This is a genomic window from Vibrio sp. SG41-7 (assembly GCF_014164465.1).
GTDB lineage: Bacteria > Pseudomonadota > Gammaproteobacteria > Enterobacterales > Vibrionaceae > Vibrio > Vibrio splendidus.
Window position 1 is genome coordinate 1 of sequence record NZ_JACJFF010000025.1, and the last position, 54,527, is coordinate 54,527.

The following is a 54,527-nucleotide window of genomic DNA, read 5'->3' on the forward strand; positions in this document are numbered from 1 at the left end:
CCACTGGGTTGCCATCTTTATCGAAATACAGACCTTCACCTTCAGGAACGGTCGTGAAGATAATCGCTTGTGCCACGTCGGCTGCCGAAGCGATAAGTTGTACGTTTTGCTCTTTCAGTTTTTCACCAGCAGCAATGTATGAATCCCAATCTTTGATTGCTTCTTCTACATCAATGCCCGCTTTTTCGAATACGTCGGTACGGTAGTACATAACACCTGGACCTAGGTCGACAGGGATACCATACATGTCGCCGTCAGCGCCTTTACCTTGTGCCCATGCGTAAGGTGCGAATCGCTCTTCGTATTTATCTGCACCGTAGTTTTCAGACAGGTTAACTAGGCCGCCAGAACCCACGAATGGACCAATTTTCTCAACGTCGACAACAATCACATCACCGGCACCAGAGCCCGTTGCAAGGTTCGTTGTGAGTTTCGTGTGGTGGTCACCGTGGTTGTTCATAAGGTAATCAACTTTGATACCCGTTTCCTTTTCGAAATCAGGCAGTAATACCTTCAGGCTGCTATCGAAATCAGGGAAACCGTCGAAACGAATTTCTTTGTCTGCTGCATTTGCAGCTGTTGTACCTAATCCTAAAGCAACCGCGCATGAAAGCGCTAAGGTCTTAAATTTCATGTTCTATCCTTAATATTTTTATAGGGTAACTGGTAAATCCGATACCGAGTTTCTAGTGACCAACGTCGGCAGCAATTTAAAGTTCACGTCATGTTTTATTTTTTTTAGCTTCTGTAGAGTGAGCTGTACTGCTTCAACGCTCATCTCTTCAATAGGGAAATTAATGGTGGTCAAACTAGGGGTCAGATAGCGCGCGAAGATGGTGTTATCGAAGCCCACCAGTGATACATCTTTAGGAACAGACAGTCCCTCTTGATGCAACACCTCGAAGGCGCCAAATGCCATGTGGTCATTCGAAGCAAATACTGCTGTGAAATGACACTTACGATTAATCAGCTTCTTCATAGCACTGATGCCCGTCTCTTCAGTAAAGCCCGCTTCCGAGACTAATGCTTCATCGTATGGCACACCCGCTTCTTCCAAGGCCTTTCGATACCCCTGCAAACGCCCCCTAGCATCTGCTTTATCTAAAGGCCCGGTAATACACGCGATATCTGTATGTCCCTTTTGCAAAAGATATTGAGTAGCGAGTAGCCCCCCGACTTCGTTATCAATATCAATGCAACTCATCGCCATTTCTGGGATGAAGCGGTTAATTAAAACCACAGGGGTCCCCAGTTCTTCCAATTCAATTAAATAATCATCACTGAGCAGTTGAGTATGAAGAATCAAAGCATCAACACGACGCCCCAACAGAAACTCCACAGACTCACGTTGCCCTTGCTCAGTATTCGAACCCGCTGTTACCACAGCGTGGTAACCAAAGCGGCGTAGGTTCTCTTCTATGCAATGCAAAATGCCTGAATAGAAAGAACCGCCAAGTTCTGGAACAACAACACCCACACTACCAGTACGACTTGAAGCCAAGGCTTGAGCGATAGAGTTCGGGCGATAACCCAATTCTTTGATCGCTTTTTCAACCTTTAACTTCTTGTCATGACTGACTCTGCTAGTGCCATTAATAACCCTAGACACTGTCGCCTGAGACACACCTGCATGTTCTGATACGTGTTTAATTGTTGCCACTCGAACCTCGATACTTCATTAGCTTGTAACCGCTTACAAAACGATTATTAAAGAAAGGCGTCTTGGTTGAAGTGAGTGTCATAACACTAAAGTTGGAGGTAAAAAGGCCAGTTGTGGAAATCATGAAAGCGCTTACAGATTAACTTCACACCATGAAACTGTTTCATGAGATTATTGTTCATATTATCAAGATGGTGTTCGGTTACTTGTTCGTCAGGTCAAACAAGTCCGCCTAAATCCATTTTTTTAAAACGTCATTTGATGATGAATCCGCAGCTGACGGCAATATACACGGGGAAAGTGACCTTGTTATTTCAATGGCCTTTCGAAATTGTATGAGAACATTTCACGGTAATTTTTAGCTCAAAGCCTTTTCATCAGAAAAACCAGATACGAAAACGCCCAGCGGAAGGCTGGGCGTGAAATCATAGAAGAAATTAACTGGCTCTAATCTTTGTGATTAGATGATTCCGCTAACTTAAACTCTTGAGTTAATGAGAATTGCTGTTGCGACATGGTTTCAAGCTGTTGACCGTGGGAAAAAAGCACTTGGGAACGTTGCGAGTTATCTTCAGCCAAAGTGTGTATCTGACTGATATTTTGAGTGACTTGAGAGGCAACGACTTGATGCTCTGTCGTCGCGGTCGCGATTTGATGACTCCTTTGCTCAACCTCATTAAGCAGATCAGACACCGTCGATATCGAGTGATTCACTTCGCCGGTTTGTTCTACGCATTGAACCATACCCACCACGCACTGATTGATCTGTTCAACCGCCAGTTTAGAGCTAGTTTGCAACTGCTCGATCTTGTTGTGTATCTCTTGCGTAGAAGCATTGGTTTTGGCTGCTAGCACGCGAACTTCATCCGCAACCACAGAGAAACCACGCCCTTGTTCTCCAGCTCGCGCGGCTTCTATGGCGGCATTCAACGCCAGTAGATTGGTTTGCTCAGAGATCCCAGATATCACATCCAGAATGGACCCAATACTGGCGCTTTCGCTTTCAAGCTGACCAATGGTCGCCGTTGATTCCGCCAGCTTATTTTCTAGGCTGCCCATCAATTCGACGCTTTTATCCATGGTCTTCTGGCCATCACTGGAACTGGATACCGCGTCGGTCACTAGCGTTAGAGTTTGGTTGGCCGCCTGAGTGATTTCCGTCACTGAGCACTCAATTTGTTCCATCGCTGTCGCTACCATCACCGTTTGATTGGTTTGTTCTTGCATCGCTTCACTCAAAGAACGACTGGTGCTTTGGTTCTCAAGGGAAGCTTCCTTTAAACGTGTTGAGGAGTGGCGCATGTTGTCAATCATTTGGGTCAGGTGACTGATCACCAAATTGACTTTATCGCTCACCAAACCAAATTCATTATTGGCTTGATACTGAACCATCACGCTCAAGTCTTTTTTGGCGACTTGGTCTAGTGCACTTTGCAGTAATTTACTTGGCTTGCGAATCCCTTTAGCAATGTTCAGCCCGATTAGCAGCGCAATAAAAACCGACCCAATAGCAATGATGGCCTGCATCAAGAGTGCTTGATGAGAGAAGTCCATCGACTCGTTATATAAACGTTTAGCCGTGTCTTCCGCGTACATAGAAAGCTCATCAAAATGGCTTAACTGCACATCAATGAGCTGTTCGATCTCCACTCTTTGCTGAGCAATGCTCTCATGTAGCTTCACGGTTTCCATATGCGTTGACACAGATCCTTGCGCTGAAAATACATGTGAAGCGAGCAGTGATAAAGACTGTTTACTGCGGCGTAGCAAAGATGAGTCCAGATTATCCAAGTCTGATACAGCTTGTTCGAATCGCTCTTTACGGCTTTGTAGGCGACGCTCAACACCACGAACCTCCGATGACGTTTGCAGAGAAAAAGCTTCATTCGCTTCTGCTGCAATCAAACTCAACTGAACCAACAAGGCTTCTACCGCTTTTTGCGTGTTGCCCGAACTCGTACTCGCCAATTGATTAACCAAGGTGTTATTGAGTTGTCCTACCACAGATTGAAATTGTTCCTGACCCATCGAACCGAGATCTTTACTATCCAAATAAGAGACGTATAAGTTTAAGGACTGTTCTATCTTATTGATGGTGGCAACGCCCGCTTCTTCAATATTTTGGAGCATGGGTTCAAGTGGTGAGCCCGATTCAGCCTTGCCATCAAACCAATTTAACTGCTGCTGATATCGCTCGATATTACTCAAAACGGTTTGTTTCAGCGGTTCGAGCTCATCAATGTAGTTGGCGGATAAATAGGGAGTAGTGCTGCGATTAATATCCAAAAAACGGATGGTGAGCGTGGAGGATTGGAGCATTAAAGGAGTGGCTTGTTGAGTGATGGTTTCGATGTGTGAGGTTATGTTCTTGTTGCTGCTAATACTCAACCATGCGCTACCAAGCATGATCACGATCAGCGTGAAGAAACCTAAATAAACTCGAGACACGATGGAAGAAAGTCTCATCGTTATTCCTTGATCTAGTGGCGAAAAAAAGGGCACAAAAATGTGCCCAAGAATGGAGTTAATTGAAACGTGCCCTAATCAATCTGCCTTTAGGGCTAAAATGGACAGTATTACGTGCTCTTAACAAGCATAGATATTTGAAAGCATGGCTCTTTGAAAATATGCCGAATTCAAAGAACAGCGCTTTCTATACCTGTGATTACCACCAAGCTTCAAACATTGCGCCGAACGACAATGTATCAACATTGGTTGTCTTCACTGTGTTGCCTTTCGTTTCTACATCACCCACGGTTGTGTAGAAGCGAAGCATTGGACGGCTCCAAGGTAAGCCACCTAGAGAAACGTTTTGAGACAGCGTTACCTTCCACGCATTCTCTTCACCGTCGTCATCGTAATCAACCATGCCGTAGCCAGCTTCTAACCATGTAGAGTGAACATCATCCCATTGGTACTGTGGACGAACGATACCCGCGTATTCAGTATTCTCACGATCTAAGTCTGAGCCAGAATTGTCTTTGTAAGACACTAAGTAATCAATGATGAACTGTTCAGATGCAGCGTAGCTACCCTCAACACTTGCATACAAAGTCTGGTAATCACCTTTAAGGTCATATACCGATGAATCGGCACCGTCACCGTACTTAACAACCAACTTGTTAGACTCACCCAAGCCTAATGTTGCACCTACTAGGTAGGCCGTTTCATCACTGACTTTTTGTCCTTGAGTCACGACAGGCTGCATTGAATCTGTCACTGGATCGTATACGTACTCAGTCGTCGTAGACGTATCCGCTTCGCTCGATGCAAAACCGTAGTTCGCGTAAAAATCCAGATTACCAATACCTGCGTCAATACTGTGTAGCTTCGCTGTCACGGCGTATCGGCCATTGTCATTTACGAGGCCGCCTTTCACTTGGCCAACAAAGCCCATATCTAGCTTAGCGCCGCCGAAATCTAGGTTGTTAAAGCCAGCGCCTTGACCATCGTGTGTCATCCAGAAGTAATCGTTCAAACCTTGTTGCGGACGTTGATGGAAGTCGCGACCAGCCCACATATAAAGTTCTGGTTGGCTTTCAAATACGTTAGTTACACCTGCGTACATTTTTTTCATACTCAGGCCGCCGTCGTCAGCCCAAGCGTCTGCTTCCCAGTGGTCAGCCATGAATACGATGTCCCAAATCGCACCATTGTCAGCTTGGAAAAGCTTAGCTAGCTGAACCTCACCACCATTAGCTTCGTTACCCAAACGACCGACAGAACGACCTGTTGTACCGATGTCTACGTACCGCTCATCACCGCTCTTGTAGTGAGCGCCGTAACGAGCATAACCAGAGAAGACGATGCCATCTGGCACCTTAGTTTCTGCTGTTAAAACTGCGGGTTGTTGATCATTAACATAATCAATATCAACAACCTTAGATTCTAACTCTTGGATTCGTTTTTCTAATGCTTCGATATTAGTATCAGCAGCAAAAGAAGAGAGTGAAGCAAGCGATGCCGCCACTGCGACCGTTATTGGCAAAAGCTTAAATTTTTGCATTGTATTTCCCTATTATTTTTTTGAGTTTTCATCGAACAGGGAAATATTAAGCAATGAAAGAGTTGAAAAGTTGGTCGCTGTTCACACTGATAAATCAGCTTAAATGCCATGAAACTTTTAGAAAATCCATGACGAAAACTACTGATTTTAGATCAACAGGTTATAGTGAAAAATGCGTAAAATATCAGCTTGAAATCGCTTTCATTTCATCAGTAATGGTGGCGGCTATCACGGAAAAGAGTGTCGAAAAGCAAAGAGAACGAGGTGTGAATTTGATTGGTTTTCATATATATGAAAAACCTCAAAATCTAAGGCAGATTTTGAGGCTTTTTGGTCTGAGTTAAATACCCAGTTATCTAAAATCAAGAATTCGCTACAATGAATCTAGAGACTCAATTCCCATATTGAACAGAGTAAATGCGTAGATATCAGCAGTGAGGTCGATAGCTTTACTCAGCGGCATACCTGCCCCATGCCCTGCATTAACATCAATACGAATCATCACAGGCGCGCCACCTTCATGCTTGTCTTGCAGCTCTGCAATGAACTTATAAGAGTGCGCTGGCACCACACGGTCGTCGTGATCAGCGGTCGTAACCAGTGTTGCTGGGTAATCGACACCTCGTACAACGTTATGAACCGGGGAGTAACCCAGCAGGTATTCGAACATCTCTTTATTTTGCGCTGACGTGCCGTAATCGTACGCCCAGCCTTCGCCAGACGTGAATGTGTGGTAACGCAACATGTCCAACACCCCAACCGCAGGTAAAGCCACTTGGAACAGCTCAGGCCTTTGTGTCATGCAAGCGCCTACCAACAAACCGCCGTTAGAACCGCCGCGAATCGCTAACTTATCGCTGCACGTGTAGTTTTCTTCGATTAAGAACTCCGCAGCAGCAATGAAGTCGTCAAAGACATTCTGCTTTTTCTGCTGAGTTCCGGCTTTGTGCCACGCCTTACCATACTCACCACCGCCACGCAGATTTGGCACCGCATATACGCCACCCAGTTCTAGCCAACTGCCAACCGTGCCAGAGAAAGAAGGCGTTAGGCTAACGTTAAAGCCACCATAGGCGTACAACATAGTTGGATTATTGCCGTCTAACACTAATCCCTTCTTGTAAGAGATAAGCATCGGAACCTGAGTGCCATCCTTCGAGGTATAGAAGACTTGTTTAGACTCAAATTGATCCGACTCAAACGGAGACTCAGAGCGTTGGTAGATTTCAGAGCTTCCAGATTCAACATCAAAAGAGAAAATCGTTGGCGACGTTACATAGTTGGTAAAGGTGTAATGAAGCTGGGTTTGCTCTTTTTTACCACCCAAACCACTAGCCGTTCCTAGCCCAGGTAAATGAATTTCACGAACCAGATTGCCTTGGTAATCCAGCTGCTCAATCTTAGACACCACATCGACCATGTAATGAGCAAACAAGTAACCACCGCCCGTGCTGATATCTAACGGCTGTGGCTTTTCAGGAATGATATCGAGCCATTTCCTATCGCGAGTATCAAAGCTCACCACCTTGCCATTAGGCGCATCGAGATTGGTGTATAAAATGAAGACTTCATCTTGGTTATCGATGAGGTACGTATCGCTATCCACATGGTCAATCAGCGTGTTCAGCTGTTGTTCTGGTGAGTTTAAATCGATATAGAACAGCCTGTTACCCGATGTCGACTCTCGCCCAAGAATGATCAAGTAACGGTCGTCTTCGGTGGTATAGCCTGATACATAGCGGTGCTGCTCAGCGTTGTTCTCGCCAAAAACCACTTTGTCGCTAGCTTGCTCTGTACCCAACTCATGGAAGTAAAGTTTGTGCTGTTCGGTACGTGCAGAAAGCTGGCTGCCGTCTGGCTTGTCGTAACTAGAGTAATAAAAGCCACGATTACCCAACCAAGAAATGCCGGTGAACTTCGCATCGGTGATTTCGACTTCAAGCTGCTGTTTAGTCTCGGTATCGATAACAAAAATCTTGCGCCAGTCGCTACCACCCTCTGAAATACTGTACGCCACTAGGCTGTAATCTTTAGAAAACGACACCGAACCCAGTGATGTGGTGCCATCTTCCGAGAAAGTGTTCGGATCTAGGAAAATTTCTTCTTGTTGCCCTTCTTTGTGACGATAGAGAATGCTGTGATTCTGCAGGCCATCGTTCTTATAGAAATAGGTGTACTCACCTCGAGCAAACGGCTGCGAGCTCTTTTTGTAGTCTTGCGCTTTCGCTAATCGCTCTCGCAGTTCAGCGCGATACGGAATTTGAGCAAGGTAATCGAACGTGACCTCATTTTGGCTCGCCACCCACTGCGCGGTTTCGTCGCTTCTGTCGTCTTCTAACCAGCGATAAGGGTCTTCAACTATCTGATCAAAATAGTCATCGCTGACGATCTGTTTGTTGGTGACTGGATATTGATACTCTTTTAAATAGCTCATCGTGATCCTTATTAAAAATAATGTGAAATCGTCAGGTAACGCGTTCTGATGTGTTCAATCAATAACTTAATCTTGTTCGGTGGCTGGCGCGTAAAGGGGTACACCGCATAAATACCGAGCTTCTTGCCCACTAAATCAGGGAAGATATCCACCAACTGGCCGTTACGAATGTCGTGATAAACCAAACAGCGCGGTACATACGCGACCCCATGACCGCCCAACGCCGCCTTTCTTAATGCCGTCGCATTATCGGTAGAAAAAGAGCCCGAGACGCGCACTATGTATTTATCGTTATCGGTAAAGCCATCTTTGCTATGCAGAAATTGCCACTCACTGGCACCCGTTGTTTGATAAGCGTATTGCAGACAATTGTGCTCAACCAAATCCTTGGGCTGCATCGGCTTACCATTCTTAGCGATATAAGACGGAGAAGCACATACCACCCATTGAGAGTCCAAGATATGACGGGCAATTAAGCTGGAGTCTTCCAAGTAGCCGGTTCGAATAACCAAGTCGAGACCATCATCGACCAGATCAACAAAGCGATTGTTAAGAGACATATCGACCGTTAAACCTGGGTGCATATTACAAAACTCGGCAACAGCGTCTGCGAGAATCAAATCTCCGGAGATAGTAGGCACTGACATTTTGATATGACCACTAACATTTTCACCAAAGCCTGAAACTGCATCCATAGCCTCTTGAGCCGCCTGCTTCACATTTTTGGCTCCGTGTAACATTGCCTTACCCGCCTCAGTCAGCGTCAATTTACGCGTGGTTCGATATAATAGCTGCACGCCAATCTCTTCCTCCAAACGCGCAATTCTCTTACTAACTACCGAATTTGTAAGGTTATTTTGTTCTGCCACCTTACTAAAACTGCCCAGCTCTACTACCTGTGAAAACAGGATCAAATCGTCTGCTCGCATTTGATTATGCCAATTTTGGAATTAATTATTTTCATTATTTCCCTATATCAATAAAAAATAAAGGGGTAAATTCACGCCAAATTAACAAAACAATTACAAAAACAGCTTTTGCAATCACATCGGTTATAAATAAAGCGACTCTAATTACAACAATTGAATCCTCGAGATTCAGATTACACCTACAAAACTAATGACGTGTTATTCACTTCAAACATGAACGTTTGAAAACAAGTACGAGGAAGTACCCATGAGTGAAACTCTACTAGCATTATTGGCCTTTTCGCCAATAGTTGTTGCAGCGATTCTGCTGGTTGGCCTTAACTGGCCTGCAAAAAAAGCGATGCCAGTGGCATTTGCATTAACCGTTGCTATCGCCCTATTCGCATGGGATATGTCTAGCACTCGCGTGCTGGCTTCAGTATTCCAAGGCTTCGGCATTACCGTGTCGGTTCTCTGGATTGTGTTTGGCGCCATCTTCTTATTAAACACTTTGAAACACACCGGAGCTATCACCACCATCCGCAACGGATTTACTGACATATCAGCAGACCGTCGTGTACAAGCGATCATCATCGCTTGGTGTTTTGGTTCATTCATTGAGGGCGCATCTGGCTTCGGCACACCGGCTGCAATCGCCGCTCCATTGTTGGTTGCCATCGGCTTCCCAGCATTAGCCGCTGTACTGATGGGCATGATGATTCAATCTACGCCAGTATCATTCGGCGCGGTTGGTACACCTATCATTGTTGGCGTAAACAAAGGTTTGGATACGCACAACATTGGTGAAAGCCTGATTGCCAATGGTTCAACATGGGATGCTTACCTACAACAGATCACATCAAGTGTTGCAATCATCCACGCCTGCGTTGGTGTGATGATTCCTGTCTTGATGGCGATGATGCTGACTCGCTTCTTCGGTAAGAACAAAAGCTGGACTGAAGGTCTTGATATCCTGCCGTTCGCACTGTTCGCCGGTGCTGCTTTCACTATTCCCTACGCACTAACGGGTGTTTTCCTAGGTGCTGAGTTCCCATCACTGATTGGTGGTTTGGTTGGCCTTGCGATTGTTGTAACAGCAGCAAAACGCGGCTTCCTAGTCCCTAAATCAAAATGGGATTTTGAAAGCGAAGATAAATGGCCAGCAGAATGGCTAGGTTCTTTGAAGATCGATTTAGACGACAACAAAGATCATAAAAAGATGAGCATGGCGATGGCATGGGCACCTTACGTTCTGCTCGCTGTCACTCTAGTTGCTAGCCGTGTGAGCCCTGAGTTCAAAGGCCTACTTAAGAGCGTTAGCCTTTCTTTCAGCAACATCCTTGGCGAGACCGGTGTAAGCACAGCGATTCAACCTCTGTATCTACCAGGCGGCATCTTAGTCTTCGTCGCGTTGGTTGCGGTTCTAATGCAATCTCGCAGTGCAGCTCCACTGGCTAAAGCCTTTGGTGAGTCGAGCAAAACTCTGATAGGCGCTGGCTTTGTGTTGGTGTTCACTATCCCAATGGTTCGTATCTTCATTAATTCTGGCGTGAACGGTGCCGATTTAGCAAGTATGCCAGTAACCACTGCAAACTTTGCAGCTGACCTAGTCGGCGGCGCATTCCCAGCGTTAAGTGCCACGGTGGGTGCGTTAGGTGCCTTCATTGCAGGTTCGAACACCGTTTCAAACATGATGTTCAGCCAGTTCCAATTCGAAGTAGCACAAACACTGTCTATCTCTAGTGCAGTGGTTGTTGCTCTGCAAGCCGTTGGTGCAGCAGCAGGTAACATGATTGCGATTCACAACGTGGTAGCCGCATCGGCGACCGTAGGCTTGTTAGGACGCGAAGGCGCAACACTACGTAAGACTATCATCCCAACGTTCTACTACTTGGTGATGACCGGAATCATCGGCCTAGTGGTTATCTACGGCTTCAAAATGACAGACGCACTTATGTAAACCATAAGTCGTTACAAAAGCACTTGGCGTTAGTACTCAATTCCCCGACTGTAACACCGTCTAATAAGACAGTTGATGAGTTTCGGAATGGATACTAAAACACATCAACACCCCGGGTATTAACGCCATTTTATTGCTTAACTGTTTCACTGTTTCACTGTTTATTTGCTTCACAGGTTAATTGCTTCATAGATTAATTGCTTCACTGGTTATTTTATTTATCGATGAGTTGCTTCACCGATTAAGAAACAACAAACGCTTACTTTTCAAGAATTAAAGCAGCCCAAGCCAAGCTCTCAGAGAAGGGCAACATCCCAAGAATTTAGGACTGAAATTATGATCATATCCGCATCGACTGATTACCGCGCCGCAGCAAAAGTGAAATTACCACCGTTTCTTTTCCACTACATTGACGGCGGTTCTTACGGAGAACATACCCTACGCCGCAACACCGCCGATCTTGCAGAGATCGCGCTCAAGCAACGTGTCCTCAATGACATGTCAGACCTAAATTTAGAAACCGAGTTGTTTGGCGAAAAGCTGGCCATGCCGATTGCATTAGCTCCAGTTGGCCTAACAGGCATGTACGCACGACGTGGCGAAGTCCAGGCGGCTAAAGCGGCTGACAACAAAGGCATCCCTTTTACGATGTCGACAGTATCGGTATGTCCGATTGAAGAAGTCGCACCTAAGATTGAACGCCCAATGTGGTTCCAACTTTACGTACTAAAAGATCGTGGATTCATGAAGAACGTATTGGAACGTGCCAAAGCGGCTGGCGTAACAACGCTTGTATTTACTGTAGACATGCCGGTACCCGGCGCTCGCTACCGTGACATGCACTCAGGAATGAGTGGTCCAAATGCAGCAATACGTCGTGTATTCCAATCTATGCGTCATCCTAGCTGGGCAGTTGATGTTGGCCTACTTGGTAAACCGCACGACCTTGGCAACATTTCGACTTATCGCGGTTCTCCAACCAAACTGGAAGACTACATCGGTTGGTTAGGTGATAACTTCGACCCATCAATTTCATGGAAAGACCTAGAGTGGATCCGTGATTTCTGGGATGGCCCAATGGTTATCAAAGGCATTCTTGATGAAGAAGATGCAAAAGACGCCGTGAGATTTGGCGCAGACGGTATCGTAGTTTCAAACCACGGCGGTCGTCAGCTTGATGGTGTTCTATCAAGTGCTAAAGCACTGCCTGCGATTGCAGATGCGGTAAAAGGCGACACCAAGATTCTGGTCGACTCTGGCATTCGTACTGGCTTAGATGTAGTTCGCATGATGGCGATGGGCGCAGACTGCACCTTGCTTGGTCGCTCTTTCGTCTACGCGTTAGCAGCGCAAGGACAAGCAGGTGTTGAGAACCTACTCGACCTATATGACAAAGAGATGCGCGTTGCGATGACTCTAACTGGCGCCAAGACAATCAAAGACTTAACTCGTGATTCTTTGGTAGGGCTAGATTAAGCGGCCACGATTCTGATTTAGGTTCAGATTCAGGTTCAGAGTAATGCTTTGGTCTACTTAGACTGAAGTTCAATCGGTGTCACAGCAATTCCACTGCCGTTGTGACACCGTTTAAGCACTGGAAAACAAAATAAAAAACTAGGGCGTGTTGATCTTTCGAGCTGACTTTTGCAGCGAGTTGCTGGGTATTTATACAAGGCAGAGGCGTCGATGTGTAGCTAGCCTACATGAGAAGCCGATAACGTAGTAGAAATGGCCAGCAAACGCTGCCCGAAGGGTTCGGCTAAAAGCGTTTTACTCTTTGTTGAGGGGAATTTGCTTAGAGTGACTAGGCTACTTCCCCCTCGCCGCGATTAAAACGCTTTTATCTCGAACAAAATTTAACCACGAAAGGTCAACACGCCCTCACCAGTGCCCAATAAGAAGCACAAGGAAGCAAAGATGGAGACAACCACATCCCATGAGCGAGTAATAGACGCACAAGCTTATCAGCAGCTTGAAGCGATACTGGCTCAAAAAATAGAAACAGAACGCATTGTCACTCAAGAGGCAAAGCGATTGGCCTACGGCACCGATGCGAGTTTTTATCGCTTGGTGCCGAAAATGGTTCTAAGGCTTAAAAACTTAGACGAAGTCATATTCACCATTCAAAGCTGTCGCGAACTGGGCATTCATTTTACCTTTCGCGCCGCGGGCACTAGCCTTTCAGGACAAGCCGTTTCAGACTCGGTACTCATCACACTGACCGACGACTGGCGTGGCCATGAAATCGTCGACAACGGCAATCAGATCATCCTTCAACCGGGTGTGATTGGCGCTGATGCCAACAAATACCTTGCCCCTTTCCAACGTAAAATCGGCCCAGATCCAGCCTCTATCAATACCTGTAAAATCGGTGGTATTGCCGCGAACAACGCCAGTGGCATGTGTTGTGGTACTGCGCAAAACTCGTATCGCACCGTTGAGAGCATGAAAATCGTATTGAGTGATGGCTCCCTGCTTGATACGGCAGATAACGCAAGTGTTGAAGCATTCAAGCTATCACATAAAGAGCTGTTTGAAGGCGTTGTCGAATTACATCAACAGACAGCTTCAAACCAAGAACTCGCCGACAGAATTCGCCACAAGTACCGCCTCAAAAACACCACTGGCTACGCTCTGAATGCCTTGGTCGATTACCACGATCCAATTGAGATCATCAAACACTTGATGATTGGCTCAGAAGGCACACTAGGTTTCATTGCTGAGATTACCTACAACACGGTAATCGAACACCCGAACAAAGCTTCGGCGCTGTTGGTGTTTGCCGACATCGAGCAAGCCAGTAAAGCCGTTACTACGCTATCAAAAACACCCGTTGCTGCCGTTGAATTGATGGACGGCAGAGCGCTGCGTTCAGTTGCTGACAAACCGGGTATGCCTGCATTCATGCCGAACTTGGATTTAGAAGCCGCAGCGATTTTGGTTGAATCACACGCCAGCTCCCAGCCGGACTTAGATTTACAATGTAAATCAATTTTGGACGCATTAGCTGAATACACGATTGTTGAATCGGTGCCTTTCACTTCCGATCCAAAGACAGTCGCAACTCTGTGGGGCATTCGAAAAGGCATGTTCCCTGCGGTTGGCGCGGTTCGTGAAGTCGGTACAACCGTTATCATCGAAGACGTGGCTTTCCCTGTCGAAAACCTCGCTAACGGCATTCGAGAGCTGCAAGAGCTGTTCGATAAATACGACTACAGCGAAGCGATTATTTTCGGCCATGCCCTCGAAGGCAATCTGCATTTTGTATTTACTCAAGGCTTTGATAGCCAAACAGAAATCGATCGCTACGGCGGTTTCATGGATGACGTTGCCGAACTGGTCGCGGTGAAATACCAAGGTTCACTGAAAGCAGAACATGGCACTGGCCGTAACATGGCACCTTATGTCGAATTGGAATGGGGTAAAGACGGCTACGCCTTGATGCAACAAATCAAAGCCTTGTTCGATCCAGAAAGACTGCTCAACCCCGGCGTTATTATTAACGACAATCCGAATTCACACATCACAAATTTGAAGCCAATGCCTGCTGCTGACGAGCTTGTCGACCGCTGCATTGAATGTGGCTTCTGTGAGCCTGTTTGTCCGTCTCGTACCTTAACTCTATCGCCACGCCAACGTATCGTGCTGTACCGCGAGTTACAACGCCGCCGAGCTGCGGGTGAAGAGATAGAAGCAAGCGAACTAGAGAAAACCTTTGAATACCAAGGCATTGATACCTGCGCCGCAACCGGCCTGTGTGCCGAACGTTGTCCAGTGGGAATCAACACCGGTGATTTGATTAAAAAGCTTCGTATTGCCAAGTACGAGAAATTTACGCCAATCGCTAAGTGGACAGCGGATCATTTCTCGACCACTACAAAACTCACCAAGGCTGGCCTCAAAACCAACCAAGTAGCGAGCAAAGTATTAGGCGCAAATACTGTCGGCAAGCTAACTAACGGCTTGCGCTCTATCACCAAAGGCGCGACGCCGGTTTGGATGCCTGAGATGCCGCAATCCAATAGTCACTCGCTAGTCCCATCACCAGTGACGGCAGAATCCTCAAGCAATCATAAGAAGGTGGTTTACCTCCCTTCCTGTGCAAGTCGAACCATGGGACAACAAAGCGATGCGGGCGACCAGCGTCCTCTAACTGAAGTGACCATGTCTTTGCTTAACAAAGCAGGATTTGAGGTAATTCTTCCGAAGAAGCTAGACGACCAATGTTGTGGCATGCCTTACGACAGCAAAGGGATGACCGATTTAGCCCAATCTAAAGCGCAACAGCTCGAAGAAGTGTTGTGGCAGGCCAGTCGTCAGGGTGAATACCCAGTCTTAATGGATACCAGCCCATGTGCTAAACGCAGTATTGAACAGTTCACCAAACCGTTAGAGGTATTAGAGCCGACAGGGTTTGTGAATCAATACCTGCTTGAGCACCTGACACTTGAGCCGCTGCAAGAAACCGTGATGTTGCATGTGACTTGTAGCTCTCGTCGAATGGGCTTGGAAGGCGCGATGTTGAGCCTTGCTAAAGCGTGTACCGAAGAGGTCATCGTTCCTGAGCATATTCAATGCTGTGGTTGGGCGGGTGATAAAGGTTTTACCACTCCAGAGCTGAATGAAGCGGCGGTACACCCACTCAAAGAGCAAGTGCCGAGCAACTGTACTCGTGGCTTCAGCAACAGCCGAACCTGTGAGATCGGTTTGTCACATCACAGTGGTATTCCGTATCAGTCAATCTTGTACTTGGTGGACGAAGTCGCGCAATAGCATCGTTCATAGCGCAAAGGTATTAACTTAAACCTAAAACGAAAAATGGCAGCCCAATCAGGCTGCCATTTCTTTATTCGATTTAAACGTTATTTAGCTAGTTGTTACGAGTTGACAGTTAGAGAGATAAGCGCACCAACTCTTCTGGTGAGTAGTGTTCTGCTTCTGCACCTTTGGCGATTAAGTCGATCACTTGAAATTCGCTCATGTCACCAAACTCTTTGATTAAGTAATCACGAAACGCTTTCTCGTTCGGCCACTTACCTCGCACGATATAGCCCTCTTCTTTATCGAAATCTTCCGTTTCAAAGAAGGAAAAGTCGGTCATACCAATATTGTGGCAATACAAAACGAGATACATGTTGAATCCTTAACGCTGAACATTTAACTAAGCTAAAAACCGATCGACAACCGATCCGAAAGCCAATTCAAAAAAACAGGCTCAAGGTTACAACATAAATGCCAAATCGAACACTCAATCGAATAGCACGTCGAAAACTTAAGCAGCCTGTTCTTTTTCGCTAATCATCAAACATCATGTTAATGGCCGCGCCTAACAGAATCAGTCCAATGATTGGCCCCATGACTGCCAATGGCGCGCGCTCGATGTAAGGTAGGTTCTCTGCAATCATCAAACCCCACTCAGGTTCAGGTGGCTTGGCACCTAAACCGATGAAGCTCAGTGAGGTCAGGCTCAGCGTAATCACCGGCAGCCTCAACATCGCGTGTCTTAACAACGGTGGCAACACGTAAGGCAGCAGATAGAAACGGAAAATTCTAAGCTTGCTGGTGCCCCACAATGGCGCGAGATGCGTATAAGGTTGAGCCTTTGCTTCCACGATCAAGCTTGAACAATGTGCCGCCAATGGTGCCCAAGATACCAATACAATCGCGATTAATGCGCTGTTCGGATTCATGCCCGTTAAGCCAGCAACCAACAGGCCAGCAATGATGTAAGGAATACCTTTAGTGATCTCGATAAGACCTTGGCTAAAGCGAGTATTGAAGCCCATTATGATGCCCGTCACCAAGCTCAAGAACGTTGCTAAGATGCCCGCTTGGAAGGTCGAGACCATGCCCGAGCCGATTCTCGCTAACAGATCTCGGCCAATGCCATCCGCACCCAATGGTGCTTGCCAACTAGGGTCCGCTAGGCGAGCAAACTGACTGGTGTATGGGTCACGAAATGCAGCCCAAATTACAATTGCAATCAGGAACGAAAATATTGAAAAAGCAACAGCACGCTTGGTACGGCTCTGCGTAAAACGAAACGAAGAGTGGCTACTAATGAGCTTACCGCTTTTCAGACTGTGACCCAGAATCAGCTGTTGAACAAACAAGCTCATGCTGCTCACAGCAATTGAAAACAGTAGCAGCACCAGCAGGCCGCCTTGCAGCATCGGCAAGTCTTGCGCCTTAGCTGCGCCTAGAATCATGCGCCCGATACCCGGAATCGAGAAGATAAGCTCAACCGCGACCGCGCCACCAGTCAAACCAATCACGATCATCGCGATTTGTGGGATCAGGCTGCTCAGCGCTCTTTTCAGCGCAAAGCGAATAATTTGGTTAGAGTGAACGTTGGCACTGAGCCAAGTGATCACCCAAGGTTCATTTAAAACGCGTTGTAAACTGTCTCTGAGTAGGCGGCTAAATAGGCCACTAGCAGGCAGTGCGAGCGCTAAACTCGGTAACCATATGTCTTGCCAACTTTGCCAACCATACGGCGGCAGCCAACCTAACCAGATAGAGAACACCAGTATTAATACCGAGGCCACCACGTACTCTGGCAAGGATATTAATACGGTGCTTAAACTGCTGTAACTCTGCCCTAGTTTGCCCTTCTTCCAACAGCGCAAAGTAGAAAGCAAACCTGCACCGCACAGCACGAAAGTCATCACAAGTGCGCTCGACATCAGAAACAGAGACGTCGACGCTGTTTTCTGAATGCCTAGTGCAACCGAAGAACCATCAATCCATGATTTCCCTAGATCACCCGAAAAAGCACTTCCTACCCAGTCAATCAGGCGCTCGCTTGCCGAACGGTCAAGCTGAAGATCAGCGCGTACCGCTGCTAAAGCTTCAGGCGTAAGCAGGTGTTGTTGCCCCGCCCTCGCACGCAGAATGGATTGGCTTGGGTCGATGCCTGCAATGTCAGGCATCAAGCCAACAAGAATCACCACCACAATCAGTGAGGCGATTCTTGATAACCAAGGCGTCAAGAGAAATAAGGTTCGACGCAGAGTCTCAGCAGATAGCATCTATTTAGTTAGCCTGTTTCGCTTGTTTGATCTGTGTAGTTTGGTCAACTAAACGGCGCTCACTTGGGTCACGAACCACATTGCTCACGCGCTCGCTTTCACCTTGAATCACACGTTCGTGAAGCAGTGGAATAGCCGCGAAGTCGTTCAAGATTTTTTGCTCAGCTTCGATGATCGCTTGCTGACGCAGTGCACCTAATGGTTGCAGATCAGCGTGAGTCAGAGCTTGGTCTACTTCTTGAGAACAGAATTGACCAAGATTGAATGAACCCTTACAACCAAAGTCACTCATCATGTAAGCCACTGGGTCACCAGAATCTAAAACCGTTGCACGAGAAAGGATGAACGCATCGAACTTGCCTGATAACGCATCGTTTTCAATCTGAGCGTACTCACGGATATCCAGCTCAACGTTAAAGCCAGCCGCTTCAAGTTGCTGTTTAAGTAGTGCAGCCACTTCTGGAAGCTCAGCACGGTCGGTAAAGGTACCGATAACAATGCTTTCACCGTTTGCTTTTAGAGTCTTGTCGATTGCCTGACCTTCAGGTCGAATTGGTTCAGCCCAAGCAAGAGCAGGACCTAATAGACCTTGTGCAATATCCGCGTGTTTTTCATAAACGGTATTCACGATTTGCTCACGGTCTACCGCAGCAGCCGCTACCTTACGCAAGTTAATATCGCTGAATACGCCTGACTTGTTGTTTAGGTAAAGCGTATTGGTACGAGGCATTGCCACTTCATAAAGTAGGTTCGGATCAATGGTCGCGATTTGTGAAACGGGCACTGCTTCAACGATGTCTGCCGTGCCTGTTCTTAGAGCCGCAGCGCGCGCAAAACCGTTCGGAACGTATTCTGCAATCACAGATTCAACCTGTGCTTTTTGACCCCAGTAGCCATCAAAACGTTTCAGTTTCGCACTGGTTGTACCGTTAATTTCAGTCAACTCAAACGGGCCCGTACCAGCACCCATTGGGCTAACACGGCCATCTTCTTGGTAAGCACTTGCTGCAAGAATCGCTAATTGAGGGCTTGATAAACGGCTTGGTAAAAGAGGGTCATCAAAGCTGGTCTTGATCTCTACGCGGTAGTTGTCCATCGCTTTCACTTCGAGATCGACACCATCTAGAATGCGTGGTTTAGGTGCAGCCTCAAGCGCTTTCTGCAAAGAGTTCACTACGGATTCTGCGGTTAATGTAGAGCCATCGTGGAATTTAACGCCTTGGCGAATCGTGAACTGCCAAGTCAGAGGATCAAGATGTTTCCAATCAGTCGCTAGCATTGGTTCTGCTTCTGAGGTTGGGCTCAGGTTAACCAGAGTTTCAGCTGTGCTCCAACGAGATAACTTAAAAGCATCATCAGAAAGTGGTGACAAACCCGTTCTTGGTGGCTGCATCATCGCAACACGAATTTCAGATTTGACTGCGGCATCGCTAGACTCTGGTTGAGAGTCAAAACAGCCCGTCAAAGGCAGAGCCAACGCAAGCGCGCAAGCCAGTTTGATTGAATTAAAACGCATAGTTATTTTTCTCTGTAAGCTGTATTTCGTTAATAAGCTGTATTTCGTAATAAATAAGGTTGTGTTTAACAAGTAGATTTCGAAAGTGGCTGAGATTCGATCAGCAACTGAGTCGCAGGATGAGCAGGTGTGCTCATCACTTGAGGTGTCGGTCCATGCTCCACCATCTCTCCATGGTCAAGAACCAGAATTTCTTCACAAAGCGCCTTTGCCGCACCGAGATCATGCGTCACCAAAACGATTCGCATGTCGCGCTTATTTTTCAGTGAGTTAAGTAAATCCAGCAACCTTTGACGGTTCACAGGATCAAGGCTGGCAGTCGGCTCATCGGCCACCAACACTGCGGGTCTAACGACAAGAGCCCGAGCGATAGCCACACGTTGAGCTTGGCCAGTAGAAAGCTGACTAGGTTTCAATGAGAGCAAACTGGCAGGCAAGCCCACGTCCAATAGCGTCTCTTCAATAATGCTTTCATTATTACCAGAAACATCTAAGTTGCTTAGCGGCTCAACTAAGATCTGTCGAACGGTATAGTAAGGATTGAGGCTTGTGTGCGGTTCTTGTGGCACTAACTGGATCAAGCGACACACCCTTGCCTGCGTTTTGCGATTGCGAATCGGCAGCAAATGGCCAAATAGGCTGATTCGGCCAACAGTCGGTGATTTTAGGCCAAATAACAGCTCAATCAGTGTCGATTTTCCGGCACCAGAACGGCCAACAATGGCTAAGCTTTTGTCTTCAACATTGAGGTCGATGTTCTGTAGCGCTTTGAACGCCTTACCACCCAGCCAACTTGGCACTGAGTAATAATGAACTCCGACATTGTCGAACTTAATCTCGATCGGTGTTTGTGTTTCTGAATCTATCACAGGCATTAACAGCGAGACTTCTGAATTTAGTGGTAAGGTCGGGCTCATTCGATTAAGTCTCTCAATGAACAACAGAAAGCGTGAGAGCTTGATTCAAGCGCATGTTTTGGTGCGCCGTAAGCCACCACTCCACCATCATCGATGACCAACAACTTGTCACACGCTAATGCGCTGTGCAGGTCATGAGTAATCAACAAGCCACCGATTTGTCGCTGTTTAACATTGTCTCGAATCAGCTTAAGTATCTCTTGCTCTGTCACCGGATCTAACGCGCTGGTTGGTTCATCGGCGATGATGAGATCGGCGTTACTCAGCAAGCCAATCGCAATACAAATCCGTTGGCGCTGCCCTCCCGAAATTTGGCTCGGATATAACGGCAATATAGTTTCAGGGTTAGGAAACCCAAGCTGCACTAACAATTCAATGAGTTTGATCTTGTCTTGTGATTTAAGCTTAGTGCGCGTCCCCGTCAATGCCAAACTGAGTTGACCTTCAATGGAAACCAGAGGATTTAATGCTTGAAGCGCATCTTGAAAGATAACTGCGGGGCGCTGTGCTGCGGTTCTTTGCAACATAGGCAAGCCACACACGGCATCGCCAGAAAGAGAAATATGGCCTTCAACCTCAACCGTATCTGGCAGAAAACCCGCAATCGCGCGTGAAAGCATCGACTTACCAATGCCTGATGGACCCATGATCGCCAACAGCTCACCTCGATATACATCGAAATGAATATCTTGAAAAAGTGTTCTCGAAGAGGTTTTGATCGTTAATTGGTCAACAGACAGAAGTGGGGCGTTCACGCAGATACTCATAAATGGATGTTATAACATAACAACCCTATCATTAAGCCTACATGATGAAAAGCGGACATTGAACCGTATCGCATTTTATTTGCTGTTTGATTGACCATTTTTACTAGGTCATTAGATAGAAAAAGCGCCCTTAGCATAATGCTGTCAGGCGCTTTCAAAAGTACTGGCAATAACGATTGTGTTTCTAACCTAATGACACGCCGCGGATGCACCTTCTGTTGGAAGGCTCTTCTGCTTAACTTGTGCGATGAACGGATACAAGAAGGTAATACGTCCAAGATAAAACAAGGTAAACGCCAACCACAAACCATGATTGCCCCACATATCGATTGATAATGCCTGTACCGCTAAGAAAACCAACAAAGTAGCTATGCTAGAGTCCCTAACTGGACGCGTGGTACCCGTTCCGGTAAAGATGCCGTAAACCGTTAAGCCAAAGCCAGACACCAGCGGGAACACAATCAACCACGGAGCCATCTCTTGATATAGAGCGACAAGCGTTAGGATATCGGTAAACAAGAAGACAATGCTGTCTTTGAATACCAAGGTGAGGAAGGTCAGTACGACAATAAAACTCGCCGTCCATTGGAAGTTAAGTCTTAATACACGATCCAACATTGAAGGGTTTTTCTGACCTACCGCTTTACCCGCGAACACACTCGATGCATTGGCAATGCCGTCAAACATGTAACTGACAATGAAGGTCACCTGCATCAAGATCGCGTTAGCAGCCAGAACATCGGCACCCAGTTTAGAACCAGTACGCGCCATCATGTTGAAGAAAACTAAAATACAGATGGTACGAAGTAAGAGATCGGTATTTGAAGAGATGATTGTCGATAGGTCTTTCTTAGTCACCTTCGAACCTTGTAGGAACTCAGAGATCGAGATATTGCTGGTCTTAATCACCAGTGTCATACCAATAGCGAAAGTAGTGACTTGTGCAATCAAACTTGCGTAGGCCACACCCGCAACACCCAAGTCGAAATAAAGTACAAACACCGCATCCAATACAATGTTCAACACGTTACCAAACACTTGTGTGTAAAGAACTTCTTTGGCTTTCGCCTGCCCCATTAACCAACCAATAATGGTGTAGTTGAGCAGTACAAAAGGTGCACCATAAATCAAAATACTGAAGTAGATATGCGCGTGCTCAGCCACTTTCACTTCAGGTTCTATCACCCACATCGCGCCTTGCCAGATTAGCGGTTGTATCAAGATAAAGATCAAACCCACCAAACCAGACAATACGAACGGACGCATCAAGCTGCCCGCTAAATCAGAACGATTCCCTTTGCCCAGTGCCATCGCACTTTGTCCCGTGGTACTAACACGGAAAAAACCAAACAGCCAATACATGGTGTTCATAATGATGGTGCCGATCGCCACGCCACCAATCAATTCAGCAATGCCAAGTTGGCCGATAACAGCAGTATCCACCGCACCTAACAAAGGCTGTGTCACCGTAGAGATGATGAAGGGAAAGGCGATTTTAAGATAATCTTTATGGGTAATGGTCATATATTCTAGCGAGTGATATTAAGAATTATTTGCAATTAGAACGGAATGCTATCGCTTAATCCGTACGTTGTCATCAATTACTGAGGTAAATTATCAACAAGCTTTCTCTTCATTACATCATCAACATAAGATGCCTTTCAGCCATTGAGTGAGCAAATTAACCACAACAAATGAGTAAAGCCACGCTCGAAAAAAAACAACAAAACCAATTACCGAGCCAATTGATTAGTTAGCCTAATAAAGGCTCAGTAAAAACTCACAGGGAGATAGAAATCAAGCTCAAACACTTCATCACTATTGAGAAAATGGTTCCGATGATAATGCACATACGCAGGAGTCGAACGCTGTTTGAAACCAGAAGCCGGCAACCATTTTTCCAATACCATACTGATCTGTGGTAGCAGCTCACCATAACGACCATTAAGTCGAAATACAGCATGCAAACCGCCTGGAATCACCATCTGGTTCACGACACTTCGATACTTGATCGGCTCATCTATCGCGATGCACGCTACATAACGACACTGATCCATTTCAACCCAAGCGGGGTTAGAGTGATGCAAGCCGAACTGACTCGAAAAATCACGCTGTTCAGAGTTCGCCCATGCTTTCAATATCAACCACGCATTACGAATGGATCGGTTATAGCCAGTATGTCGAACATAAGCTGCCATTCGGTCTGATACTTCAACAATTTTAGGTTCAGGCAACTCCCGCTGCGACACATTCAAATAGCCTGCCGCCACTTCGGGATCTTTCAGGTAAGGTTTTTCTGCAATCTGTAAATCATGCTTACGCCATTCTCCGGGCGACATATTAAAAGTCGCTTTAAATGCTCGGCTAAACGAAGACACAGAGCTAAAGCCACATTTATGGGCGATCTCAACCACAGACGAGCTGGTATCGAACATTAATTGATTGGCCGCGTACTCCATTCGAGTGCGTCGAATGTATTGATGCAACGACTCCCCAACCACACTTTTGAACGTGCGATGAAAATGTTGCTCTGAATACGCAGCAATCTCAGAGAGCGCTTTTGCTGACAAAGGCTGACTGATGTCTTGGTGAATATGAAACAAAACATCATTGATTCGGGATATATGTTGTCGTGACATCGTTCAAATAGCATAAATGGACATGTTTAAGAGCATAAACGGACACGCCAGTTTTTACAATTGCCGTGTAATATCAAGCGATAGAATAAAAACGATAAACGACGAGACACAACACATGGAAATCGCACAGTCATTACAACAGATTCAATCTTCATACATTCGAGAGATCCTCGCAGCCGCAAGCGATCCAAATGTTATTTCGTTGGCCGGTGGTTTACCCGATGCGAAAACATTCCCTATCGATTTAATGAAGCCTACGCTAGAAAACCTAGCGAACATGCCTGAAGTTTTCCAATACGGTTCGACCGCAGGTTATGGCCCGTTGCTTGATCACCTAACACAAAGCTACCAATTGCCAGAGTCACACACGGCAATGATTTGTACTGGTTCTCAGCAAGGTTTGGATTTGATTGCTCGTGCGTATGTTGACCCGGGTGATGTGGTTGTGATGGAAGCGCCAAGCTACTTAGGTGCGATGCAGGTGTTTGGCCTAGTTCAAGCAAACATCGCTACCGTGTCTCAAACTGAATTTGGCCCGAACCTAGATGAACTGGAAACATGCTTTGCCGAGCAAGCGCCAAAAATGTTCTATGCCGTGCCTGATTTCCACAACCCAACCGGTGTGTGCTGGGCAACAGAAACTCGTCAAAAAGTGGCTGAGCTGTGTATCAAATACAACGTAGCCTTCATTGAAGATGCACCATACCGTGAGCTACGTTTCACTGGTACGGAACTGCCATTGGTTTCTTCGTTCTGCCCTGATAACTCTATCGTTCTTCGTTCATTCTCTAAGATTGCATCGCCAGGCCTACGTATTGGCGCGGTAACAGGCAAACGCAGCTACCTTGAGCCACTGATCAAAGTGAAACAAGGCGCTGACTTGCACTCAAGTGTACCCATGCAAGCGCTGCTTGTCGGCCTTCTAAAACATGAAGACTTCAACGTACATATGGAAAACATTCGCACACTGTACAAGTCTCGTTATGAAGTGTTGTTTTCAGAGCTAGAAAAACAACTGCCTGCAGATTGCGTGTTAAAAGCCGTAGATGGCGGGATGTTCATTTGGGTAGAAATCCCAGAGTGCGATACCTTCGAATTAGCTAAGACTTTGCTATCGAATGGCGTGGCGGTTGTACCAAGCCCAGTATTCTATCCAAAGGCCGATGAAGCAAAAGCCGCACTGCGCTTAAACTTCACTAACGCCAACCCAGAAGAGTTGACTGAAGCGGTGAAACGCTTAGCGGAAGTACTGAACCAAGCGTAATCGCTGATTAAGTCAGACAGATTAATACCAAGGCCCTGCTGTATTTTTACAGCAGGGCCTTTTTGGTTTGGGAATACGTATTGTAATTCCAACCAGATAAAACGGTTTCATTGCATTTCTTAGTCCATAAACCACACAAAAAGAAATGATAAATAGCCCTACTTTTGGTTGGTTTTTGTCCTTCCTTGGCTTGGTTATACTGCGGCGGATTTTAATAAGCCAATATGGGCAAACCTGAGTAAATCAAACTCAGTATGTATCATAAAAGGCAACCGCTCTGGATTTACGTTCCAGCTCGCAGAAAGGAAAAACCATGTCTCAATATGTTGTATGTGCTCTGTATAAATTCGTAGCACTTGATGATTACCAAGAAATTCGCCAGCCACTCACTGACGTGTTAGAAGCCAACCAAATCCGCGGTACTTTGCTACTTGCGAGTGAAGGTATCAACGGCACCGTTGCAGGTAAGCGCGAATCTATCGACGCTCTTCTTCAATGGTTCAAACAAGATTCTCGCTTGGCTGATGTTGTTTACAAAGAGTCGTTCAACGAAGAACAACCATTCAACCGCACCAAGGTTAAGCTTAAGAAAGAGATCGTAACCATGGGCGTTGAGGGTATCGACCCACGCCACGTTGTCGGCACTTACGTGAAACCAAACGAATGGAACGCTCTGATTTCTGATCCTGATGTGATTCTGGTTGATACTCGCAACGACTACGAAGTCGATATCGGCACATTCAAAAATGCTGTAAACCCAAACACAGAAACCTTCCGTGAATTCCCTCAATACGTTGAAGAAAATCTCGATCCTAAGAAACACAAAAAAGTCGCGATGTTCTGTACTGGCGGTATTCGTTGTGAAAAATCAACAGCCTACATGAAAGAGCAAGGCTTTGATGAGGTTTACCACCTTGAAGGCGGCATTCTTAAGTACCTAGAAGAAGTACCAGAAGAAGAGAGCATGTGGGAAGGCGACTGCTACGTATTTGATGGTCGTGTTGCAGTAAACCACCAGCTAGAGAAGAGCGGCTACGACGTGTGTAACGCTTGTCGCCTGCCAATCACTGACGAAGACAAAGCCTCTGAGCACTTCGAGAAAGGCGTAAGCTGCCCTAAGTGTATTGATAAGCACAGCGACGAGCAGAAAGCCCGTTTCCGCGAACGTGAAAAGCAAGTTCAACTGTCGAATGCTCGTGGCGAAACCCACGTAGGTGGCGAAGCCGCTCACCTTATCGATCAACGTAAGAAAGAAAAACTAGCACACAAAGAGCAGCAACGCTCTGGTAAGAAAGCGAAGTAAGCTTTCTGCTTTCAACACACATAGTTCTAAACATGTAACGATAAATAGTTAGCTATATACATACAAAAGGGCGCAAGTTCGAAGATGATTCCTCGAGTTTGAGCCCTTTTTTGATCGCTTTACGGCTTTGTGTTTTGAACCACATTTCTTTCGATAAATTGCTTCTATACTGTTAATAATTCGACTAGAGAGGAAGTGCCAATGCTCAATGAAAACCATGCCTTTATCTTAGATTTCCCAGATCTTAAATTAGACATTGTTCAGCTCAACCACGACGACGAAAAATTCAAAGCAGACATGCAGAAATACCACCAACTCGACTACGACATCCGTCAGCTAGAAATCTCTGGCAGCCCTATCGATGACGACAGCATGCACAATCTCAAAGTTGAACGCATGGCGCTAAAAGACTCGCTACACAAACAGCTCACGCGCCACCACGCACTTAAGATCGTATAGAAAAATCAGTCCAATACTTTATTCTAAGCCATGCACCACGCATGGCTGTTTGGTTTCATCACATCGCAAATCTAAGCTAATTCGGCTTCTTCAATTATGTTACTGTTTGCTTATTCAAAGGCGTTTGATAAGGAAGCAAGCCGAGTGGTAATAGAAGAAGAGAATATACAATTCCAGCTCGTTTCAAATTCTGAATTCGAAGAACTATTTGCGTGTGTGAAAAAAGGTATATTCATACACGTAGATGACGTTTTCGGTTGGGATGACGACTTCCAACGTCAACGACTTTTAAACGATTACCATCCCTCTTGGTTTCATTGGGTATACCGAGGAGAAGAGAGGATTGGACTTGTGTGTTTTAAGCCTTATGACAACGCATACCATATTCATCTGCTGATCATTTTCCCTCAAAACCAAGGCCGCTCACTTGGCAAGCAAGTCATGACTCTCATACATAAGAGAGCCATGGAAGAGCGACGTGAGCAAGTCACTCTGTCGAGCTTTAGAAGTAACACTCGCGCCATTAGTTTTTATCAGTCACTTAGCTACCGAGTTGTTGATGAAGGAGATGATGATTTTGTGGGGATGGCTCTCAACCTAGCTAACAGAGATAATCTATTCAGATGCTAGGTAGAGAGCGTTTACTTTAGCGCGCGCTTGAAATATCTAATTTCTCAATCAACGACGGAAAACCCCAACCGTTCTCGCCTTCGACCACAGGTTCTCCGGTCAAATACTCAAACAGCGTTGGCGCTAAAGATCCGTTAGCTTCAATTTTCAATTGCTGAGAGTTATCGCCAATTGGCGCTCCCCAGAATCCGATGAAAGCATCTTTCTCTAAGTAATCCTCACCAGCATGACGCCCCGGTACCTTAGTGTTGTAGCCAATTCCCGCTTTAGGGAACAAGTTAACCGTGCCAGCCCTATCTTCAAGGTAGATATTAGCCAGTTGATTCACTGAATCTGGTCGAGGTGTTGGTTGCGTTAATGAAGTCCACTCAGCACTGCTACACCACGTTGTCACATCCGCCTTAACCGCTCGGTCAATACACTTTTCGACCAATTGAGAATACTGTGAAAAATCAGCTTCGCTTGGTGATGCTAGGTATGGATTTAACCTTTGCGTATTGAGCAAAATCGGCGCTCGGTTGTCTTCCAATGACTCATAGAAAAGCTTGTCACCTTCACGTGTGATCAATTCATCGACCCGTTTTAAATCACGGTTGCCAATCACACGAATAGCGCAACGTTGTTGATCACATGTGCTTTCTCTTACGACCATATAATCAAGACTTTCAGGCAAGCGTTGCGCTATCTGATTGATGATGTCTATGTTCTGACCAGCTGGCGCTGCAATCGGAGACCACTGCGTGAGTTCTTGATAAACCGGCTGAACCTGCCACCCTTGAGCCGAATTAAAGAAGTCCATCATGAAGTTACCACCAGCTGTCGAGGCGACCACCACATCCAATTCTTTCGAGCTTGGGTAGCTTAGAGCATTGGTGATTTTAGGCCCTTCACCCTCGTCTGAAGATATCTTCTTAACCACAATTGGATACTCTAGCTCTGCTTGTAAGCCTTCAAATACCTGCTTTTCGGGGTTGAGCGCGTAGAACACTGGCGTTAAACCATGATCTCCTGCCATGCCCCATAGCGTTTTATCGTAAACGCCTGCACTGCGGTAGGTCGCTTCAATCTGGCGAATCCAATAGTCCAGTCGGTTAAGCTCTCCCGTCGGCATCAGAATTTCGTCACTAAAAGGACCGGTAAAGTGTGCGAAGTGATCCGGCCATGGGTTATAAACCAAGGTGTAGTCTGGCATCCCTTTTCCATCTAACTCGGCAAACTGAGTGATCGACTGTTTAACCTGAGCTCTCTTTGAAAACTTAGTGAAAAAATCAAAGCCAGATATAGACTGATACGCCTCAATATCTTCTATCAAGGCTTGACGCTTTTCTTGCAAAACCACTTCGACTTCTGAACGTTCTTGAAGCTCTTTAACGCAACGTTTCTCACCATAATCACGCAGTGACTCACCCAAACCTAGGTTTACTAGCCCATCGTAAGTGGTGTGAGCATTCCAATCGTATTGGGCGTTGCAGTTCAACGTTTTCAGGTAATCAAGGCGATCAAACATGGTTTGCACCTTGTTGTTTGCCATCAACACATCCAGCTGTAGGGCATCATTACCGAAGAAGTAATACGCTCGGTCGATCTCTCGGTCAACAAAGTGGAAATTAGGGATACCCGTACCACCATTACCAGACACTTTTGCGCCCGTTTTAATGATCGGTAGGTTGCGTACGCTGATCGTCGGAGTAGAAGAGCTACCCACTCGGCTTATATTATTACGATTCTCTTGATAAAGTTTTTTGAAGAACGGAAGATAATTCGGATCACGGTAGGTTTGTTCAGACAGAACCTCCATGAACCTCACCTGCTGTTGATGCTCAGGCTCAATCACCGTTTCTAGCTTAGGTTTGTATTGCGCTCGGTTTTTATGGTTCTGATAAGCAACCGAAATGAAAGGTGAATCTTCATCGACCAACCCCTCAATCAATCCTTGCTGTAAACCATCGACGGTCACCTGGACCGCAAAACGTTTGTGCTGTTGGGATTCTAAGAATTGTATTAGCGCATCAGGCTGGTCACTGAACGCTTGTTGCATCCAATCATCGAGCGCTGCTGCACGTTCTTCTTTAAACACAAACTGTCGGTAGGCTTTCAGCAAGTTTAAGCGCACAAAATCAATAAGCGTGATGGTAAGAGCTTGTGCTTTGTTATTCGGCTTATCAGCGTTTTCTGGTTTACCATCTTCTGCAATCGCCAACATTGCAGACTTCATGTCGCCGTCATCCATTCCCAATGCCGCTTTACCGATCAAATCAACAATGATCGGTTGAATCTGAGCGATGATCGCTAGATCTTCAGGGCTATTGGTTAAGTATGTGTAATTCGCAGGGAGCGTGTCCATATCCTGCCAAACACCAATTTCGAATAACGCATCATAGATAACCACCATATTGGCAATGAACTGTTCATCGATACGAATCCCTTCATGATGTCCCGTTGCTTCAGTCGAGGTATCTGGCTCGTGATGCTCTGAGGTTGCCTTATCTCCAACATGATAGAGGCTATGTTCAAAGCCCTTTAGCGCCTGCTTATCATAAACCGTCGACAAGTAAGATTTGAACACATCTTCACTGCCCAAGCCTGAATAGCGGTCGTAATAACTATAGAGAAAATAACCCAGAGGAATTGAGTACGTCGGGTTAGATAACTGAGCAACGACTCTGGCTTTTGTTTTGACATCTAAAGGGAGAGCGAGAATATACGCATCTAATGTAACGCCACCAATGGTGAAAAGAGCTGCATCACGAGTGAGTTTGGCAGAATAACTTAGGCTTGAAAGCACCTCATTTTTCAACACTTCACTGGAGCTAAAAACGCCACCAATGACGGGCGTTGTTGATATATCAGCGGCACTCGGAGCTGACGTAACCGCCAACGATAAGACACTGAATAAACTGGCGTAACTGCGAACGTGAGAATAAGAGCTCATCAAATTTCCTTTAGATCAACACACTTCTATAAATGCGACTTATTGTTTCAGTTTGCATTTATTAGTCAACCTATGAAAACGTTTGTTTTCTGATTCGAAGAGCTCTTATTGTTATGAAATGTTCATTCTTACTAATATCTCTACGACTTTACCGCATACCCAAAGCCCGAAAGCTTTCTAATGTTAGACGACAGCTATTCCCCTAATTAAACGCTCTCGCCACTCGGCCGTTGCTGCTCAATTCGTAATGGCCAATATAGGCTGGGATAAATACCGATTGCCCTTTAGTAAGGGTTAAATGCTCACCTTTCTGACTCATTAACGTTAAATCATCGTCTATCGCCATTAAAATTTCAGCACCGCTTGTGATGACTTCTTCTTGATGAGGGCGATGAAAGATATTGAAATCAAAATCACTGACAGGAATATCATAACTATCACATTGACCCAGTTTTGAGGGCGCTAACAACAAGCGTTCGAACGGAATTGGCGTGAATTTTGTGCAGGCGACTAACTCAGCGACATCAATGTGTTTTGGCGTTAAACCGGCTCGGAGCACGTTGTCTGAATTTGCCATAATCTCAAGCCCGGTTCCCTTAATGTAAGCATGCGGAGTGTTCGCATTCAAATACATAGCTTCACCTGGCTTCAGTGTGATCAAGTTAAGCAGAAGAACACAAAACAGACCGATATCGTTCGGATATTGCTGGCTAAGCTCAGTAACCAAAGCAAACTCAGCTTGATCTTGATGAGACGCTGCGTAAGTCAGAAGTTGCTCTAATGCTTGATGTTTACGTTGGTCATCTAGAGTTAACAGATCACGGAAAAATGCTTCTAAGCCTAGAGAATCAAGATTGCTACCAAACTCTTCAACCAAACCAGCCAGCTCGATCGAATCCAGCGTTTTGAACAGGCCTAATATTTCATCGAATTCTCGAAAGCCATTCATCGCTTGGTATTCAGTGATCGCGTAAACCAATTCAGGTTTGTGGTTCGAGTCTTTGTAATTACGGTGTCCTGCGGTCAGAGGAATGCTTGCCTGTTCCTCTCTCGCAAAGCCAATTTCAGCTTGGCGCTTGTTTGGATGGACCTGAACAGACAACGCCTTTTCTGCTGCCAAGATCTTAAACAAGAACGGTAGCTCACCGAACTCCTGCGCAATATCGCTTGATAGATAAGCGGGTTTATTCTTGTTAATCAATTCAGATAGAGGCACCAAATGTTGGTCCAGCTTGACCATTGAGCAACCTTTCGGATGCGCTCCCATCCAAACTTCCGCTTGCGGCTCTTGTGACTCATTCTGAAAGCCAAACAGTTCACGTATCGAAGAAATGCTCCCCCATGCATAATTTTGGATGGTGTTTTCCATTGGGAAAAATGAGTGTTCTGAGAAGTGGCTGAGTGACATGGCGTTTTCCGTAGTGAGCCCTTTGAACACAATTCAGAGAGCTGATTTCTAATAACGTAAATAATTAGAAAGACTACAGAGAGCAGCTAGAACCCACATGAGATGAGGTCTTAGACGCAATAGGAAAAATTCTTAGAAACAGGTGAGATCGATGAAAAGCGTGAAAAGAGTCACATTTGAATATTACGTGTAGAAAGCGCTGAGAATAAGATAGCGGCTTGTATCGCACTGGTTGCAATAGCGATGCAAGCAACAATACAAACACCAGCAACTATCTTGTTATCGGGAAGGGTCCTTAAAAGCCAGAGCGAACCTCTGCACTTTTCTGAGGTGATTGAGCTTGTAGGAAAGGCAGTAGCAGTAAGCCAATAACGGCCGCACAAGTCGAGATGGTAATGAAGAATCCACTCCAGCCATAAGTTTCTAGAACGAGCGCTAATGGGTAACCAGAAAGTGCTGCACCCATGTAAGCAAACAAGCCAACAAAACCTGTCGCCGCCCCAGCAGAGTCTTTGTGCGAGCATTCTGCCGCCGCCATGCCAATAAGCATTTGAGGACCAAAAACAAAAAAGCCGACACAAAACAGCCCAGCCGCTTGAAACACAAAATTGGTTAAAGGCATCAACCACAATGCAGAAACTGAAAGAAATATGCCGATGGCAAACAAAATATTCATTGGACCGCGGTTGCCACCAAACAGCCTATCCGAGCCCCACCCAGCAACAAGTGAACCAACGAAACCGCCAATCTCAAACAGAGACAAGGCAGCGTTGGCGTTTATCAAACTGTAATTGTGTTCTTCGGTTAGGTATAAGTTACCCCAGTCGTTGACCGCCGTTCTTACGATGTAAACCAGCACATAGCTAAAGGCGAGCAACCAAATGTACTTATTGCTGAACACATAGGTTTTCAATATTTCTCGATAGCTTAACCCTTGTCCATGATTCTCTTGCGCCAACTCTAGATGGTCACTGCGCCACTTCCCTACCGTCGGGAGTCCCATGGTGGTGGGCTTGTCACGTAAGCGCCAGCAAACGATAAGACCGATAAATACACCAATCACCCCCGGCCAGATAAACCCAGCTCGCCAACTGAATTGCAGCGTTAGATAACCCACGAGAATAGGAATTAGCGCCCCACCAACGTTGTGTGCTGTATTCCATATAGCCCAGCGAAAGCCTCTTTCGGAGCGAGAATACCAAGTCGTCAATAACTTGGAACACGATGGCCAGCCCCAACCTTGGAACCACGCATTCAGTACCCACAGCGAGATGAAAGCCGCTAACGAACTCGAAAAGCCAAACGCGATGTTTATCAGACCAGTCGCGATTAGGCCAAGCCCCATGAAGTAACGAGGGTTTGAACGATCCGATATCGTGCCTGATATAAATTTCGATAAGCCATAAGAAAGATAAAAGAGCGTGCCAATTAAGCCGATATCGCCTTTATCCAAACCAAGGTCGGTGATCATGGCTGGCGCGGCATAATTAAAGGTTTTACGAGTGAAGTAAAAACCTGCATAGCCGACATACATACCTATCATGATGTGGAGGCGCCAGTAGCGATAACTCTGATTGACCTCATCATCAGTTAGAGCATCACTCTTTGACATTGTTGAGCGCAGAAATCCAAACATATTCGTTCTCACACTTTAGGTAATGTAACGCTGATATTGGTACCCGAAGATGAGCCATTAGCGTTGATTGTCATCTTGCCACCGAGCGCCTGAACTCGCTCTTGCATACCACGAACCCCCATTCCCTTGAGAAGGTCTTGCGCTGTAAAACCAACGCCATTGTCTGAGATCCGAAGATAAGCCTGATCATCTAGAATCAATTCAATTCTGATTTCGCTCGCGTTGGCGTATTTAGAGGCATTGTTTAGAGATTCTTGGCACAGCCTGAAGATAGTGACCTTGAGCGTGTCACTCAAACACGAGTAATCACCTTGCCAATTTAACTGGATATCAACGCCGTGATCCGAAAACTCCATCTCTCGAATAAGCTGTTCCACGGAATCTTTTAGGTCAAGATCGTCCAACATCTTAGGTCTTAGTTTTGTAAGTAGACGTTTGGTGGTGTCATAAACATTCAAAGACAATGACTCAATCGTCCCCGCACAGCGAACGCTCATCTCAGCCGCATCGACACGTTTAATAATGCTTGCCTGCGTACGAATTGCCGTGATGTTTTGGCCAATTTCATCATGCAGCTCACGCGCAATATCACGACGAACCGACTCTTCAGCTGTGATTAGCTGGCGTGAAAGGTTTTGGTTTCTGGAAAGCTCGCTTCGCAATTTGGAGTTGAGATCTTTCTGCTTTTGAACCGCAAGGCCAAGCAATATACCGGTAATAGTTTGAGCCGATAGAGACAAGAGTAAGTCAGTAATTTCGAGTTTGGACGTTCCGCTATGAGCAGCAATCAGCGCAACACTGTTTAACAGAGTCGCCAGTAAAGCGCCTTGCAACCCGTAGCGAACGGCTAGCAGGATAATAGGGATCGCCATACAAAATGGTGCGAAGCGCCTTAGTTCATCAGGCAAACTGGTTTGTATCAAAATACTGGCCACCAGCAACACACTGTATAAAGCGATGTGACGAATTTTGAACTCTACAACATTATGGATTAAGTAAGAGCTCAGCGGCGCCCACTTATTTTGGAATAGATAGTTCCAGACCAGATAACACATAGGCACCAGCATCAATCCACCCGTGATACTCGCTAACCACACCATGTAAACGGCTGGTACATGAGAACCCACCACAGCAACGTTAATTGATGCGGTGACCATGATTAAGCTCGCCATCACTAACAAGTGACGATTTTGGTCACCATAATAATAACGCTTGGCAAATAGAGTGGCAGGAATACTTAATCCACTGGCGATTAGTATGGTCAGCCATTGGGGTTCATCAAGCAATAACGCTAACGCGATCGCAAGTCCCCACTCTGCAATATAGATAGCAGGCCAATAGTGAGTGCGAGTGTGCAGCGTCATTCCCAATCGAAGTGAGAATGGGAAAAGCAGAATGGCTAACTCAGGGTCATTAATAAAATAGAAGGCAATAACCCATAAACAAAACCATGCACAGCCAGCCATAAAAACCCCACATAGTGAAGTGGCTAAATAGGAGCGCATTAGTACTGATCTTGAGTGAACAATTTAGCTAACTCAACGTTGTTCTTAACATTGAGTTTGTCCATCGCATTGGCACGGTGTACATGCACCGTTTTATGGCTAACCCCTAGCTCAACGGCGATAGATTTCACATCGAGCCCTGTTGCCAATAACTGACACACTTCGCTTTCTCGGCGGGTGAGTTGGTTTAAAGAGGCTTTATTCTTCATTGGTGTCGCAAGCTTTATAGCGATATCGGGCGTGAGATAACAGCCACCATTTGCGCTCGTATGTACGGCTTGGATTAACTCATCTGGGCTACAGCGCTTACTGAGGTAGCCTTTAGCTCCTAACTCTAATGACTTCTCAACCATTGCCGGAGAGTCATGTACGCTCAGCATGATACTGGCAATGCCTGATGGAATTTCTTCCAATAAGCTCAAGCCACTTTCATCCTGCATTGAAATATCCAAGATAACGACATCAGGGTGACAACTTGGCAATCCGAGGCGCGCTTCTGCCGCAGAGTTAAATTCACCCACGACCGTAATATCAGTTTCAAGACTGAGTAATTGAGCAAAGCCCGAACGAACAATGACGTGGTCATCAACAAGCGCAACATTAATCATGATATTAACCAGAATTAAGAGTAAGAAAGAAAAATAGCCCCGACAGGAGCTATTTAATATTAAGTTTATTGATAGAGATGATACTGAATCGAACTAGCGATTGGTATGATCTCACGTGCTTTAATCCGATAAAGTACGTGAGACTATCTATCCGAAACTGTGTTTGCGAAAACAAGTACGCGAGACTGTCTACCCGAAACTCTATTTACGAGAGCAAGCCTGCGAAAACAAGTCTGCAAAAAAAAGCACACCAGACTCGCTAGGCGTTTTGAGCCGCTAGGTGCATCTTCTTCGCGTGACGAATTTTCTTCTCTTCCGCAACCGCAACGAATAGCAATAACACGATACAAATGGCAGCTGACGTATCGAGTGCTGCGAATGTCCCTTTCCAACCCGTTAAGCCAAAAATTGGCGTTCCATCCGCAATCATACCTAGGCCAAGTTTGGCAAAGCTGTCACCAATTAGGTAAGCAAATGTGCCTTTCACGCCGTCAGCAACACTGATTGCTTTCTTAGGTACAAAACCTACCGCAGCAACACCAATCAACAGTTGAGGACCGAACACTAGGAAGCCCAGTACGAATAGTGACGCTAGGTACATGAACTCACTCGTTGCATTTTGGTAGAACTCTAGAGAGACAATAATCAATCCAAGCGATACACAAGCAACTAAAGCACGACGTCCGTTCGCAAGGTCTGATAAATAACCCCACATCAATGTGCCAACCAGAGCACCGACTTCAAACAGAGTAAAGCCTGAAATAGCCGTTTCTTTTGATAGGCCTAGCTCTTGATACGCGTAAACGGTAGACCATTGATCGATACCGATACGAACAATGTATAAAAAGATATTCGCGAAGCAGAGCAACCAGATCACTTTGTTTTTAAGAATGTACTCAACAAAGATCTCTTTTTTGGTCATTTGATTCTCTTCAGCAGCTGTATCTTCTTCGCTGATTTCTTCATCAAACAACTCTTCAACTGTACCTAAGCCGTATGCTTCTGGAGAGTCGTTACCAAAGCGCATACCAATGAAACCAACTACAATCGCGATGATAGATGGGAAAACAAACATACCAATTACGTTGCCATCAAATAAGTAGTTTGCGCCAAACAGAGCAACACCAGCAGCACCCGCACCACCCACATTGTGCGACATATTCCAAAGACCTAAATATGAACCACGCTTATTGCGAGGCGTCCATTTAGTGATCGTTGAATAACTTGAAGGGCCACCCGTACTTTGGAAGAAACCACTCAATGCGTAGAAGGCAACCATCATGAATAAGCTAGCGCTGCCGCCACCCATACTGAAGCTGAAGCCCAACATGGCAATACCAGAAAGGACAAGCATGAATGGCAGGAACTGCTTGGTGTTTTTACCATCGGCGTAATAGGAAACGACGGTTTTACCAATACCATAAGTAATTGAGAAACCAAGACCGATAAGACCTAGATCGGTCATTGATAACCCATAAGTAGAAATCATGTCGTTTTGCGCGACATTGAAGTTCTTACGGATTAAATACATGGTTAGATAACCAATGAACACGACTAGGTACGATTGCAGGAATGGTTTAAACCACATTTTTCTTCTAGTTTCGACCGGAAGATCCAGTGTCGGTTTTCGAACCTGATCTAGGAACTTTAACATTGTGAACTCTCTTATTATTTATGAGGTCTGCACGGCATAATTGCGACCATGCATTCTTTGTTAGTTGACCGTGAAATAATAAGGAGTCTAAAAATCGACCGCATGAGAGAGGGTCTTAGAATAACTAGGAAAAATTCCTAGTTCAGAATTGGGAGTCAAGAAAGCGTGAACAGCATCACTTTGTTTACGGTCTGTTATGTATTGATATTACGATAACAAAAGTAACTCATTTCAAGGCTGATGAACTTTGTAAACGAACAGACACAAGTGAAACACTTCGCCTAAAAAAAGCGCCAGTGTCGATTCATCACCATCAAACTCCATGACATGATCAATACTGGCTCAACATTCATTCCTATTAAAATAGATTCGATAGGCTTGTTACGTTTTGCGCGAATCGTACTACAGTCGTTTACCGCTGCCGTCTTCCCACATCACTTCGCATTCATCTTTGATAGCTGCTTTCAATAGTTCGACTAGCGGAAAAGCTCGGCTACCGATATTAACAGGCGCTTCAACAACCTCTTCTTCATTGTCGTCATCCGCATTTTCTTGCTCTACCGGTTTGCTCTGCTCAGCGGCGATCGCAGCACGTAAGTTGTTTAGTGCTTGAGGGACCGCTGAAGCATCAATGGCTCCTGGGATCGCGCCACTATGTCCAAGCATCTTAATGAACTGAAGACCTACCTCACCAAACATAGTGACGCTAGCATGAGCCTTGCAACTAAAGGTAATTAACATAATGAGCCTCTATCAAATTTAGGTATATATAAACATTTAGCTATCTACAAGCATTTAGCTATATACAAACTATGTTGAGTAAATCATTGGAAAGCAAGTAGATAATAACTAAATCGCTTTTGCCAAATCGAACCTTGATTATCCTAACTATCGGACAAGCTTGCACCGTCAGTGATACACATCACTATTTATTATCGGTTGATTACTTTTAATATAAAACCTTGATAACAATCACACTAAATAGCCCTCTAAACCTCTGCGTAGCTTATTATTTAATCTACTATTAACTCCATTATCAAAATCTTTGGCACAAATCACATGAAAAGGCTGGTCGGCAGACACCTAGAAGAAATGGCGGACATACGATCCACCCGCAAGCAAAAAATTGTCCACTCCTTTTCACTGACTGCCGCTGCGTTATTCATTTTCTACACTTGGGCTTACTTCCAAGGCCAACATTACACACTGTCGGTTTTCGAATTGTGTTTTGCACTGATCGCTATCTCCAATGCATTTTACGTAAGAAAAGTCATTAACCCTGAATATTCAGAATTGATTCTGAGTGGCGTTCTTCTGGTACAAGGGGTTATCCTATTCTTGTACAGTCACGCCATTCCCGACCGGATACTTTGGCTCTACCCTATTCTGGCAGCCGTCATTTTCATTAACGATTTCAGAATTGGCATTATCTTTAGCACCTCATTTTGTTTGTTTATCAGCACCTTAATTACGGCGATGCCCAACAATTTTTCTTTGCCATTTAACAGCACACACAGATTTATTCTTAGCCTGTTTACTATGAGTTTGGTGTGTCACACATCCGCTTATTACTACACAAAAGCCGTCAGTTATATCCAACGCCTTTATAAAGAAGGCATTGAAGATCTCGCCTACAGAGACCAACTTACCGGATTGGCAAACCGTTGGAGCTTTGAGCGCTGGGCGGTAGAAAAGCTTGCGACAGTGGATAGTGAGCGATCACTTACGGCATTGGTCTTTTTAGATATTGATGACTTTAAAGGCATTAACGACAGCTACGGGCACGACGTAGGAGACAGTGTCTTACAGCACTTTGCCAATCGCTTGAGTAACAACATTCGAACCAGAGACAGAAAAAGCCATGAATACGACTATTCGATTGCGCGCTTTGCTGGCGACGAGTTTGTTTTGATGCTCTACGATGTACCAACTCGTAAAGATCTAGACGGTATTTTAGATAGGATTTGTGGGTTATTCGAAAGTGGCTGCCAGACAAACGAGAGAATCAAGGAATTGACGCTCAGTGTTGGGGTGTCTTTGTATCCGTAAGATGCTCAAGAGCTACATGAACTGACGAGATGTGCTGATAAAGCGATGTATGTCGCTAAGCATTCAGGAAAAAACCGATACGCTTATTATCACGACAATCCAGTATCGACATTGATCGAAGAACTACCGACGAACCTAACCTTCTCAGAATCGGATTCATCTGAGCTTGAAGATTGTCTTGAAGCAAAAGTCGAAGGGAACAATGTTACGCTGTTAAAAACGCGTCAACGTTAACCATTAATATCGCTGACTGCTAAACGCACTAACCTGCCATATACATAAGCCATAGGCTCACTAACCCGATCACAATCATCCATATGACTTGTCGTGTTCGGTTTGGGTTATTGCCTCTAGGTCTCACTACCGTTTTAAAAGCAGCTTGCTTAGCCGACTGAATAAACGGTGCTTCAATCGCACGTTTTTTTACGCGACGTTTAACCGCGCTGTTCGCAACCTCGGTAAAACGCTGCCCTTGCTCCGTTGTAAAGTCGTTATCAAAGCCCATCCGACCTTGCCTTTCGCCATGTTTTTGCTGTACTGCCATAGCGGCCTCCTTGGCGGTCTACTCTATATTGAGTATAGACATAATTTCATATTGTTACCTGTTCAAAATTTTCGAATAAGTCACTCAACGCTATGCCATCTTCTTTTTAAATCGAATTACATAAACTACAGCTATTCAAGTTTATGAGGATTTCAAAATGACGAGTGTAAGAACAGTAGATCATGTGATTGCAGCACATGCCACCTCCGATGGTGATGGCGTCAAAATCCAAAGACTCGCTGGCTTCAATAACACGCGTTTCTCTCCATTTTTGATGATTGATGAACTTAAGTCGGATGAAAGCAAAGACTATGTTGGTGGCTTTCCTCCGCACCCTCACCGTGGGATAGAAACGCTCACTTACATGCTCCAAGGTCACTTTCAACACAAAGACCACATGGGGAATGTTGGAGAGCTACGCAGCGGTGGCGCACAGTGGATGGCCGCAGGTCGTGGTGTTATTCACAGCGAAATGCCAATGATGGAAGAAGGCGCACTGCATGGCTTTCAGATTTGGATAAATCAGCCTGCGTCACACAAAATGCTGCCCGCGCAATATCACGACTTCCAGAGTGAAAGCATTACAGAACACCAAAGCGAACAACGTGGTTTATTGAGAGTGATAGCCGGTGGGTTTGAACTGCATAACCAAACTAACGATGATTCAGAGGCTTTACGATCGCAAGGTCCATTGCAAAAGACAGGTGTGCCATTAAGCGTTGCGGATTGGCGCTCTCATTCTGGGCAAAAAGTGACGTTAGGGACTAATGTTAATCACAATGCCATGACTTATGTGTACCGAGGCAGCATTAAGATCGGCGACAAAGTGATCAAGCAAGGTCAGCTTGCCCTGCTCACCAAAGCTGACTGGCTTTCTTTAGACAGCTTAGAAGATTCAGGTGTACTGGTTTTTTCTGGTGAACCGATTAATGAACCTGTTGTGCACTATGGTCCGTTCGTCATGAATTCAATGGAAGAGATTGAACAAACGATTCAGGATTACAACAACGGCGTATTTGAGACTTACTGATTTACCAATGTCTGTTTTTGAGCTTTGAATTTTGAATCGAGAATTGAAGATTGAAGATTGAAGATTGAAGAGATTTTGCAACGAACAACGATTTGGTCATCCATTTGATGACTGCAAAAACAAGTGACACTATCCACTGCCGGTTACTATCACTTATTTAACCACGCTCCTAGAGCGTGGTTTTTTTCTATTAAATCAGAGACCAACGGTGCCCTAATTAAACGAATTTAGAGCGAGTTACAGATATTCACACAGGTAAGCTGTCGCTTCTTTTACCTGTAGGTCGAATGAAGAATCACCCGCAACGTCAAAGGACTCACCAGATTGGTATGTCGTCCAGTCATCATCACCAACACGCTTTACAATTAAAGCACCTTTAACAACGGTCATCTTTTCTGGAGCCGCAGTACCGAATGTGTATTCGCCAGCTGCCATCACACCAACACTCACATCAGCGCCTGCTTGGTTAAACGCTAACGACTTAACGCCACCTTCAAAGTATGTGTTTTCTTTAATCATTGTACTTCCTTGTTATCTCAAAATTGCAATTATTGGACTCAACGAATGAGCCTATGCGTAAATCTAGGTGATAATTGTTTTAACCAATTCGAGACTGTCCTACAAGAAATAAATACGCATAGCTTAGGCATTTCTTGAATTCGCTTTCATTGATAACGTAAATACCAAGGAATCAGGCAAAAAATCGCCAACGCAACCAAATTTATTGGAACATTCGATCCTGCTTCTAACTCTTATAACAATTTTTGCAAACTAAGGTTTTAGTTAATAGAATCTAAAATAATATCAGTGGGAAAATGAAGAAATAATGGCAAAAAAGTCGGTCAAAAGCAGAGATTTATTTGCCAACTCGTTACTCTACAGCTTCCTATTAGCTGGTTTTATGATTGCCCTCACCGCGGGCTATTTTGCTTACCAAGCCCACCAACAATCTGTCAGCCCAAGCAATGTCTATGGCACATGGATAGAGATTGCAGCACCACCTTACAATACTGATACCCTGACACTTTCAGATAATGGTGTGATGATGAATCATCGCCTCATTGCTACCTCGTTTGATTTTGATGGCAAGATTGTCACGATTAGCACAGGCTCTGGAACCACCGTTTACACCATCAGTGGTACTTACGATTCTCCTCGCTTGAAGCGACTAGAGCCAAGCGTACCATCTCAGCAATTTATTAAAGAAGGCTACGAGGATACTGCAGCTGGTGATACCCACAGTGTTATGCAACAAAGACGCGCTTCCTTAGCCGAGCAATTCAAAAGATAATCCCCTTCTCAGTCTTCTTCAGTCGTCTAAATAATAGTCTTCTCCGTAAAAAGTATTCTCCGCATCACTACTTTCATATTTACCTACCGATCTGCACCGCTCACCCAGCACACTTCGCTTTGTGATACTGCTTCAACTTGCGATATTTTCTTATCGTTTGTCGCATCTTTGCATAACTTCATGTCGTGGATTTTCACTTATGAGATTTTACTTCTGAAGGGTGTTTTATTTTATAAAACATGGACTCAGCCTCTCACTCATTAAGCAACAGAATTGTAACGAAATACTATTTTTTAGTTGTCCATCGAAAACGGATTTATTTTCAGTTATAAAATTAAAACTCTCTCGAATACTGACTGGGAAGCTCCTTCAAAACTGACTGGAGCCGTTTATGGGGCCATTTGGTTCTCGTAACCTTCAAGGAATGAGAGAAATAGTATGATTCGTATAAATACCTGTGCGGCAAGCATTGCTCTAGCGCTATCTGGTACAGCATTAGCTGCTCCAACAGCACCTAGCATCGACATGTACGGTTCCAACAACCTGCAGTTTTCTAAAATTGAACTCGCGATGGAAACCACATCAGGCTACAACCAGATGGTTAAATATCACGACAAAGCAAAGGTCGACGTCAAGTTCAACCAATGGAGCGGAACGTCAGGAAACACGTACAACATCTACTTCGATGGCGTTAAAGTTGCCACTGGCCCTATTACTGGTAGCCAAACTACAGCTTCATTCGAATACGGCCAAGGCGGCTTATTTCAGATGGAAATCGAGGCGTGTGACGAAACAGGCTGCGCCAAGAGTGCTCCCGCTCAGATCACGATTGCAGATACTGATGGTTCACACTTAGCGCCACTTGCAATGAATGTTGATCCGAACAATAAGTCATACAACACCGACCCAAACACGGTAGTAGGCACTTACTTTGTTGAGTGGGGTATTTATGGTCGTGATTACACGGTTGATAACCTACCCGCTGACAACTTGACCCATATCCTTTATGGCTTCATCCCAATTTGTGGTCCTAATGAATCAGTAAAATCGGTAGGCGGCAACAGCTACAACGCACTCATGACAGCCTGTCAGGGTGTAAACGATTACGAAGTGGTGATTCATGACCCTTGGGCAGCTTTCCAAAAGAGTTTCCCGCAAGCTGGTCACGAATACAGCTCACCTATCAAGGGTAACTACGCAATGATGATGGCGCTAAAACAGCGCAATCCAGACTTGAAAATCATCCCATCAATTGGTGGTTGGACACTGTCTGACCCGTTCTTCGATTTCACTACAAAAGCGAACCGCGACACGTTCGTTGCATCGGTTAAGAAGTTCCTAAATACATGGAAATTCTACGATGGTGTCGATATCGATTGGGAATTCCCAGGTGGAGGCGGTGCTGCTCCCGATCTTGGTGACCCTGTAAATGACGGCCCTGCTTACATTGCATTGATGGCAGAGCTGCGCGTTATGTTAGATGAGCTAGAAGCTGAGAACGGCCGTACTTACGAGCTCACATCAGCGATCGGTGTTGGTCACGATAAAATTGAAGACGTGAACTACGGCGATGCTATCCAATACATGGATTACATCTTCGCAATGACTTACGACTTCTACGGCGGTTGGAACAACGTGTTAGGTCACCAAACAGCACTAAACTGCGGTAACTTCATGCGCCCTGGTCAATGTGATGGCACAGGGCTTGATGAAAATGGCGAACAATACACTGGCCCAGCTTACACCACTGACAACGGCATCCAGTTGCTGCTTGAGCAAGGCGTTCCTGCGAACAAACTTGTGGTTGGTACAGCGATGTACGGTCGTGGTTGGGAAGGCGTATTACCTTCATCACTCACCGATCCTACAGACCCAATGACGGGTGTAGGTAATGGCAAACTAACCGGCAGCTCTGCGCAAGGCGTATGGGAAGATGGCGTTATTGACTACAAAGGCATTAAAGCGAACATGCTTGGTGCAAACAACCAAGGCATCAACGGCTTTGAATATGGTTACGACGAAATGGCAGAAGCGCCTTACGTTTGGAACCGTACTTCGGGCAAGCTAATCACATTTGATGATGACCGTTCAGTGAAAGCAAAAGGCGCGTACGTTCGTAGCCTTGGCCTTGCGGGTCTATTCTCTTGGGAAATTGATGCAGATAACGGCGACATCCTCAACGCAATGCATGAAGGCCTAGCGGGCGGAACAACAGATCCTGTAAACCGTAAACCAACCGCAGCAGCGGGCGCAGACCAATCGGTTGAAGGCCCAGCTTCTGTTTCTCTAGACGGTAGCGCTTCAAAAGACAGCGACGGCACGATTGCGAGCTACGCTTGGTCACAAGTAAGCGGTACGGCAGTAACGCTGGCCAACTCGAATGCAGCAGTTGCAAGCTTCGATGTGGTTGAAGTCGCTCAACAAGAAGTACTAGCGTTCAGCCTAACGGTAACTGATAATGAAGGTGCTACTGCAACTGACACCGTTGTTGTAACAGTAACCCCTAAGGACACAGGTCCAGTCAATACAGCACCAGTTGCGATTGTTTCAGCTCCAGCTGAAGTTAATGCGGGTGACGTAGTCGTGGTTGATGCTTCGGCTTCGAGCGATGCTGACCAAGACACATTAACCTTCACATGGGATGTACCTGCTGGTATTGATGCAACGGTTCAAGGTTCTTCAGTGAGCTTTGTCGCGGCGGAATACACGCAAGACACGGTACTGAACTTCTCAGTAACAGTGAGTGATGGTACAGATACATCAGTCGCTACTGCATCAGTGAACGTTCTTAAGAAAACCACAGGCGGCGGTACGTGTACTAACGCTTGGGATTCAAGTGCGGTCTACACTGGCGGCGACCAAGTAACTCAAGGCGGTAAGGTTTGGGAAGCGAAATGGTGGACAACAGGTGAAGATCCAACAACGACAGGCCAGTGGGGCGTGTGGAAAGAGATCGGTCCTGCAAGCTGCTAACTAAAAATAGTGCTTAGTTAGATACTGACTAAGCATCAACTAAATCCCTAAAACAAAGGCCAACCAGATACTGTCTGGTTGGCCTTTTTATTTATGTTTTCTGAGCTTTGAGCTTACGATCTTTTTACTGGCGTCCTACTGACTTGCGCTCGTTAGACTTAGCCAATCAAGTTATCAAAGCTCTCGAACACTTGTGGGCACTTCATTACTCGCCCGTGACCCTGCCCTTGAGTCGCAATCAAGGTAACGCGACCCATTTCATTAGCAGCACGCTGAGACACATCAAACTTAGTAAACTTGTCTTGCTCGTCATGAACAATGATCGTCTGAGACTCACGAAGCGCTAGCTTTCCATAGGGATCAACAGACTGAATTGGGTAGTTAAACTGCTCTTCCACTTCACCCACGACCGCCTCAAACAACTTCATTGAGTAACCAGAACGCGCAACGCTACCAAATAGGTTTTCTAGATAATCCAACACAGGTGCAATGAGCAACAAAGGTTTGTTTTCTAGTTTAACGTGCTTACACTCCAACGCAGAAGCGGTACCCATACTGTGACCGACCAAACCTGCCACTTCCCCCACCGAATCTAGAACAGCTTCCAAACCATTCACAAACGCTGGGATATGACCATGTACGCCATCACTGCCACCATGAGCAGGATGATCGTAAGCCAAGGCCGTAAAACCATTAGCAGCAATATGCTCCATCAGAGGGAAAAACTGACTCGCGGTGCCAGACCAACCATGGGTCAGCACCCAAACGGGGCCCGTACCCAGAGAGTATGTCTTCAATACACCGTCACGACCTTTGATTTCACTTTTAATCAAACCTTTTGGATCGGCATTCTTTTGCTCGGTACGCATCGGAGTGAGCAGCAGTTTACGTGCCGTTTTCTTTGCGTGGCTCGGCGCTAAAATGTAGTGCAGATTGGTTGTAGCGCCAATCAAGCTACGCTTGAAACTGAATTTGTTCGATGTATTGAAATAGATTTTGTCACTCATGACCGTTCCTTGTATCGCCATCATTATTGGCGGATCGAGCTCGGCCCTAAAAATCGAACGACCGTGCTATTTGTTGATATAAAAAATGGCGCTACTGCGATTTATCATCGCTTACCACCACTTCTCTAAAATTTTGTTGTAAACCTTACCTCAGCAAGACTCACATGATTTGCGAGTTAACCTGCTGTATGTATTAAACCGCTTTCCAGCTAGCGACCAAGCGCTCAACACCACTCCAAAAATGAGTATGGCTCGCTTGCTGCCCTCGCAATGAGTAAAACAAGTTCGCACTTAAATACAGACCATATAACTCAAAAGTTGCCTGCTTAGGGTCTAAATCAGCCCTGAACTGTTTGCTCTCAACCGCTTTTGCTACCTGAATCGTCAAGTAGTCAATCCACACTGAAATGGTTTTCTGCAGTACCTTCTGAATCACAGAGGTTTCGCTGCCTGCATCTTTCCAAGCGTCAATAAACATGCAGCTGCCTTGGAACGAATGGTTCCAGCCCAGCCAGTTATCGAGCAGTTGTTTCAGCTTGGCTTCAATATCACCGTCGCCCAACTCTCTCGCCGGAATGATGACTCTTTCAGTGAATATGGCGTTGGAATATTCGAGTACAGAGAGTTGCAGGTTCTCTTTAGAGTTGAAATGCGCAAACAATCCACTCTTAGACATACCACACTGCTTGGCTAATTCGCCAATCGTCAAACTCTCAAGACCATTCTCACTCGCAAGTGCAAATGCATGGCTCAAAATATACTCTTTAGTTATCTTTCCTTTGCTCATTATTCACCAATAATAAATCTGATTCTTTATTTTTAGCACGTTCGTACTTTTTTTCAAGTTTTTTAATTAACCCTTGGTATTCATTTTGTATTATCAAAGAATTGTGGAAAAATGCGACAGTATTCAAAGGAAATTGAAATCGACTAACAAAGGAAAAACAATGAACACACTTTGGGAACAGTTTGCGTTTTCGGCGTCAGTAACAGGCCCTATCTGTTTAATGCTGTTTCTCGGTGTGATGCTCAAGCGAATCGGCTTAATCAATGACAATTTCATTGATGTCGCATCTAAGGTCGTATTTCAAGTCACTCTACCCGCGATGCTATTTCTAAGCATTGTTCAATCGAATCACAACTTTTCAGCCAGTAGCGCGTTAGTGGCGTTTGGCGTCATCGCAAATTTTATCTTTTTCTTGTTCACGATTTTCTCAACCAAGTTGGTATTCAAAGGTTCGAAAGATCAAGGTGTGATTGTCCAAGGTGGATTCCGCGCTAATACCGCGATCATCGGCCTCGCCTATGTGGCTAATATCTATGGCAACCAAGGTGTGGCATTGGCGGCTATCTATGTCGCATCCCTAACCGTGCTGTATAACATTCAAGCTGTGATTGCACTGACACCCAAAGGCAAAGACACCGGCGCTAAAGCCATTAAAGTAATCGTCAAGTCCATCACCAAAAACCCGTTGATCATCGCTATTTTCTTAGCGGTCGTCTTCTATGCGCTTTCAATTCCTATTCCAAAAATGGTGGCTGACGCTGGGCAATACTTTGCCAATATGACATTACCTTTAGCCCTGCTCTGTACTGGCGGGTCGCTGGATATTAGCTCGCTCAAACAAGAAAAGTTGTCGACGTGGTTCGCCTCTAGCTACAAGTTAATTGCCTCACCGTTACTGATTACATTGGCTGCTGGGTACTTAGGGTTTGAAGGGCTCGATCTCGGGCTTATCTTCTTGATGAGTGCTGCACCAACGGCAGCGGCAAGCTATGTTATGGCTCGTGCAATGGGAGGAAATTCAACCCTGGCGGCTAACATCATCGCGCTCACGACCGTTGTTTCTCTTATCACTTGCACACTAGGTATTTTTGCACTCACCGCAATGGGTTTAATATAGCTGCGACAGGCTTCAAAAAACCGACACAAGCCCTGAAATAAAGGTCATAAGCCTTGATTTAGGACTAACTGATTGGGCATAAAGGCTGCTAGATTTCGTAAAAATTTTACTAAGAGATCTGATATGTCTTCCGTTCAACATACGCCTTCACAACACATCGCCAGTATCGAGTTAGGCCGAGTGATTGCTATCTTGGCGATCATTGGTTTACACGGCCAAATGGCACTCACTTATTGGCAAATAGATGAAGTGCCTTGGATCGGTTATGTGCTCAACCAAGCCGCTCGTTTTGCGGTACCTCTGTTCTTCCTGATTTCTGGTTACCTTATTCAGCCCAAGTTGGCTGCATTGCCATGGGAAACCGTCCTGAACTACTCTAAACCACTGCTTAAGGTTTGGTTGGCATGGAGCATCATTTGCTTAGTGATGCCATTCAATCTCGCGAAGGTAGAAGAGTTTGGCTATCTAGGTGAACGTGAAGGCTATTGGGGTTTCTTAATGAGCACTCCTCTTAACTCATTCTTAGAGGGAGGTCTGGTGCATCTGTGGTTCATTCCTGCCCTTGTTTGCGCAGTGTTGATCATCGCTTTATTGATTGAATTGAAACTCAACAAACTGCTATTACCGATCGCGATTGCACTCTATGGCTATGGTGTTTTGGCAGGAAGCTACGCAACGCTGACCGGATTAGAAGCACCCTTCTTCACGCGAAATGGCCCGTTCTTTGGCACGTTAATGGTGACCTTAGGTTTCCTTATTCGTCAGAATCAATGGAAGGTGTCATCAACTAAAGCGTTGGTATTATTAGCGTTAGGCATGTTGATTCACTTTGCTGAAGCGGCATGGCTCACCACGTTCGACGTCGGATTCAACACGAATGATTTCTTGTTTGGCACGGCGCTATGGGGGATGGGCGTGTTTATGTGGCTTTTGGCTAATCCAAACATGGGTAACTACGCTTGGGTTCGTGCCATTTCAAATCGCATGCTGGGTATCTACGTTTGCCATCTGCTGATCATTATCGTGTTGTTCAATGTCTGTGGAGTCTTAGGCATTACGGAATTGGCAAAAGACGTTACGGTATTTTTTGGCACCGTATTGTTGAGCTTCGGGTTGGTTGTTGGGATCGAGAAAACGCCACTGCGACGCGTGCTACTTCGCTAGGGCGTGTTTATGCCTAAAACTATCCGCTAAATCAGTTTTATAGAGCCACAAAAAATAAAGGCAAGATAACGGATTATCTTGCCTTTATTTCATCATGTCAGTAACGAGACTGTATCACTCGTTGAAGTGTTATCGGAACGCCATTGCGCCCTTGCCAACACCTTCATAAGCGACGATTTGTAGTGATTGGCTCTCTGTTAGGCTAGGCTCAACTTGATCCGCAATATAGCCTGCCAGTAATTCCACCGTGGTATCCGTCGGCAAGATTTCTGTTTCACTCTTAGCAATCGCTAGCTCAAATTCGCCTTGAGGTGCGGTGTAGCGAAAGCCATAGTGACTTTCATCATTAACACTTTTCGCGTGTTCACTCAGGTTAAGTGATGAAACTGAAACTTGGTCTTCTTTAGAGCCTAAATAGATGTCTTCCCAACGCTGAGCAAATGCTTGTTCGCGTTGCTCGTCACGCTGACCATCAACCAAGATTTCGACTGGAGAACGGTGGCCATGTGCGATGCGTTGGCAGTTGCCATCATGCTTTTTTAAACCATGGGTGTAGTGGTAAAACGCGCCATTAATGTTCTCATGACGTAGGGTGATCTCTAACCCTGTGACGTTACTTGGAAGGTTATCACGCAGAATATGATAAACATGAGCGGTCACACTCTCGATGGTGATCGCTTCTGCATCAATCAGGCAATATGCTTCATCAGGGCAATGTAGATGAAGACTCTTGTCACCACGCAACACATCAACCTTAGAGTAGCCCGCTTTGCTCGCTTGAAGAACAACTGCAGCGCTTTGCATTGGCAGTAGCAAACGGTGATCAACGTGCTCATCAACGAGGTGTTTGATCTGCTTTTTGACCTTGCTAAAATCCAGCACCATGCTCATTTCATTAAGTTCACCAGACATGGTGACATCTAAAATCCAACTATCTCCTACGACCCCTCTGTGTTCACAGATGTATGAAGAATCGATAACGGTAAGGTCTCTTACAAATAGGTTCAAGTTGAACTCCTTAATACTTTAATGAGATACGGGAGGCTGAATAATGTCCAGCAGGCACTTCGTCTCATTGGTGTCTAGATAAAATAGGACGAGCAGGATGTTACGACAAGCTTAAAAAGTCCACCTTTTTAGACCCTCTTTTGAGAAAAGAACAAACTCTGCACAATTTCCGCTAAAACATAGACCAGCCCGATGCGAATAGCCATATATTGGGTAAGGTTGCCGAGCGTTTCACGATACATTTTGCTTTAGCCAAAGGCGCGGTGACACCCCAGCAACATGCTGAAAAGCGCGTGAAAATCCCGAATAGCTGCTGTAACCCACTTCATCAGCGACCCAGTTGATGGGCTTATTTTGCAATAACAGGGATTGAGCCACTGAAACTCGCCACTTTTGCACATAATCTCCGGGCGTCTCACCGACTTCTCGTTTGAACGCTTCAATAAACTGAGTTCGAGACATCGCGGCCAGTGACGCCATCTCCGCAATCGAAAAATGGCGAGCAGGCAATAGGTGAACGGCCGTAACCACCGAAGCCAATCGTGGATGAGCTAGGGCTGAGAACACCCCTTGATCAATTTGCTGCTGTTCAATGAGGTGACGAAAAATCAAAGCCATCAAGGCATCACTTAACTTATCCATTAGATATTGTTGCCCCGATGATTGTTGTCCTGAAGATGCTTGCCCCGACTCTCGAAATAGCACCTCTATCACTGGCATTAAGTTAGGTGCATCCGCAAACGGAATCACTATCACGTCAGGCAGAGCAGACAATAAAGGATTCATCTGCCCTGAGCGATATTCGACATTCGCGCACACGACCTCAGCACCGCCTCCCACACCTTCAATCACATGTGGTGTGCTATTCGGCAGATAAACAATGCAGGGCTGTGACAGTTGCCTGTACTCAGTGTGCGCACTAGACAAGGTCAACTCACCCGCGCTCAATACATGAAGATGCCCTTCTTTACCCTGTTGCGGCTTAAATGACGACACTCCGCATAAATTGCCAGAATAGAAAACACCGGTACGTATCGAGAAGTGTTCCATTAGTTGTGAAAGCAGATCCATGCATCCTCCGAACGATTCGCTTACTTTTAAGTTCTTTTGTCCCTCTATAGACCGGACAAGTGGGCTAAATTATTTCAAACAAGATAACCAACACTGACAAGGAACTTGATATGTCACACATGAAATCGACCAGTCAAAAAATCACTCTATTGGCTGCGTTACTAGGAACCAGCTTTTCACTGATGGCAGCAGACATCGACATGAGCGTTGATAGCAATGACATCGCGATCAAAGGCTATGACCCAGTGGCTTACTTTACTGATGCTGGAGCCGTTCAAGGTTCATCAGAATTCACTGCTACTTATAAGAACGCTATTTATCAGTTCGCAAACAGTGACAACCGAGATCAGTTCCGCACCAATCCTGAAGCTTATGCGCCTCAATACGGTGGCTATTGTGCCTTTGGTGTGGCTATGGGTAAGAAATTTGAGACCGACCCTAACGCATGGAAAGTCGAAGATGGAAAGCTGTATCTGAACTTAGACAAATCAGTACAAAAACGATGGTTGGAAGATACGCAAGAGTTCATCCAAGACGCCAACAGCAACTGGACGACGATCAAAACCGTAGAAGCCTATAAGCTTTAGTCTATAAGCTTTAACCTACAAGTTTTAGCCTAGTAACTTTAACCTTTATCCATTGCCCATTAATAAAAACGGAAGCGACCGAACGCTTCCGTTTTCATTTCGACGTTCCAAATCTTAATAAGCCTCCAGCTATTGGTATCACCACAATAAATGGCGATGCGTTGCTCAAATCAGGAAAACCCGTCAGCCTTTAGCGCGAATCAAGCCCATTTCTATTCTATACTCCTAGAAGATAAGCTTTTCTTTTTATGGAAGAATAATGATATTACCTAGGATTTTTGCACTTGGGCTCTGCGCCTTATCAACACTGACTTATGCAGCTCCATGGCAGTTCGTCAAAAGTGAAGACGGCATCATCATTGATAAGAGACCTCACAGTGAAGGCTTAGTAGAGATACGAGCACAAATGCAAACGCCCACCACTTACTCCGGTTTTTTACTGTTATTGGAAGACAGCGAGAACGTGCCAAACTGGATAGACAATGTGTCGCAAAGCCGTGTCTTGATGCAGATATCTGAGGCAGAAAACATCGTCTATACCCAATTCAAAGCGCCTTGGCCTGCCAGAGATCGAGATATGGTGACCTACTCAAAGTACAGCATCGAGGATGGGCAGTTTGTCTTGTCGATAAAGGATGCGTCTAATTATTTGGCAAAAGAGTCGGGGTACATTCGAATTTATGATGTGGACGCACTTTGGACGCTGCAACCGCTCACCAACGGCAATACCTACATTACCTACACCGCATATGCGAACGCAGGGGGTATTTTGCCCAATTGGTTGATGAATAAGTTATCGATAGGCAGTGCGCTGAGCACGTTTAAGGGGCTGAAAGAACAGCTACCAAAATACCAAGGCCAGCAGCACCCCAACCTGCCAAGTGAGTCTCGTTAGCGGTACAAGTAAATAGGTCAATAAGGTTAAAGACTAAGGTATTCTTGCTAGGTCGCGAGCTAAGATAAGCGCTAAACCAAACACCTGAAGAAACAGGGCGATGTTCTTATAGAAAGCCATTTTCTCATCAAGCCTTTGGATCAACTCAACCAAAGTTAGATTATCCAAATAGTAGTCATCAATTCGTGATCGTTGCGATTCTTGGGCATTGTTTATCAGCATCATAAGCTTAGGTAAATTAGCCAACGAGATGGCCGGCACCTCGTCACTCACCCAACTCCGAAGTTGTCCGCGAAGCGCTTCATCAAGAACAGTGGCAGGTTGAGCGATTTCTGGGGATAGCTTATCAAGGTGAATCAGAATCGCTTCACGCTTACGCTCTAAGGTTTCGATCGTATTCCAGGACAGTTGTATAGAATACACATTGCCGTATTTACGATCGTTGTATTCCGATTTCGCCGCTTCAATTTTGTCCAACACCAAGCTCGACATGACAATCGCCATGATGTTGAGTATTAGCCCTGCAAGGACAATCGCCCAAGCAGGAGGAAGGCGCAATGCCATAATGCTCCCTAGAACATTTTATCAAAAGGTAGGTAAGCTAAGTTTAGGACAATCAAGGAGATCATGCAGATAAGCGTTAACACCATCCCCACTTTGCGGCCTTTAAAGTTTTTCGCCAAGATCCCTTTTGCATGAATCACTCGCCCCAGAATGAACGCGACACCAATGACATGAATCAGCCAAACACCAGCCCCATTCATCTCTAACAACCCCATCAAAATCACTGTGATTGGGATGTAGTCCATCGCGTTACTTTGTGCCGAACGTGCTATCTGTAACGACTCAACACCGCCATCAGCATGAGCAACAAGATTAATTCGCCTCTGTTTAATCACCTCAATCGCCAACCAAATCATTACGACTGTCAGCAGAGCTGCGTAAAGTGCTGTTACCATCATATTTCCCTATTGTTTTGTCTTAACTCAGTGTTCTTTTCTATCTTTTCGACATTAACCGCCAAGATAAAATGATAATCACGCCCGAGCACTTGTAAGAGATCTCTCACACCGAACGTAAGAGATCACAATCAAGCTTCGCAGAAAATTCCTAAAATACAAACCCAACCCCTTGTTTTGTATGAATCCACGCATATTTCTTTCGGCTAGTGAGTACATTTATTTCTTGAGGTGGATTGTGAGTAAAGCCTCTGCAGTGTTTAATACACATGTCGACAGGGAGTTGGCAGGAACAGGAAAAAGCCTAACGGATTAGGTATCTTCAGGATGAAGATTTGATGGCTTAGGATGAGTTATCAGCAAGGAAGTTTTGCTCTAGGATAGAGTCGCTTGTCAGGATGATGAGTTAGCAAGGACACCGCTAGGAAGGCGATGAATTGGATAGGTTAAAGGATTTAGCCACGTCAAGGAACGATGCAGGGAGCACCAGTTACCTATTGAAAGATAAGTAACGCGCAGTAGCAGGATGGCTACGAAAAGAATAGACCCCGTTTGGTGAAAGCCAAACGGGGTTTCCTTTTTTTGTAACGTCTAAAAGCTGTTAGCAGCTAACCGTTAATAGCAGCTAACCGTTAAAAGTCACGTTACAAAATAATGTTCATCAAGAACATTGCACCAAAGGCAGGCTTTGTTGCGTAATTAAATTTAGAGATAGAGCCACCCCGTTTCGCGTATTTCTTAGTCAATACGACAAGTTTCAGGCATACCTAACCCAGTAAGCTTGTTCAACGCTTTTATCATCGCGTAA

At 45.4% G+C, this 54,527-nt stretch carries 43 protein-coding genes and 1 pseudogene; 16 read left to right on the forward strand and 28 right to left on the reverse strand.

All coding sequences use genetic code 11. The features are described 5' to 3' along the window. The 4 genes from H5300_RS09130 to H5300_RS09145 form a co-directional block, all read right to left on the reverse strand. Window positions 1–634 (reverse strand): ABC transporter substrate-binding protein (locus tag H5300_RS09130; RefSeq protein WP_182795816.1); only part of this gene is annotated, 634 nt, incomplete at its 3' end. An 18-nt stretch (window positions 635–652) separates the two neighbouring features. Further along, window positions 653–1,660 (reverse strand): LacI family DNA-binding transcriptional regulator, encoded by a 1,008-nt coding sequence (locus H5300_RS09135; protein ID WP_182795817.1) that lies wholly within the window; start codon window positions 1,658–1,660, stop codon window positions 653–655. A gap of 447 nt (window positions 1,661–2,107) precedes the next feature. Beyond that, window positions 2,108–4,126: a methyl-accepting chemotaxis protein gene (locus tag H5300_RS09140; protein WP_182795818.1), complete on the reverse strand. Its 2,019-nt coding sequence runs from the start codon at window positions 4,124–4,126 to the stop codon at window positions 2,108–2,110. Between the two features lie 199 nt (window positions 4,127–4,325). After that, window positions 4,326–5,666, reverse strand: a complete 1,341-nt coding sequence (locus H5300_RS09145) for a carbohydrate porin (protein ID WP_017089977.1) — start codon at window positions 5,664–5,666, stop codon at window positions 4,326–4,328. A 53-nt stretch (window positions 5,667–5,719) separates the two neighbouring features. Here H5300_RS09145 and H5300_RS09150 point away from each other — a divergent pair, with 53 nt between their 5' ends. Further along, window positions 5,720–6,010 (forward strand): hypothetical protein, encoded by a 291-nt coding sequence (locus H5300_RS09150; RefSeq protein ID WP_017083010.1) that lies wholly within the window; start codon window positions 5,720–5,722, stop codon window positions 6,008–6,010. A 29-nt stretch (window positions 6,011–6,039) separates the two neighbouring features. Here the strand turns inward: H5300_RS09150 and H5300_RS09155 are convergent, their stop codons facing one another. Together H5300_RS09155 and H5300_RS09160 are read right to left on the reverse strand one after the other, a co-directional pair. Continuing rightward, the gene (locus H5300_RS09155; protein WP_182795819.1) at window positions 6,040–8,100 is read right to left on the reverse strand and encodes a prolyl oligopeptidase family protein; all 2,061 of its coding nucleotides are present in this window, start codon (window positions 8,098–8,100) and stop codon (window positions 6,040–6,042) included. 11 nt (window positions 8,101–8,111) lie between these two features. After that, window positions 8,112–9,029: a LysR family transcriptional regulator gene (locus tag H5300_RS09160; protein WP_017081288.1), complete on the reverse strand. Its 918-nt coding sequence runs from the start codon at window positions 9,027–9,029 to the stop codon at window positions 8,112–8,114. A gap of 247 nt (window positions 9,030–9,276) precedes the next feature. On the opposite strand from H5300_RS09160, the gene H5300_RS09165 reads away from it, so the two are divergent. The 3 genes from H5300_RS09165 to H5300_RS09175 all read left to right on the forward strand — a co-directional run bounded on the left by H5300_RS09165 (window position 9,277) and on the right by H5300_RS09175 (window position 15,741). Continuing rightward, a complete protein-coding gene (locus H5300_RS09165) occupies window positions 9,277–10,968 on the forward strand; it encodes an L-lactate permease (RefSeq protein WP_102496202.1) in 1,692 nt (563 codons plus the stop codon). 336 nt (window positions 10,969–11,304) lie between these two features. Next, window positions 11,305–12,444: an FMN-dependent L-lactate dehydrogenase LldD gene (gene lldD, locus H5300_RS09170; RefSeq protein WP_182795820.1), complete on the forward strand. Its 1,140-nt coding sequence runs from the start codon at window positions 11,305–11,307 to the stop codon at window positions 12,442–12,444. 441 nt (window positions 12,445–12,885) lie between these two features. After that, window positions 12,886–15,741, forward strand: coding sequence for an FAD-binding and (Fe-S)-binding domain-containing protein (locus H5300_RS09175; RefSeq protein WP_182795821.1), 2,856 nt, complete (start codon window positions 12,886–12,888; stop codon window positions 15,739–15,741). Between the two features lie 118 nt (window positions 15,742–15,859). Here H5300_RS09175 and H5300_RS09180 read toward each other — a convergent pair whose 3' ends face one another. The 7 genes from H5300_RS09180 to H5300_RS09210 all read right to left on the reverse strand — a co-directional run bounded on the left by H5300_RS09180 (window position 15,860) and on the right by H5300_RS09210 (window position 23,838). Next, complete coding sequence (locus H5300_RS09180; RefSeq protein WP_108195202.1) at window positions 15,860–16,102, reverse strand: hypothetical protein; 243 nt, start codon at window positions 16,100–16,102, stop codon at window positions 15,860–15,862. Between the two features lie 160 nt (window positions 16,103–16,262). Beyond that, the gene (locus H5300_RS09185; RefSeq protein ID WP_182795822.1) at window positions 16,263–17,999 is read right to left on the reverse strand and encodes an ABC transporter permease subunit; all 1,737 of its coding nucleotides are present in this window, start codon (window positions 17,997–17,999) and stop codon (window positions 16,263–16,265) included. A gap of 4 nt (window positions 18,000–18,003) precedes the next feature. Continuing rightward, on the reverse strand, window positions 18,004–19,515 hold the full coding sequence (locus H5300_RS09190) for an ABC transporter substrate-binding protein (protein WP_182795823.1): 1,512 nt from the start codon (window positions 19,513–19,515) through the stop codon (window positions 18,004–18,006). A gap of 65 nt (window positions 19,516–19,580) precedes the next feature. Beyond that, the gene (locus H5300_RS09195; protein WP_182795824.1) at window positions 19,581–20,432 is read right to left on the reverse strand and encodes an ABC transporter ATP-binding protein; all 852 of its coding nucleotides are present in this window, start codon (window positions 20,430–20,432) and stop codon (window positions 19,581–19,583) included. After that, window positions 20,429–21,187, reverse strand: a complete 759-nt coding sequence (locus H5300_RS09200; RefSeq protein WP_017083002.1) for an ATP-binding cassette domain-containing protein — start codon at window positions 21,185–21,187, stop codon at window positions 20,429–20,431. Before H5300_RS09200 ends, H5300_RS09195 begins: the two co-directional genes overlap by 4 nt. Before the next feature lie 201 nt (window positions 21,188–21,388). Continuing rightward, window positions 21,389–22,723, reverse strand: coding sequence for an MATE family efflux transporter (locus H5300_RS09205; protein WP_182795825.1), 1,335 nt, complete (start codon window positions 22,721–22,723; stop codon window positions 21,389–21,391). 245 nt (window positions 22,724–22,968) lie between these two features. Continuing rightward, window positions 22,969–23,838 carry a GyrI-like domain-containing protein gene (locus H5300_RS09210; protein WP_017085035.1) on the reverse strand — a complete coding sequence of 290 codons (870 nt, stop codon included), beginning with the start codon at window positions 23,836–23,838 and terminating at the stop codon, window positions 22,969–22,971. A gap of 115 nt (window positions 23,839–23,953) precedes the next feature. Between H5300_RS09210 and H5300_RS09215 the strand changes: the two genes are divergently transcribed. From H5300_RS09215 to H5300_RS09230, 4 genes are all read left to right on the forward strand, one after another. Beyond that, window positions 23,954–25,102, forward strand: a complete 1,149-nt coding sequence (locus H5300_RS09215) for a PLP-dependent aminotransferase family protein (protein ID WP_017082999.1) — start codon at window positions 23,954–23,956, stop codon at window positions 25,100–25,102. 313 nt (window positions 25,103–25,415) lie between these two features. After that, window positions 25,416–26,405: a rhodanese-related sulfurtransferase gene (locus H5300_RS09220; RefSeq protein ID WP_017089989.1), complete on the forward strand. Its 990-nt coding sequence runs from the start codon at window positions 25,416–25,418 to the stop codon at window positions 26,403–26,405. Between the two features lie 201 nt (window positions 26,406–26,606). Next, the gene (locus tag H5300_RS09225) at window positions 26,607–26,864 is read left to right on the forward strand and encodes a YdcH family protein (RefSeq protein WP_010432560.1); all 258 of its coding nucleotides are present in this window, start codon (window positions 26,607–26,609) and stop codon (window positions 26,862–26,864) included. Window positions 26,865–26,960: 96 nt separating this feature from the next. Further along, window positions 26,961–27,494, forward strand: coding sequence for an N-acetyltransferase (locus H5300_RS09230; RefSeq protein ID WP_182795826.1), 534 nt, complete (start codon window positions 26,961–26,963; stop codon window positions 27,492–27,494). A gap of 16 nt (window positions 27,495–27,510) precedes the next feature. On the opposite strand, the gene H5300_RS09235 is transcribed toward H5300_RS09230, so the two are convergent. From H5300_RS09235 to H5300_RS09265, 7 genes are all read right to left on the reverse strand, one after another. After that, a complete protein-coding gene (locus H5300_RS09235) occupies window positions 27,511–30,426 on the reverse strand; it encodes an alkaline phosphatase family protein (protein ID WP_182795827.1) in 2,916 nt (971 codons plus the stop codon). A 202-nt stretch (window positions 30,427–30,628) separates the two neighbouring features. Further along, window positions 30,629–31,834, reverse strand: coding sequence for a mannose-6-phosphate isomerase, class I (gene manA / locus H5300_RS09240; RefSeq protein ID WP_017082992.1), 1,206 nt, complete (start codon window positions 31,832–31,834; stop codon window positions 30,629–30,631). A gap of 295 nt (window positions 31,835–32,129) precedes the next feature. Continuing rightward, entirely contained in the window at window positions 32,130–33,470 is a 1,341-nt protein-coding gene (locus H5300_RS09245; RefSeq protein WP_004732763.1) for an MFS transporter, read from the reverse strand. A gap of 8 nt (window positions 33,471–33,478) precedes the next feature. Further along, entirely contained in the window at window positions 33,479–34,975 is a 1,497-nt protein-coding gene (uhpB, locus tag H5300_RS09250) for a signal transduction histidine-protein kinase/phosphatase UhpB (protein WP_182795828.1), read from the reverse strand. Then, window positions 34,975–35,583 (reverse strand): transcriptional regulator UhpA, encoded by a 609-nt coding sequence (uhpA, locus tag H5300_RS09255; RefSeq protein WP_004732761.1) that lies wholly within the window; start codon window positions 35,581–35,583, stop codon window positions 34,975–34,977. Before uhpA ends, uhpB begins: the two co-directional genes overlap by 1 nt. A 259-nt stretch (window positions 35,584–35,842) precedes the next feature. Then, the gene (uhpT, locus tag H5300_RS09260) at window positions 35,843–37,237 is read right to left on the reverse strand and encodes a hexose-6-phosphate:phosphate antiporter (protein WP_065111768.1); all 1,395 of its coding nucleotides are present in this window, start codon (window positions 37,235–37,237) and stop codon (window positions 35,843–35,845) included. Between the two features lie 402 nt (window positions 37,238–37,639). Further along, the gene (locus H5300_RS09265; protein ID WP_017077035.1) at window positions 37,640–37,978 is read right to left on the reverse strand and encodes a DUF1840 domain-containing protein; all 339 of its coding nucleotides are present in this window, start codon (window positions 37,976–37,978) and stop codon (window positions 37,640–37,642) included. A gap of 351 nt (window positions 37,979–38,329) precedes the next feature. On the opposite strand from H5300_RS09265, the pseudogene H5300_RS09270 reads away from it, so the two are divergent. After that, window positions 38,330–39,520, forward strand: a pseudogene (locus H5300_RS09270) (GGDEF domain-containing protein). A gap of 28 nt (window positions 39,521–39,548) precedes the next feature. On the opposite strand, the gene H5300_RS09275 reads toward H5300_RS09270, so the two are convergent. Further along, complete coding sequence (locus H5300_RS09275; protein WP_004732756.1) at window positions 39,549–39,830, reverse strand: hypothetical protein; 282 nt, start codon at window positions 39,828–39,830, stop codon at window positions 39,549–39,551. Between the two features lie 157 nt (window positions 39,831–39,987). Here H5300_RS09275 and H5300_RS09280 point away from each other — a divergent pair, with 157 nt between their 5' ends. Beyond that, the gene (locus H5300_RS09280) at window positions 39,988–40,860 is read left to right on the forward strand and encodes a pirin family protein (RefSeq protein WP_102567555.1); all 873 of its coding nucleotides are present in this window, start codon (window positions 39,988–39,990) and stop codon (window positions 40,858–40,860) included. 237 nt (window positions 40,861–41,097) lie between these two features. Here H5300_RS09280 and H5300_RS09285 read toward each other — a convergent pair whose 3' ends face one another. Next, window positions 41,098–41,379: a pyrimidine/purine nucleoside phosphorylase gene (locus H5300_RS09285; RefSeq protein ID WP_017089998.1), complete on the reverse strand. Its 282-nt coding sequence runs from the start codon at window positions 41,377–41,379 to the stop codon at window positions 41,098–41,100. Between the two features lie 307 nt (window positions 41,380–41,686). On the opposite strand from H5300_RS09285, the gene H5300_RS09290 reads away from it, so the two are divergent. Both H5300_RS09290 and H5300_RS09295 read left to right on the forward strand, forming a co-directional pair. After that, window positions 41,687–42,151: a DUF2850 domain-containing protein gene (locus H5300_RS09290; RefSeq protein WP_017092427.1), complete on the forward strand. Its 465-nt coding sequence runs from the start codon at window positions 41,687–41,689 to the stop codon at window positions 42,149–42,151. 438 nt (window positions 42,152–42,589) lie between these two features. Continuing rightward, window positions 42,590–45,124, forward strand: a complete 2,535-nt coding sequence (locus tag H5300_RS09295) for a glycosyl hydrolase family 18 protein (RefSeq protein ID WP_182795829.1) — start codon at window positions 42,590–42,592, stop codon at window positions 45,122–45,124. A 158-nt stretch (window positions 45,125–45,282) separates the two neighbouring features. On the opposite strand, the gene H5300_RS09300 is transcribed toward H5300_RS09295, so the two are convergent. Together H5300_RS09300 and H5300_RS09305 are read right to left on the reverse strand one after the other, a co-directional pair. After that, window positions 45,283–46,131 (reverse strand): alpha/beta hydrolase, encoded by an 849-nt coding sequence (locus H5300_RS09300; RefSeq protein WP_017067239.1) that lies wholly within the window; start codon window positions 46,129–46,131, stop codon window positions 45,283–45,285. Window positions 46,132–46,324: 193 nt separating this feature from the next. Further along, the gene (locus H5300_RS09305; protein WP_182795830.1) at window positions 46,325–46,918 is read right to left on the reverse strand and encodes a TetR/AcrR family transcriptional regulator; all 594 of its coding nucleotides are present in this window, start codon (window positions 46,916–46,918) and stop codon (window positions 46,325–46,327) included. A 160-nt stretch (window positions 46,919–47,078) separates the two neighbouring features. Between H5300_RS09305 and H5300_RS09310 the strand changes: the two genes are divergently transcribed. Next, window positions 47,079–48,035 (forward strand): AEC family transporter, encoded by a 957-nt coding sequence (locus H5300_RS09310; RefSeq protein ID WP_017065068.1) that lies wholly within the window; start codon window positions 47,079–47,081, stop codon window positions 48,033–48,035. A 123-nt stretch (window positions 48,036–48,158) separates the two neighbouring features. Further along, a complete protein-coding gene (locus tag H5300_RS09315) occupies window positions 48,159–49,199 on the forward strand; it encodes an acyltransferase (RefSeq protein ID WP_102445611.1) in 1,041 nt (346 codons plus the stop codon). 129 nt (window positions 49,200–49,328) lie between these two features. Here H5300_RS09315 and H5300_RS09320 read toward each other — a convergent pair whose 3' ends face one another. After that, window positions 49,329–50,207, reverse strand: coding sequence for a 6-carboxytetrahydropterin synthase (locus tag H5300_RS09320; protein WP_102445610.1), 879 nt, complete (start codon window positions 50,205–50,207; stop codon window positions 49,329–49,331). A gap of 231 nt (window positions 50,208–50,438) precedes the next feature. Continuing rightward, the gene (locus H5300_RS09325; RefSeq protein ID WP_102445609.1) at window positions 50,439–51,278 is read right to left on the reverse strand and encodes an AraC family transcriptional regulator; all 840 of its coding nucleotides are present in this window, start codon (window positions 51,276–51,278) and stop codon (window positions 50,439–50,441) included. Between the two features lie 110 nt (window positions 51,279–51,388). Here H5300_RS09325 and H5300_RS09330 point away from each other — a divergent pair, with 110 nt between their 5' ends. Together H5300_RS09330 and H5300_RS09335 are read left to right on the forward strand one after the other, a co-directional pair. Then, window positions 51,389–51,865, forward strand: coding sequence for a YHS domain-containing (seleno)protein (locus H5300_RS09330; RefSeq protein WP_017077045.1), 477 nt, complete (start codon window positions 51,389–51,391; stop codon window positions 51,863–51,865). A gap of 259 nt (window positions 51,866–52,124) precedes the next feature. Beyond that, the gene (locus H5300_RS09335) at window positions 52,125–52,760 is read left to right on the forward strand and encodes an START domain-containing protein (protein WP_017081298.1); all 636 of its coding nucleotides are present in this window, start codon (window positions 52,125–52,127) and stop codon (window positions 52,758–52,760) included. A 33-nt stretch (window positions 52,761–52,793) separates the two neighbouring features. Here the strand turns inward: H5300_RS09335 and H5300_RS09340 are convergent, their stop codons facing one another. Continuing rightward, the gene (locus H5300_RS09340; RefSeq protein ID WP_182795831.1) at window positions 52,794–53,324 is read right to left on the reverse strand and encodes a DNA mismatch repair protein; all 531 of its coding nucleotides are present in this window, start codon (window positions 53,322–53,324) and stop codon (window positions 52,794–52,796) included. Between the two features lie 8 nt (window positions 53,325–53,332). After that, the gene (locus H5300_RS09345; protein WP_004732742.1) at window positions 53,333–53,719 is read right to left on the reverse strand and encodes an MAPEG family protein; all 387 of its coding nucleotides are present in this window, start codon (window positions 53,717–53,719) and stop codon (window positions 53,333–53,335) included. Between the last annotated feature and the right edge of the window lie 808 nt (window positions 53,720–54,527).

Excerpts from the sequence above, each read along its gene's own strand:
- H5300_RS09140 (WP_182795818.1), bottom strand. The coding sequence starts at position 4,126 with ATGAGACTTTCTTCCATCGTGTCTCGAGTTTATTTAGGTTTCTTCACG.
- H5300_RS09145 (WP_017089977.1), bottom strand. The coding sequence starts at position 5,666 with ATGCAAAAATTTAAGCTTTTGCCAATAACGGTCGCAGTGGCGGCATCG.
- H5300_RS09150 (WP_017083010.1), top strand. The coding sequence starts at position 5,720 with ATGAAAGAGTTGAAAAGTTGGTCGCTGTTCACACTGATAAATCAGCTT.
- H5300_RS09155 (WP_182795819.1), bottom strand. The coding sequence starts at position 8,100 with ATGAGCTATTTAAAAGAGTATCAATATCCAGTCACCAACAAACAGATC.
- H5300_RS09160 (WP_017081288.1), bottom strand. The coding sequence starts at position 9,029 with ATGCGAGCAGACGATTTGATCCTGTTTTCACAGGTAGTAGAGCTGGGC.
- H5300_RS09165 (WP_102496202.1), top strand. The coding sequence starts at position 9,277 with ATGAGTGAAACTCTACTAGCATTATTGGCCTTTTCGCCAATAGTTGTT.
- lldD (WP_182795820.1), top strand. The coding sequence starts at position 11,305 with ATGATCATATCCGCATCGACTGATTACCGCGCCGCAGCAAAAGTGAAA.
- H5300_RS09175 (WP_182795821.1), top strand. The coding sequence starts at position 12,886 with ATGGAGACAACCACATCCCATGAGCGAGTAATAGACGCACAAGCTTAT.
- H5300_RS09180 (WP_108195202.1), bottom strand. The coding sequence starts at position 16,102 with ATGTATCTCGTTTTGTATTGCCACAATATTGGTATGACCGACTTTTCC.
- H5300_RS09185 (WP_182795822.1), bottom strand. The coding sequence starts at position 17,999 with ATGCTATCTGCTGAGACTCTGCGTCGAACCTTATTTCTCTTGACGCCT.
- H5300_RS09190 (WP_182795823.1), bottom strand. The coding sequence starts at position 19,515 with ATGCGTTTTAATTCAATCAAACTGGCTTGCGCGCTTGCGTTGGCTCTG.
- H5300_RS09195 (WP_182795824.1), bottom strand. The coding sequence starts at position 20,432 with ATGAGCCCGACCTTACCACTAAATTCAGAAGTCTCGCTGTTAATGCCT.
- H5300_RS09205 (WP_182795825.1), bottom strand. The coding sequence starts at position 22,723 with ATGACCATTACCCATAAAGATTATCTTAAAATCGCCTTTCCCTTCATC.
- H5300_RS09210 (WP_017085035.1), bottom strand. The coding sequence starts at position 23,838 with ATGTCACGACAACATATATCCCGAATCAATGATGTTTTGTTTCATATT.
- H5300_RS09215 (WP_017082999.1), top strand. The coding sequence starts at position 23,954 with ATGGAAATCGCACAGTCATTACAACAGATTCAATCTTCATACATTCGA.
- H5300_RS09220 (WP_017089989.1), top strand. The coding sequence starts at position 25,416 with ATGTCTCAATATGTTGTATGTGCTCTGTATAAATTCGTAGCACTTGAT.
- H5300_RS09225 (WP_010432560.1), top strand. The coding sequence starts at position 26,607 with ATGCTCAATGAAAACCATGCCTTTATCTTAGATTTCCCAGATCTTAAA.
- H5300_RS09230 (WP_182795826.1), top strand. The coding sequence starts at position 26,961 with ATGTTACTGTTTGCTTATTCAAAGGCGTTTGATAAGGAAGCAAGCCGA.
- H5300_RS09235 (WP_182795827.1), bottom strand. The coding sequence starts at position 30,426 with ATGAGCTCTTATTCTCACGTTCGCAGTTACGCCAGTTTATTCAGTGTC.
- manA (WP_017082992.1), bottom strand. The coding sequence starts at position 31,834 with ATGTCACTCAGCCACTTCTCAGAACACTCATTTTTCCCAATGGAAAAC.
- H5300_RS09245 (WP_004732763.1), bottom strand. The coding sequence starts at position 33,470 with ATGTTTGGATTTCTGCGCTCAACAATGTCAAAGAGTGATGCTCTAACT.
- uhpB (WP_182795828.1), bottom strand. The coding sequence starts at position 34,975 with ATGCGCTCCTATTTAGCCACTTCACTATGTGGGGTTTTTATGGCTGGC.
- uhpA (WP_004732761.1), bottom strand. The coding sequence starts at position 35,583 with ATGATTAATGTTGCGCTTGTTGATGACCACGTCATTGTTCGTTCGGGC.
- uhpT (WP_065111768.1), bottom strand. The coding sequence starts at position 37,237 with ATGTTAAAGTTCCTAGATCAGGTTCGAAAACCGACACTGGATCTTCCG.
- H5300_RS09265 (WP_017077035.1), bottom strand. The coding sequence starts at position 37,978 with ATGTTAATTACCTTTAGTTGCAAGGCTCATGCTAGCGTCACTATGTTT.
- H5300_RS09275 (WP_004732756.1), bottom strand. The coding sequence starts at position 39,830 with ATGGCAGTACAGCAAAAACATGGCGAAAGGCAAGGTCGGATGGGCTTT.
- H5300_RS09280 (WP_102567555.1), top strand. The coding sequence starts at position 39,988 with ATGACGAGTGTAAGAACAGTAGATCATGTGATTGCAGCACATGCCACC.
- H5300_RS09285 (WP_017089998.1), bottom strand. The coding sequence starts at position 41,379 with ATGATTAAAGAAAACACATACTTTGAAGGTGGCGTTAAGTCGTTAGCG.
- H5300_RS09290 (WP_017092427.1), top strand. The coding sequence starts at position 41,687 with ATGGCAAAAAAGTCGGTCAAAAGCAGAGATTTATTTGCCAACTCGTTA.
- H5300_RS09295 (WP_182795829.1), top strand. The coding sequence starts at position 42,590 with ATGATTCGTATAAATACCTGTGCGGCAAGCATTGCTCTAGCGCTATCT.
- H5300_RS09300 (WP_017067239.1), bottom strand. The coding sequence starts at position 46,131 with ATGAGTGACAAAATCTATTTCAATACATCGAACAAATTCAGTTTCAAG.
- H5300_RS09305 (WP_182795830.1), bottom strand. The coding sequence starts at position 46,918 with ATGAGCAAAGGAAAGATAACTAAAGAGTATATTTTGAGCCATGCATTT.
- H5300_RS09310 (WP_017065068.1), top strand. The coding sequence starts at position 47,079 with ATGAACACACTTTGGGAACAGTTTGCGTTTTCGGCGTCAGTAACAGGC.
- H5300_RS09315 (WP_102445611.1), top strand. The coding sequence starts at position 48,159 with ATGTCTTCCGTTCAACATACGCCTTCACAACACATCGCCAGTATCGAG.
- H5300_RS09325 (WP_102445609.1), bottom strand. The coding sequence starts at position 51,278 with ATGGATCTGCTTTCACAACTAATGGAACACTTCTCGATACGTACCGGT.
- H5300_RS09330 (WP_017077045.1), top strand. The coding sequence starts at position 51,389 with ATGTCACACATGAAATCGACCAGTCAAAAAATCACTCTATTGGCTGCG.
- H5300_RS09335 (WP_017081298.1), top strand. The coding sequence starts at position 52,125 with ATGATATTACCTAGGATTTTTGCACTTGGGCTCTGCGCCTTATCAACA.
- H5300_RS09340 (WP_182795831.1), bottom strand. The coding sequence starts at position 53,324 with ATGGCATTGCGCCTTCCTCCTGCTTGGGCGATTGTCCTTGCAGGGCTA.
- H5300_RS09345 (WP_004732742.1), bottom strand. The coding sequence starts at position 53,719 with ATGGTAACAGCACTTTACGCAGCTCTGCTGACAGTCGTAATGATTTGG.